59 protein-coding genes (1 of these 59 running past the window's edge) are annotated in these 55978 nt (G+C 70.1%); 37 read left to right on the top strand and 22 right to left on the bottom strand.

What is annotated here, in order from left to right; genetic code table 11:
* Nucleotides 1-201: the 5' end (the start) of an alkaline phosphatase D family protein gene (locus ACOADB_RS09660; RefSeq protein WP_378597745.1), read on the bottom strand. The gene continues 1389 nt to the left of window position 1, outside the view; the window shows 201 of its 1590 coding nt (coding positions 1-201); the start codon lies at nucleotides 199-201; its stop codon lies off the left edge, out of view.
* A 109-nt stretch (nucleotides 202-310) separates the two neighbouring features.
* Between ACOADB_RS09660 and ACOADB_RS09655 the strand changes: the two genes are divergently transcribed.
* The 6 genes from ACOADB_RS09655 (at nucleotide 311) to ACOADB_RS09630 (ending at nucleotide 5103) form a co-directional block, all read left to right on the top strand.
* On the top strand, nucleotides 311-619 hold the full coding sequence (locus ACOADB_RS09655; protein WP_378597744.1) for an SAV_915 family protein: 309 nt from the start codon (nucleotides 311-313) through the stop codon (nucleotides 617-619).
* Nucleotides 616-900, top strand: a complete 285-nt coding sequence (locus ACOADB_RS09650; protein ID WP_378597743.1) for a hypothetical protein — start codon at nucleotides 616-618, stop codon at nucleotides 898-900. Before ACOADB_RS09655 ends, ACOADB_RS09650 begins: the two co-directional genes overlap by 4 nt.
* A complete protein-coding gene (locus ACOADB_RS09645; protein WP_378597742.1) occupies nucleotides 897-2003 on the top strand; it encodes a hypothetical protein in 1107 nt (368 codons plus the stop codon). Before ACOADB_RS09650 ends, ACOADB_RS09645 begins: the two co-directional genes overlap by 4 nt.
* Nucleotides 1979-2665 (top strand): hypothetical protein, encoded by a 687-nt coding sequence (locus tag ACOADB_RS09640; RefSeq protein WP_378597741.1) that lies wholly within the window; start codon nucleotides 1979-1981, stop codon nucleotides 2663-2665. The genes ACOADB_RS09645 and ACOADB_RS09640 overlap by 25 nt, the downstream gene beginning before the upstream one ends.
* 72 nt (nucleotides 2666-2737) lie before the next feature.
* Nucleotides 2738-4612 carry a translation elongation factor 4 gene (gene lepA / locus ACOADB_RS09635; RefSeq protein ID WP_378597740.1) on the top strand — a complete coding sequence of 625 codons (1875 nt, stop codon included), beginning with the start codon at nucleotides 2738-2740 and terminating at the stop codon, nucleotides 4610-4612.
* Nucleotides 4609-5103: a GNAT family N-acetyltransferase gene (locus tag ACOADB_RS09630; RefSeq protein ID WP_378597739.1), complete on the top strand. Its 495-nt coding sequence runs from the start codon at nucleotides 4609-4611 to the stop codon at nucleotides 5101-5103. Before lepA ends, ACOADB_RS09630 begins: the two co-directional genes overlap by 4 nt.
* 1 nt (nucleotide 5104) lies before the next feature.
* Here ACOADB_RS09630 and ACOADB_RS09625 read toward each other — a convergent pair whose 3' ends face one another.
* A complete protein-coding gene (locus ACOADB_RS09625; protein WP_378597738.1) occupies nucleotides 5105-5992 on the bottom strand; it encodes a bile acid:sodium symporter family protein in 888 nt (295 codons plus the stop codon).
* A 47-nt stretch (nucleotides 5993-6039) separates the two neighbouring features.
* Between ACOADB_RS09625 and ACOADB_RS09620 the strand changes: the two genes are divergently transcribed.
* From ACOADB_RS09620 to ACOADB_RS09585, 8 genes are all read left to right on the top strand, one after another.
* Nucleotides 6040-6903 (top strand): aminoglycoside phosphotransferase family protein, encoded by an 864-nt coding sequence (locus tag ACOADB_RS09620; protein ID WP_378597737.1) that lies wholly within the window; start codon nucleotides 6040-6042, stop codon nucleotides 6901-6903.
* Nucleotides 6904-6964: 61 nt separating this feature from the next.
* Nucleotides 6965-7645, top strand: coding sequence for an MOSC domain-containing protein (locus ACOADB_RS09615; protein ID WP_378597736.1), 681 nt, complete (start codon nucleotides 6965-6967; stop codon nucleotides 7643-7645).
* A 53-nt stretch (nucleotides 7646-7698) separates the two neighbouring features.
* Nucleotides 7699-9528: an AMP-dependent synthetase/ligase gene (locus tag ACOADB_RS09610; protein WP_378597735.1), complete on the top strand. Its 1830-nt coding sequence runs from the start codon at nucleotides 7699-7701 to the stop codon at nucleotides 9526-9528.
* Nucleotides 9529-9572: 44 nt separating this feature from the next.
* Nucleotides 9573-10448 (top strand): 3,4-dioxygenase subunit beta, encoded by an 876-nt coding sequence (locus tag ACOADB_RS09605; protein WP_378597734.1) that lies wholly within the window; start codon nucleotides 9573-9575, stop codon nucleotides 10446-10448.
* Between the two features lie 92 nt (nucleotides 10449-10540).
* On the top strand, nucleotides 10541-11758 hold the full coding sequence (gene hemW, locus ACOADB_RS09600) for a radical SAM family heme chaperone HemW (protein ID WP_378597733.1): 1218 nt from the start codon (nucleotides 10541-10543) through the stop codon (nucleotides 11756-11758).
* 79 nt (nucleotides 11759-11837) lie between these two features.
* A complete protein-coding gene (locus tag ACOADB_RS09595) occupies nucleotides 11838-12263 on the top strand; it encodes an adenylyltransferase/cytidyltransferase family protein (protein WP_378597732.1) in 426 nt (141 codons plus the stop codon).
* Nucleotides 12260-13822 (top strand): methyltransferase domain-containing protein, encoded by a 1563-nt coding sequence (locus tag ACOADB_RS09590; protein WP_378597731.1) that lies wholly within the window; start codon nucleotides 12260-12262, stop codon nucleotides 13820-13822. The genes ACOADB_RS09595 and ACOADB_RS09590 overlap by 4 nt, the downstream gene beginning before the upstream one ends.
* Nucleotides 13819-14073, top strand: a complete 255-nt coding sequence (locus ACOADB_RS09585; protein WP_378597730.1) for a DUF6752 domain-containing protein — start codon at nucleotides 13819-13821, stop codon at nucleotides 14071-14073. The genes ACOADB_RS09590 and ACOADB_RS09585 overlap by 4 nt, the downstream gene beginning before the upstream one ends.
* Nucleotides 14074-14077: 4 nt before the next feature.
* Here ACOADB_RS09585 and ACOADB_RS09580 read toward each other — a convergent pair whose 3' ends face one another.
* From ACOADB_RS09580 to ACOADB_RS09570, 3 genes are read right to left on the bottom strand one after another with little or no spacing between them, the layout of a single operon-like run.
* On the bottom strand, nucleotides 14078-14899 hold the full coding sequence (locus tag ACOADB_RS09580) for a DUF3097 domain-containing protein (protein ID WP_378597767.1): 822 nt from the start codon (nucleotides 14897-14899) through the stop codon (nucleotides 14078-14080).
* 44 nt (nucleotides 14900-14943) lie between these two features.
* Nucleotides 14944-15792, bottom strand: a complete 849-nt coding sequence (locus ACOADB_RS09575; protein WP_378597729.1) for an MBL fold metallo-hydrolase — start codon at nucleotides 15790-15792, stop codon at nucleotides 14944-14946.
* Between the two features lie 20 nt (nucleotides 15793-15812).
* Entirely contained in the window at nucleotides 15813-16562 is a 750-nt protein-coding gene (locus tag ACOADB_RS09570) for a hypothetical protein (protein WP_378597728.1), read from the bottom strand.
* 174 nt (nucleotides 16563-16736) lie between these two features.
* Between ACOADB_RS09570 and hrcA the strand changes: the two genes are divergently transcribed.
* Genes hrcA through ACOADB_RS09555 form a run of 3 tightly spaced genes read left to right on the top strand, consistent with a single transcriptional unit; the run spans nucleotide 16737 to nucleotide 19745 of the window.
* Nucleotides 16737-17762, top strand: a complete 1026-nt coding sequence (gene hrcA / locus ACOADB_RS09565; RefSeq protein ID WP_378597727.1) for a heat-inducible transcriptional repressor HrcA — start codon at nucleotides 16737-16739, stop codon at nucleotides 17760-17762.
* Between the two features lie 36 nt (nucleotides 17763-17798).
* Complete coding sequence (gene dnaJ / locus ACOADB_RS09560; RefSeq protein WP_378597726.1) at nucleotides 17799-18971, top strand: molecular chaperone DnaJ; 1173 nt, start codon at nucleotides 17799-17801, stop codon at nucleotides 18969-18971.
* 30 nt (nucleotides 18972-19001) lie between these two features.
* Nucleotides 19002-19745: a 16S rRNA (uracil(1498)-N(3))-methyltransferase gene (locus ACOADB_RS09555; RefSeq protein ID WP_378597725.1), complete on the top strand. Its 744-nt coding sequence runs from the start codon at nucleotides 19002-19004 to the stop codon at nucleotides 19743-19745.
* Between the two features lie 3 nt (nucleotides 19746-19748).
* Here ACOADB_RS09555 and ACOADB_RS09550 read toward each other — a convergent pair whose 3' ends face one another.
* The 4 genes from ACOADB_RS09550 to ACOADB_RS09535 are packed head-to-tail and all read right to left on the bottom strand — an operon-like array spanning nucleotide 19749 to nucleotide 23334.
* The gene (locus tag ACOADB_RS09550; protein ID WP_378597724.1) at nucleotides 19749-20801 is read right to left on the bottom strand and encodes a winged helix DNA-binding domain-containing protein; all 1053 of its coding nucleotides are present in this window, start codon (nucleotides 20799-20801) and stop codon (nucleotides 19749-19751) included.
* A gap of 28 nt (nucleotides 20802-20829) precedes the next feature.
* Nucleotides 20830-21762 (bottom strand): Gmad2 immunoglobulin-like domain-containing protein, encoded by a 933-nt coding sequence (locus ACOADB_RS09545; RefSeq protein ID WP_378597723.1) that lies wholly within the window; start codon nucleotides 21760-21762, stop codon nucleotides 20830-20832.
* Between the two features lie 31 nt (nucleotides 21763-21793).
* Nucleotides 21794-22726, bottom strand: a complete 933-nt coding sequence (locus tag ACOADB_RS09540; protein ID WP_378597722.1) for a hypothetical protein — start codon at nucleotides 22724-22726, stop codon at nucleotides 21794-21796.
* Nucleotides 22723-23334 (bottom strand): SigE family RNA polymerase sigma factor, encoded by a 612-nt coding sequence (locus tag ACOADB_RS09535; protein ID WP_378597721.1) that lies wholly within the window; start codon nucleotides 23332-23334, stop codon nucleotides 22723-22725. The genes ACOADB_RS09540 and ACOADB_RS09535 overlap by 4 nt, the downstream gene beginning before the upstream one ends.
* 63 nt (nucleotides 23335-23397) lie before the next feature.
* Here ACOADB_RS09535 and ACOADB_RS09530 point away from each other — a divergent pair, with 63 nt between their 5' ends.
* The 4 genes from ACOADB_RS09530 (at nucleotide 23398) to ACOADB_RS09515 (ending at nucleotide 26584) form a co-directional block, all read left to right on the top strand.
* On the top strand, nucleotides 23398-23745 hold the full coding sequence (locus ACOADB_RS09530) for an HIT domain-containing protein (RefSeq protein WP_378597720.1): 348 nt from the start codon (nucleotides 23398-23400) through the stop codon (nucleotides 23743-23745).
* Nucleotides 23746-23812: 67 nt separating this feature from the next.
* Nucleotides 23813-24832 carry a PhoH family protein gene (locus tag ACOADB_RS09525; protein WP_378597719.1) on the top strand — a complete coding sequence of 340 codons (1020 nt, stop codon included), beginning with the start codon at nucleotides 23813-23815 and terminating at the stop codon, nucleotides 24830-24832.
* Nucleotides 24829-25278, top strand: a complete 450-nt coding sequence (ybeY, locus tag ACOADB_RS09520) for an rRNA maturation RNase YbeY (protein WP_378597718.1) — start codon at nucleotides 24829-24831, stop codon at nucleotides 25276-25278. The genes ACOADB_RS09525 and ybeY overlap by 4 nt, the downstream gene beginning before the upstream one ends.
* 4 nt (nucleotides 25279-25282) lie before the next feature.
* The gene (locus tag ACOADB_RS09515; RefSeq protein WP_378597717.1) at nucleotides 25283-26584 is read left to right on the top strand and encodes a hemolysin family protein; all 1302 of its coding nucleotides are present in this window, start codon (nucleotides 25283-25285) and stop codon (nucleotides 26582-26584) included.
* Here ACOADB_RS09515 and ACOADB_RS09510 read toward each other — a convergent pair.
* A complete protein-coding gene (locus ACOADB_RS09510; RefSeq protein ID WP_378597716.1) occupies nucleotides 26553-27212 on the bottom strand; it encodes a hypothetical protein in 660 nt (219 codons plus the stop codon). The genes ACOADB_RS09515 and ACOADB_RS09510 overlap by 32 nt on opposite strands.
* Nucleotides 27213-27505: 293 nt before the next feature.
* Complete coding sequence (locus ACOADB_RS09505; RefSeq protein WP_378597715.1) at nucleotides 27506-27793, bottom strand: DUF1330 domain-containing protein; 288 nt, start codon at nucleotides 27791-27793, stop codon at nucleotides 27506-27508.
* A 33-nt stretch (nucleotides 27794-27826) separates the two neighbouring features.
* On the opposite strand from ACOADB_RS09505, the gene ACOADB_RS09500 reads away from it, so the two are divergent.
* The 5 genes from ACOADB_RS09500 to era are packed head-to-tail and all read left to right on the top strand — an operon-like array spanning nucleotide 27827 to nucleotide 32682.
* The gene (locus tag ACOADB_RS09500) at nucleotides 27827-28171 is read left to right on the top strand and encodes a cytidine deaminase (protein WP_378597714.1); all 345 of its coding nucleotides are present in this window, start codon (nucleotides 27827-27829) and stop codon (nucleotides 28169-28171) included.
* A 36-nt stretch (nucleotides 28172-28207) separates the two neighbouring features.
* Nucleotides 28208-29572, top strand: coding sequence for an FAD-binding oxidoreductase (locus ACOADB_RS09495; protein WP_378597713.1), 1365 nt, complete (start codon nucleotides 28208-28210; stop codon nucleotides 29570-29572).
* Nucleotides 29569-30849: a class I SAM-dependent methyltransferase gene (locus tag ACOADB_RS09490; RefSeq protein WP_378597712.1), complete on the top strand. Its 1281-nt coding sequence runs from the start codon at nucleotides 29569-29571 to the stop codon at nucleotides 30847-30849. The genes ACOADB_RS09495 and ACOADB_RS09490 overlap by 4 nt, the downstream gene beginning before the upstream one ends.
* Nucleotides 30850-30880: 31 nt before the next feature.
* Nucleotides 30881-31654: a siderophore-interacting protein gene (locus tag ACOADB_RS09485; RefSeq protein WP_378597711.1), complete on the top strand. Its 774-nt coding sequence runs from the start codon at nucleotides 30881-30883 to the stop codon at nucleotides 31652-31654.
* Complete coding sequence (gene era / locus ACOADB_RS09480) at nucleotides 31651-32682, top strand: GTPase Era (RefSeq protein ID WP_378597710.1); 1032 nt, start codon at nucleotides 31651-31653, stop codon at nucleotides 32680-32682. Before ACOADB_RS09485 ends, era begins: the two co-directional genes overlap by 4 nt.
* A gap of 140 nt (nucleotides 32683-32822) precedes the next feature.
* Here the strand turns inward: era and ACOADB_RS09475 are convergent, their stop codons facing one another.
* From ACOADB_RS09475 to ACOADB_RS09465, 3 genes are read right to left on the bottom strand one after another with little or no spacing between them, the layout of a single operon-like run.
* Complete coding sequence (locus tag ACOADB_RS09475) at nucleotides 32823-33638, bottom strand: septum formation family protein (RefSeq protein ID WP_378597709.1); 816 nt, start codon at nucleotides 33636-33638, stop codon at nucleotides 32823-32825.
* Between the two features lie 20 nt (nucleotides 33639-33658).
* Entirely contained in the window at nucleotides 33659-34474 is an 816-nt protein-coding gene (locus ACOADB_RS09470; RefSeq protein ID WP_378597708.1) for a septum formation family protein, read from the bottom strand.
* A 16-nt stretch (nucleotides 34475-34490) separates the two neighbouring features.
* Complete coding sequence (locus ACOADB_RS09465; protein ID WP_378597707.1) at nucleotides 34491-35000, bottom strand: flavodoxin family protein; 510 nt, start codon at nucleotides 34998-35000, stop codon at nucleotides 34491-34493.
* Between the two features lie 171 nt (nucleotides 35001-35171).
* Here ACOADB_RS09465 and leuA point away from each other — a divergent pair, with 171 nt between their 5' ends.
* From leuA to recO, 3 genes are read left to right on the top strand one after another with little or no spacing between them, the layout of a single operon-like run.
* Nucleotides 35172-36911, top strand: coding sequence for a 2-isopropylmalate synthase (gene leuA, locus ACOADB_RS09460; RefSeq protein ID WP_378597706.1), 1740 nt, complete (start codon nucleotides 35172-35174; stop codon nucleotides 36909-36911).
* Between the two features lie 2 nt (nucleotides 36912-36913).
* Nucleotides 36914-37786, top strand: coding sequence for an alpha/beta fold hydrolase (locus ACOADB_RS09455; protein ID WP_378597705.1), 873 nt, complete (start codon nucleotides 36914-36916; stop codon nucleotides 37784-37786).
* Nucleotides 37787-37840: 54 nt separating this feature from the next.
* Complete coding sequence (gene recO / locus ACOADB_RS09450; RefSeq protein WP_378597704.1) at nucleotides 37841-38593, top strand: DNA repair protein RecO; 753 nt, start codon at nucleotides 37841-37843, stop codon at nucleotides 38591-38593.
* A gap of 5 nt (nucleotides 38594-38598) precedes the next feature.
* Here the strand turns inward: recO and ACOADB_RS09445 are convergent, their stop codons facing one another.
* The 6 genes from ACOADB_RS09445 to ACOADB_RS09420 all read right to left on the bottom strand — a co-directional run bounded on the left by ACOADB_RS09445 (nucleotide 38599) and on the right by ACOADB_RS09420 (nucleotide 45447).
* Complete coding sequence (locus ACOADB_RS09445) at nucleotides 38599-39429, bottom strand: isoprenyl transferase (RefSeq protein WP_378597703.1); 831 nt, start codon at nucleotides 39427-39429, stop codon at nucleotides 38599-38601.
* Nucleotides 39430-39600: 171 nt separating this feature from the next.
* Nucleotides 39601-40605: a metal ABC transporter permease gene (locus ACOADB_RS09440; RefSeq protein WP_378597702.1), complete on the bottom strand. Its 1005-nt coding sequence runs from the start codon at nucleotides 40603-40605 to the stop codon at nucleotides 39601-39603.
* Nucleotides 40602-41441 carry a metal ABC transporter ATP-binding protein gene (locus ACOADB_RS09435; RefSeq protein WP_378597701.1) on the bottom strand — a complete coding sequence of 280 codons (840 nt, stop codon included), beginning with the start codon at nucleotides 41439-41441 and terminating at the stop codon, nucleotides 40602-40604. Before ACOADB_RS09435 ends, ACOADB_RS09440 begins: the two co-directional genes overlap by 4 nt.
* Nucleotides 41438-42382: a metal ABC transporter substrate-binding protein gene (locus ACOADB_RS09430; RefSeq protein ID WP_378597700.1), complete on the bottom strand. Its 945-nt coding sequence runs from the start codon at nucleotides 42380-42382 to the stop codon at nucleotides 41438-41440. Before ACOADB_RS09430 ends, ACOADB_RS09435 begins: the two co-directional genes overlap by 4 nt.
* Before the next feature lie 45 nt (nucleotides 42383-42427).
* Nucleotides 42428-43003, bottom strand: coding sequence for a TetR/AcrR family transcriptional regulator (locus ACOADB_RS09425; protein ID WP_378597699.1), 576 nt, complete (start codon nucleotides 43001-43003; stop codon nucleotides 42428-42430).
* Nucleotides 43000-45447 carry a molybdopterin-dependent oxidoreductase gene (locus ACOADB_RS09420; protein ID WP_378597698.1) on the bottom strand — a complete coding sequence of 816 codons (2448 nt, stop codon included), beginning with the start codon at nucleotides 45445-45447 and terminating at the stop codon, nucleotides 43000-43002. Before ACOADB_RS09420 ends, ACOADB_RS09425 begins: the two co-directional genes overlap by 4 nt.
* A gap of 89 nt (nucleotides 45448-45536) precedes the next feature.
* Here ACOADB_RS09420 and ACOADB_RS09415 point away from each other — a divergent pair, with 89 nt between their 5' ends.
* The 6 genes from ACOADB_RS09415 (at nucleotide 45537) to ACOADB_RS09390 (ending at nucleotide 51474) form a co-directional block, all read left to right on the top strand.
* Nucleotides 45537-45851, top strand: a complete 315-nt coding sequence (locus tag ACOADB_RS09415; RefSeq protein WP_378597697.1) for an antibiotic biosynthesis monooxygenase family protein — start codon at nucleotides 45537-45539, stop codon at nucleotides 45849-45851.
* Nucleotides 45852-45944: 93 nt separating this feature from the next.
* Nucleotides 45945-47342, top strand: coding sequence for a glycine--tRNA ligase (locus ACOADB_RS09410; protein ID WP_378597696.1), 1398 nt, complete (start codon nucleotides 45945-45947; stop codon nucleotides 47340-47342).
* Nucleotides 47336-48019: a hypothetical protein gene (locus ACOADB_RS09405; protein ID WP_378597695.1), complete on the top strand. Its 684-nt coding sequence runs from the start codon at nucleotides 47336-47338 to the stop codon at nucleotides 48017-48019. The genes ACOADB_RS09410 and ACOADB_RS09405 overlap by 7 nt, the downstream gene beginning before the upstream one ends.
* Nucleotides 48016-49164: a tRNA dihydrouridine synthase DusB gene (gene dusB, locus ACOADB_RS09400; RefSeq protein WP_378597694.1), complete on the top strand. Its 1149-nt coding sequence runs from the start codon at nucleotides 48016-48018 to the stop codon at nucleotides 49162-49164. The genes ACOADB_RS09405 and dusB overlap by 4 nt, the downstream gene beginning before the upstream one ends.
* A gap of 129 nt (nucleotides 49165-49293) precedes the next feature.
* Nucleotides 49294-50142, top strand: a complete 849-nt coding sequence (locus ACOADB_RS09395) for a hypothetical protein (RefSeq protein WP_378597693.1) — start codon at nucleotides 49294-49296, stop codon at nucleotides 50140-50142.
* 81 nt (nucleotides 50143-50223) lie between these two features.
* Nucleotides 50224-51474: a deoxyguanosinetriphosphate triphosphohydrolase gene (locus ACOADB_RS09390; RefSeq protein WP_378597692.1), complete on the top strand. Its 1251-nt coding sequence runs from the start codon at nucleotides 50224-50226 to the stop codon at nucleotides 51472-51474.
* A 104-nt stretch (nucleotides 51475-51578) separates the two neighbouring features.
* Here the strand turns inward: ACOADB_RS09390 and ACOADB_RS09385 are convergent, their stop codons facing one another.
* Complete coding sequence (locus ACOADB_RS09385; protein ID WP_378597691.1) at nucleotides 51579-52493, bottom strand: choice-of-anchor P family protein; 915 nt, start codon at nucleotides 52491-52493, stop codon at nucleotides 51579-51581.
* A 55-nt stretch (nucleotides 52494-52548) separates the two neighbouring features.
* A complete protein-coding gene (locus ACOADB_RS09380) occupies nucleotides 52549-53355 on the bottom strand; it encodes a L,D-transpeptidase (protein ID WP_378597690.1) in 807 nt (268 codons plus the stop codon).
* Between the two features lie 180 nt (nucleotides 53356-53535).
* Here ACOADB_RS09380 and dnaG point away from each other — a divergent pair, with 180 nt between their 5' ends.
* On the top strand, nucleotides 53536-55434 hold the full coding sequence (dnaG, locus tag ACOADB_RS09375; RefSeq protein WP_378597689.1) for a DNA primase: 1899 nt from the start codon (nucleotides 53536-53538) through the stop codon (nucleotides 55432-55434).
* Nucleotides 55431-55943, top strand: a complete 513-nt coding sequence (locus ACOADB_RS09370; protein WP_378597688.1) for a hypothetical protein — start codon at nucleotides 55431-55433, stop codon at nucleotides 55941-55943. Before dnaG ends, ACOADB_RS09370 begins: the two co-directional genes overlap by 4 nt.
* Nucleotides 55944-55978 lie beyond the last annotated feature (35 nt).

Below are 55978 nucleotides of genomic sequence, written 5' to 3'. Positions count from 1 at the left end.
AGAGCCGGTGCGGACGTCGCCCGACTGGACACCCAGGGGGAGGAGCGGCCGGTTGCGGTGGACGAGGAGCGGCGAGGCAGCGGAGCGACCGCTGAACAACGCGACGCCACCGGTGGCGAGACCGGCTCCTGCTGCTCCGCGCAGCAGGGTGCGGCGGTCGGTGCGGGCAGGGGCAGGGGGCTGGGGGATGGCCGGGTCCATGGCACCAACCTGACGTCGTACGACGAACGCGGAGACGCCGTCCGGGCGAGCCGGGGGTGAACCGGCGGCGAACGATTGATCCGCCGTCGCAGTGGGTAGCCTCGCCGCTGTGAGTGACCAGCAGTCATCAGGACAATTGCCAGCGCCACCCGTGGTCTACCTGCCCGTGGAGATCGATGCCGACGGCAAGGTCACGGACTTCAAGATGCTCAAGCTGGGCGACGGCCGCATTGCGCTGCTGGCCTACACCGCGCTCGACCGCTTCATCAATGCATGGGGCGACCACCAGTCGTGGCTGCTCTTCGAGAGCCGCAAGGTCGACGACATCAAGGACGCGAAGCACTTCGACGTGAAGATGCTCGATGTCGACGTGCCCGAGGAGTTCCGTCCCGGTCCTCCGGCGGAGGCACAGGCATGACCCTGCGACTGGACGCGGGCGCCGCGGTGATCATCTCCGGCGGGCACGACGACGCTGCCAAGAAGATCGACGAAGCAGCCACCGGTGCCCCTGGAGAGGTCGACGCCGGCTACGGCGCAGCGCACATCGCCGACATCCTCGCTGCCGTGAGCGAGACGGCGGGCGAGATCGCGGTGATCAACACCGGCATCGCGCTGCTCGTGCGTGACTGTGCCGACGACCTCGGCCGCACCGAGGAAGCGATCGCTGCCGAGTTCGACCGCATGGGCCGGCTCGCGTGAGCCTTGACACCAAGGTCGAGGGCTCGCCAGCGGCAGTCACGGCCGCCGCCACCTGGTTGCGCGACACGCTCGCGAGCAAGCTGGAGAAGTCGGGCGACGAGCAGCAGGACGCCCGCAACTACGCCCAGGGCGCCTGGGAGGGCGAGACCTACTCTTCGTACCGCAACGTCTCCGGCGACATCATGCGGGCGAACGACAAGCACGAGGAGCGCGTCAAACGGGCCGCCACGGCGCTCGACGACTACGCCGCCAAGCTCAAGCGCCTCGAGAGCGACATGAGTGCGATCCGGACCCGTGCGTCCGACGGCGGACTGACCGTGACCGGCACGGTGATCTCGGCGCCGGCGGCCGCGCCGACGACCCCGTTCGAGGTCGGCTCTCCCGAGGAGACGGCGTACAACACGGCGGTCGCGAGGATCACGCTGTGGAACACCCTCGTCGAGGACGCGGCCGAGGACTACCAGACCTTCGTCGACTGGGTCGACGCGAACATGCCGGCCGATGTCGCCGACGCCCGGAAGAAGGACGCGTCCGACACCCTCTTCGAGGCCATCTCCGCGCTGTTCCCCAACTTCGCGAGCGGCGCCGGAGCAGGCCTCGCGGGGTGGGGACTCCTCAACAAGGCCAACGAGTACAAGGCGGCCGCGACCGAGTTCCGCCGCAAGACCCGCGTGTCGGGCAACCCGGCGGTGCGCAACCGTCTCAAGACGCCCGCGGGTCAGTCCCAGCTGGATGACCTGCTCAAGAACGCGGACCTGTTCGGGAAGGGCGCCAAGTTCCTCGGCGGCCCGGCCGGCATCCTCATCGACGTCGGCTTCGGCATCTACGAGGGCACGCAGACGGGCGACTGGACCCGGGTCGCGGTGACGACGGGAACCAGCATCGCCGTCGGCGTCGGGGTCGGCCTGCTGGTCGCAGCCGGTGTCGTGACCGCGCCCGCGTGGGCCGTCGTGGTGGCCGGCGGCGCGCTGGCCGCCGGTGCCTCCTGGGTGGCAGGCACGGTCTACGACAACTGGGACGACATCACCGACTGGACCTCCAACACGTGGGACGACGCGACGGGCGCCATCGGCGACGCGTGGGACTCGGTGACCCCGTGGTGAGCCGGGCCCGGTTGATCCCCCGGTGGTGGACGGCGACGGTGCTCACGGTCCTGGTACTGGCGACGCTGGTCGCCCTGGTCGTCGCCCTTGCTGCCGACGGTGCCCTGGCGTGGTCCGGCGTCAGCATGCTGGTCGCCTTCTGTGGCCTCCTGGTGGCGGCGATCTCCGCGCTGGCCCGGCCGCGGCGGCGACGGGAACCGGAGATCACCGCCGACGGCACCCGGATCTTCCGCGCCCCGATGCTCACCGTGGCGGGACTGCTCGTCGCCTGGTGGACGCTCCTCGTCACGGCAGCGCTCTGGGCCTACCTGGCGTTGACGGACTTCTCCTCCCTCGAGTCACCGGGCTTCTCCCTCCTGACGATCGTCGGCGCGCTCGCGTCGCTCCCCGACCTCGTCCGCCTGGCGACCGGTCGGCTGCACCGCTGGACCCTCGAGCTGGGCCCCACGACGCTGTCCTATCGCGGCTACCGGACCGACGTCGCGGTGCAGTGCCGCGACGTGCGTGGCGCCGCCGTCCAGCAGCGGAACCCTGCCGGGGTCCGGGTCGACATGCGCGCGGGCGCCGATGACATCGTGCTGCCGATCACCGCCTTCGCCGTCCCGGCCGAGCAGCTGGTCGAGGAGATCCATCGCGCGCGCAAGGCGGCCTCGACCCGCTGAGCCTCGCGACGGGTTCCACGGATGCAGCGTGGAATTAGCGAACCCGCCAGCCTCGGCGACAATGGGTGGACCATGGCAGCCTCCACTCCGAAGCCCGGTCGTACCGACCCCGCGATCATTCGCAACTTCTGCATCATCGCGCACATCGATCACGGCAAGTCGACCCTCGCGGACCAGATGCTCCGGCTCACCGGAGTCGTCGACGCGCGGGCAGCGCGGGCGCAGTACCTCGACCGGATGGACATCGAGCGCGAGCGTGGCATCACGATCAAGAGCCAGGCCGTGCGGATGCCGTGGACGGTCCCGGCAGACAACGAGGAAGGCGCCGAGCCCGGCACCTACGTCCTCAACATGATCGACACCCCAGGCCACGTGGACTTCACCTATGAGGTGTCCCGTTCGCTCGAGGCGTGCGAGGCCGCCGTACTGCTGGTCGACGCGGCGCAGGGGATCGAGGCGCAGACGCTCGCGAACCTCTACCTCGCGATGGGCGCCGACCTCCACATCATCCCGGTGCTCAACAAGATCGACCTCCCGAGCGCCAACGTCGAGAAGTACGCCGCCGAGCTGGCCGGACTCGTCGGCTGCGACGTGTCCGACGTCCTGCTCACCAGCGCCAAGACCGGCGTCGGCGTCGAGTCGCTCCTCAACGAGATCGTGAAGCAGACCCCGCCGCCCGTCGGTGATGCCGACAAGCCGGCCCGTGCCCTGATCTTCGACTCGGTCTACGACACCTACCGCGGCGTGGTCACCTATGTCCGGGTGGTCGACGGCAAGCTCAGCCACCGCGACCGGATCAAGATGATGTCGACCGGCGCCGTGCACGAGATGCTCGAGGTCGGCGTGATCAGCCCTGAGCCGGTGAAGACCGGCGAGATCGGTGTCGGCGAGGTCGGCTACCTGATCACCGGTGTGAAGGACGTCCGCCAGTCACGCGTCGGTGACACCGTCACGTCCCAGCACCACGGCGCGACCGATCCGCTCGGTGGCTACAAGCACCCGAACCCGATGGTCTACGCCGGCCTGTACCCGATCGACGGCGACGACTACCCGGTGCTGCGCGACGCCCTGGAGAAGCTCCAGCTCAACGACGCAGCACTGACCTTCGAGCCCGAGACGTCCGGTGCCCTCGGCTTCGGCTTCCGCGTCGGCTTCCTGGGCCTGCTCCACATGGAGATCACCCGGGACCGCCTCGAGCGCGAGTCCAACCTCGACCTGATCTCGACCGCGCCCAACGTGGTCTACGAGGTCGTGATGGAGGACGGCAAGCACATCGAGGTCACGAACCCGAGCGAGTACCCCGACGGCGGCAAGATCGCCGAGGTGCGCGAGCCGGTCGTTCGGGCCACGATCCTGTCGCCCTCCGACTACATCGGCACGATCATGGAGCTCTGCCAGACCAAGCGGGGCACCCTGCAGGGGATGGACTACCTCTCCGAGGACCGCGTCGAGATGCGCTACGTCCTGCCGATGGGCGAGATCGTCTTCGACTTCTTCGACCAGCTCAAGTCGCGCACCAAGGGCTATGCCTCGCTCGACTACGAACGCACCGGCGACCAGGCCGCCGACCTCGTCAAGGTCGACATCCTGCTGCAGGGCGAGCCGGTCGACGCCTTCTCCGCGATCATCCACAAGGACGCTGCCTACGCGTACGGCGTGATGATGGCCGGCAAGCTCAAGGATCTCATCCCGCGCCAGCAGTTCGAGGTGCCGATCCAGGCTGCCATCGGCGCCCGGGTGATCGCGCGCGAGAACATCCGCGCCATCCGCAAGGACGTCCTGGCCAAGTGCTACGGCGGTGACATCACCCGCAAGCGCAAGCTGCTCGAGAAGCAGAAGGAAGGCAAGAAGCGGATGAAGATGGTCGGCCGGGTCGAGGTTCCCCAGGAAGCCTTCGTCGCTGCGCTGTCCACGTCCGGTCCCGCGGGGGACAAGCCGAAGAAGTGAACGTCCGCCCGGTCCGTGACGACCAGTGGGACATCGTCGCGTGGCTGTGGCAGGACTTCCGCCACGACCTCGGTGCCGTGGTGAACGGCTTTCCGTACGCCGACGGTCGCTACCGTCACGAGTGGCTGGACCAGTACCCCGCGCCGGACCGCTGTGGCTACATCGCGTGGCGGCCGCACCCGAACACCGGTGAGGACGCTCCCGTGGCATTCGCGCTGGTGCGCGGCCTGGGAGAACCCCGACGGCTGGTGCAGGCGTTCTTCGTGGTGCCCGCGGCTCGGCGGACAGGGCTTGGTCAGCAGGTGGCGCTCGACGTCATCTCCCGGCATCCCGGCGGCTGGGAGATCCCGTTCCAGCAGGACAACGTGGGCGCCGGCCGTTTCTGGCGTGGCGTCGCGTCGGCTGCCTGGGACGACGCCTGGACGGAGACGGCAGAGCCCGTGCCGAGCAAGCCGGACCTGCCGCCCGACCACTGGATCCGCTCGACCTGAGTCAAGCGCGCTGATCGCTCTCTGCGCCGGCCCGGCTCGGGTTGATGTAACGAGTGAGGGCGATGCCCCAGAGCGTGGCCAACACGAACATCACGATCGAGTAGACCGCCGCCGGCACGGAGATCTCGGTGCTGTCGAGGACCTCGACCGCCACGAAGATCGCCAGCGTGCCGTTGTGCACGCCGATCTCCATGGAGGACGCGATCGCCTGGTCGTCGCGCACGCCCAGCGCCCGCGGGACGACGTACCCGAGGACGAGGCTGATCGCACAGAACAGCGCCGCGACGATGCCGACCTCGGCGAGGTAGTCGGCGACGTTCTCGCGCTGGTCGAGCAGGATGCCCAGCACCAGGACCGCGAGGATGACAGCGGAGCCGATCCGGACCGGTCGATCCATCCGGTCCGCGAATGCCGGGCGGGTGGCCTTGACCGCCATCCCGATGCCGACCGGGACCAGCACGATGGCGAAGACCTGCACGACCTCTCCGAACGGCAGCGAAACCGAGTCGCCCTGGTCGAAGTGGTCGATGGCCGCATTCGTGATCAGCGGCAGGGTGACGAGCGCCAGGATCGAGTTGATCGCGGTGAGGCTGATGTTGAGCGCGACGTCGCCGCGGAACAGGTGGCTGAACAGGTTGGCCGTCGTGCCGCCCGGCGAGGCGGCGAGCAGGATCATGCCGATGGCCAGCAACGGATCGAGGTCGAAGGCGACCACGAGCCCGAAGCAGATCGCCGGCAGCACCACGACCTGGCAGGCCAGGGCGATGGCGACGGCCTTCGGGTTCTTCCCGATGCGCCGGAAGTCGGCCGGCGTCAGGCCGAGGCCGAGCCCGAACATGATGATCGCGAGTGCGATCGGCAGGCCGACGGTGGTCAGTGCACTGTCCATGGTGTCCCTCCCTCAAGGGTGAGAGCACCGTAGCCGAGGATGTTCCGATGAGTGTCCAGATCCTTGAGGGCCTGCTCGACGAGTGGGACCTCGTCGCCGGCGACGAGAGGTGGCACGGGGCCCGCTCACTCGTGCTGCCCGTCACGACCCGTCAGGGCCGACCTGCCGCCCTCAAGATCGCGCTCCCCGACGACGAGTCGGAGCACGAGCACCTCGCACTGCAGCGCTGGCACGGCAACGGCGCGGTCCACCTGCTGCGCGCCGACCCGTTGCGCCGGGCACTGCTGCTGGAGCGACTGGATCGCGAGGACCTGACCGGGCACTGGGACATCGAGGCCTGCGAGATCGTCGGTGGTCTCTACAACCGGCTCCACGTTCCTCCCATGCCCCAGCTCCGCGAACAGGCGTCGTACGTCGCCCGCTGGGTGGAGGCACTGCAACGGGACGCGACGACGGTGCCGGTGCCGCGACGCCTCGTCGACCAGGCGATCGCCCTGGCGCGAGAACTGTGCGCGGAGCCGGCCTCCGCGGTGCTGCACGGTGACCTGCACTACGAGAACGTGCTGCGCGGCGAGCGGGACGGCGAGCAGGAGTGGCTCGCGATCGATCCGAAGCCGACCAACGGGGACCCGCACTACGAGGTCGAGCCGATGCTGCGCGACCGGTTCGAGGACTACCTCCTGCCCGGTGCCTTCGGCTCGGTCCGCGACGGCATCCGTCGGCGCTTCCACGCCCTGGTTGACACGGCTGGTTTCGACGAGGCCCGCGCCCGCGACTGGGTCGTGGTCCGGTCGGTCCTCAACGCCCACTGGGCGCACGAGGACGCCGTACGCGCAGGCCGCAGGCCGACGGCCGGGGAACGCGAGCACGTCACTGCCTGCATCACGACCGCCAAGGCCGTCCAGGACTGACCTGCATCGACAACGTCGAATGACCGTGCGGGACTGACCAGCACAGGTGCAGACTGGCCGCATGTCGCGCGTTCTCGCTGTCAGCGTCGGTCGTCCGCAGGACAAGGAGTGGGCCTCGATCGGCTGCACGTCCATCGACAAGCGCAACCTGGATGCGCCGGTCGCCGTCCACGAGCTGGGGATCGAGGGCGACCAGGTGTCCGACACCCAGCACCACGGTGGCCCGCACCAGGCGGTCTACGCCTACGCGCGCGAGGACCTCGACTTCTGGGAGGCCGAGCTCGGGCAGCCCATCCGCAACGGGCAGTTCGGGGAGAACCTCACGACCGAGGGACTCGACCTCACGGGCATGGAGATCGGCACCCGGATCCAGGTCGGCGGACCCGACGGGCCTTTGCTCGAGGTCGCCCACGTGCGGACGCCGTGCAACGACTTCAAGGGCTGGATGGGGGAGAGCGGCTACGACCCGAAGGCGTGGGTGAAGCGCTTCACCGCCGAGGGCCGGCCCGGCCCGTACTTCCGCGTGCTCCAGTCCGGGACGCTCGCTCCCGGCGACCCGGTCGAGGTCGTCCACCGGCCCGGACACGGTGTCACGGTGCGTGACATGTTCGTCGCGCTGAACACCGATCGGGCCCGCCTGCCCGAGCTCGCGGCGATCGAGGTCCTGCCGCCGAAGGTCCGCGAGAAGGTCGAACAGTTCGTCCGCGGCGCCGGGGTCCCGTACCAACCGGCCGCCGAGTGATCTAAGTTACCAATCAGTCACCGCCGGTCTCGGAACAGTTTTTCAGGAGCGACATGCCCGTCAATCACGACACCAGTTTCCTCGAGCACCTTCCGCAGAACTGCGCCGTGCAGTTCCTGGACCGGGTGGAGGCGAGCAGTTCGCGCGAAGCCTTCCGCTTCCCCGTGGGTGACGCGTGGGAATCGGTGACCTGGGGCGAGGCCGGCGACCGCGTACGACGCCTCGCAGCCGGACTGCTCGCCCTGGGCCTCGAGCGGGAGCAGCGCGTCGCGATCGCCTCGTCGACGCGCTACGAGTGGATCCTCGCGGACCTCGCCATCATGTGCGCCGGCGGCGCGACGACGACGGTGTACCCGTCGACCAACGGCGAGGACACCGCCTACATCGTCGGTGACTCCGAGAGCCGGTTCATCTTCGCCGAGGACGAGAGCCAGCTCGAGAAGCTGCGTGCGCACCGCAGCGAGCTCCCTGCCCTGGCCAAGGTCATCTCGTTCGACGCCGCGCTGGCCGACGGTGACTGGGTCATCTCGCTCGACCAGCTCTCCGAGCTCGGCGAGACGCACCTCGCCGCCCACCCCGGGAGTGTCGAGGAGGTCACGCAGAGCATCCAGCCCGACCAGCTCGCGACCCTGATCTACACCTCCGGCACGACCGGCAAGCCGAAGGGCGTGCGCACCCTGCACAAGGCGTGGGTGTTCGAGGGCGAGGCCATCAAGGCGCAGAACATCCTCAACGAGGACGACCTGCAGTTCCTGTGGCTGCCCATGGCCCACTCGTTCGGCAAGGTGCTGCTGTCCACGCAGCTCGCCTGCGGGTTCGCGACCGCCATCGACGGTCGGGTGGACAAGATCGTCGACAACCTCGGCATCGTGAAGCCCACCTTCATGGGTGCAGCGCCCCGCATCTTCGAGAAGGCCCACGCCCGGATCGTCACCATGCAGGCTGCCGAAGGTGGTCTGAAGGAGAAGATCTTCACCACCGCGTTCTCCGTCGGCACCAAGGTCGACGCGCTCAAGCGCGACGGCAAGTCCGTGCCGCTGCTCCTGAAGCTGCAGCACGGTCTGTTCGACAAGCTGGTCTTCAGCAAGGTCCGGGACCGCTTCGGTGGACGGGTCAAGTTCTTCATCTCGGGCTCCGCGGCCCTCAACGCCGACATCGCGCAGTGGTTCCACGCAGCCGGCATCCTGATCCTTGAGGGTTACGGCATGACGGAGAACGCAGCCGGCGCCACCGTCAACCACCCCGACGGCTACAAGATCGGCACGGTCGGCCAGCCCTTCCCGGGTTCGGAGGTGCGCATCGCCGCTGACGGCGAGGTCCAGCTCAAGGGCCCGCACATCATGGCCGGCTACCACAACCGCCCCGAGGCGACCGCCGAGGCGCTGACCGAGGACGGCTGGCTGCGCACGGGTGACAAGGGCGAGCTGGACAGCGACGGCTACCTCAAGATCACCGGCCGCATCAAGGAGCTCTTCAAGACCTCCGGTGGCAAGTACATCGCCCCGCCCGCGATCGAGGCCAAGTTCAAGGCGATCTGCCCCTACGTCAGCCAGTTCATGGTCTTCGGTGCCGAGCGCAACTTCGTCTCTGCCCTGATCACGCTCGACCCCGACTCGATCGCCGGGTGGGCTGCCGAGAACGGCAAGGAAGGCGCCTCCTACGCCGACCTGGTGAAGGACGAGGCCGTCCTGGCCATGGTCGGCGAGTACGTCGACACGCTCAACGCCCAGCTCAACCGTTGGGAGACCGTCAAGAAGTGGCGCCTCCTCGACCACGACCTCACCATCGAGTCCGGTGAGCTCACCCCCTCGCTGAAGGTGAAGCGCAACGTCGTGGAGAAGAACAACAAGGCGCTGATCGACGGCTTCTACGCGGGTTCGTAGAAAGCGCACAGGAGACGCACAGACCGCCCGTCTTCACTGAGGACATGAGCCACAGCGAAGACATCGAAGACCACGACCTCGGGCTGTCCCACGACCTGCCGCGCATCATGGCGCGTCGTGGGCTGCTCGGTCTCCTCGGAGGGGTGGGTGCGGCAGCCGCGCTCACGGCCTGCGGCAGCGACGGCAGTACGCCGGACTCCGCATCGAGCACGACCTCGGCCACCACCAACGGCGGACCCGGCGGGGCTCCGCCGGCTGGAGGAGGCGGCGACACGGGCGTGACCGTGGCCGACGGAGAGATCCCCGAGGAGACCGCCGGGCCGTACCCGGGCGACGGCAGCAACGGCCCGAACGTGCTGACCGAGTCGGGCGTGGTGCGCAGCGACATCACCACCAGCTTCGGCTCGGCCTCCGGCGTGGCTGCGGGCGTGCCGACGACCGTGAACCTCAAGGTCTACGACCTCAACGGTGACTCGATCACGGCGCTCGCGGGTGCGGCGGTCTATCTCTGGCACTGCGACCGCGACGGCCGCTACTCGCTCTACGACGACGAGGTCTCCGGCGAGAACTACCTGCGCGGGGTCCAGGAGGCCGACGCCGATGGCAACCTGACGTTCACCACGATCTTCCCGGCCTGCTACCAGGGTCGTTGGCCGCACATGCACTTCGAGGTCTACGAGAGCCTCGCCGCGGCCACCAGCGCGACCAACAAGCTGCGCACCTCCCAGCTGGCGTTGCCCGAGGACGTCTGCAACGACGTCTACGCCAACGCCGACGGCTACGACAGCAGCCAGTCGACGTTCGCCGGCGTCTCCCTGGACTCCGACAACGTCTTCAGCGACGGGCACTCCCTGCAGCTGGCCACCGTCACCGGCTCGATCGACGACGGCTACACCGTCACCCTCAACGTGCCTGTCTGATCACCCCACGAAGTTCTTGCTCCCCCGCTTCGCTCCTCCGCAACAACTTCGCGGGGACCCCGATCCCTCGTGGCGGCCCTTAGGATCATCTGATGCCGTCCGCGCTCCCCGAGGGGGACCTTGCCCCCACCGACGGAGCGCTCCCCGCTGAGGCGCTCGCGGAGTTCGGCACCCGCCCGTTCGGCGTCTACGTCCACGTCCCGTTCTGCCGGGTGCGCTGCGGGTACTGCGACTTCAACACCTACACGGCCGAGGAACTGGGCGGCGGCGTCTCCCGGTCGTCGTACGCCGACCAGGCGGTCGCCGAGGTACGGCTGGCCCGCACAGTCCTCGGCGGAGCCGATGCACCGGTGGAAACGGTGTTCCTCGGCGGCGGTACACCGACGCTGCTGGCGCCCGAGGACCTCGGCCGGATGCTGGCCGTGATCGACGACGAGTTCGGCCTGGCGCCCGGTGCCGAGGTGACGACCGAGGCCAATCCCGACTCCGTCGATGCCGACTCGCTGGCGCGACTGCGCGAGGCCGGCTTCACCCGGGTCTCCTTCGGGATGCAGTCCGCCGTGCCGCACGTCCTCGCGGTCCTCGATCGCACGCATGACCCCGAGCGGGTGCCGCGCGTCGTCGAGGCTGCTCGCGCTGCGGGGTTCGACCAGATCAGCCTCGACCTCATCTACGGCACGCCGGGGGAGTCCGCGGCCGACTGGTCGACGACCCTGGACGCGGCGCTGGCCTGCGCGCCCGACCACGTGTCGGCGTACTCCCTGATCGTCGAGGACGGTACGGCACTGGCCCGCCGGGTACGCCGCGGCGAGCTCCCGATGCCCGACGACGACGACCTCGCGGACAAGTACGTCCAGGCCGACGAGCGCCTCGACGCTGCCGGGCTCGGCTGGTACGAGGTGTCCAACTGGGCGCGCGACGACGCTGCTCGTTGTCGCCACAACCTCGCCTACTGGCGGGGCACGGACTGGTGGGGGATCGGACCCGGTGCGCACTCCCACGTCGGCGGTGTGCGCTGGTGGAACGTGAAGCACCCCACGGCCTACGCTGCGCGGCTCGGGGAGGGCCTGAGCCCGGCGCACGCGCGGGAGGTCCTCGACGAGGAGACCCGTGAGGTCGAGCGGGTCCTGCTGGAGGTCCGCCTGCGCGAAGGACTTTCGACGGATGTCCTGGGCGAGCGGGACGGCGTCACCGGGGTGCTGGAAGCGCTCGTAGCGGACGGTCTGGTGGAGGATCGGCCCGACCGCGTGGTCCTGACGCGGCGGGGCAGATTACTCGCCGACGGCGTGGTGCGTTCCCTTCTGGGATAGGCATCTTTCGCTAGGGTTTCGCTAAAGTTCTGCTCGGGCGCCGACGGTCGGCACCCGCTCGAAGGGAAAAGGGGTTCCGGTGGGAAACGTGATCGGCTACGTGCCCGGCGCCTTCGACCTCTTCCACATCGGCCATCTCAACGCCCTCCGTCAGGCCCGCAAGTGGTGTGACGTCCTCGTCGCCGGCGTGGTTGCTGACGAGATCTGCCTCCAGACCAAGGGTGTCGAGCCGACGGTCCCGCTGCGCGAGCGGCTCGAGATCGTCGAGGCGATCGGCATCGTCGACGCCGTCTACGCCGAGGAGACGGTGAGCAAGACCGACTCGTGGCGCGACGTCGGCTTCCACCAGATCTTCAAGGGCGACGACTGGAAGGGCACTGCCAAGGGCGACCGTCTCGAAGCGGAGATGGCCCTGCTCGGCGTCAAGGTGACCTACTTCCCGTACACGCTGCAGACGTCGTCGACCGCGCTGCGCAAGGCGATCGCGCACCGCGGGGTCTCATGACCGCGGTCGTTTCGGACGACGGTCTCCTTCTTCCTGCCGACACCCGGCCGCTCCTGGTCGAGATCGATGGCCACTACGTGTGGTCGCTCACGCCGGTGCGTGACGGCGAACCCCGTGACGGTGGCGTCCTGGTCCCGTGGCCGGGCGTCCTGCGTCCGTACCTCAACGGCCGCGGCCGGATCCGGGTCACCGACACCTCCGGTGACGATGTCCTGTACGACGACGAGGTGGGCCTGGGCGACGGCGACGGACCGCTCGCCGTGGTCGACAAGGCGGGCAACCGCCTGTCGGTCGACAAGGTCGGCCACCTGGCGCGATCCTTCGCCGACACCGGCGAGGCGATCCGCGAAGAGATCATGGCCGGCACCAGCCGGGCGATCGAGGACCTACGGACCTACGCCAAGGTCGATGCCTACCTGAACTACGGCGCCCTGCTCGGAGCGGTCCGCGAAGGCCGGATGCTCGCCCACGACTCCGACACCGACCTCTGCTACCTCTCCCCGCACTCCTCGCCGGCCGACATCATCGCCGAGTCCTACCGGATCGGTCGCGCGATGCGCGCGCGTGGCTGGAACCTGCTGCGCATGTCCGGCGGCGACATCAAGCTGTTGCTGAAGCTCTCCGACGGCCGGACCTGCCACATCGACGTGTTCGTCGCCTTCCACGTCGGCGACACGTTCTTCCAGCTCGGCAACCGCAGCGGGACCCTGCCGCGGGACAAGATCGTTCCGTTCTCGACCATCGAGCTCCACGGCTACGAGTTCCCCGCGCCCCGCGACACCGACGCGATGCTGTCTTTCCTCTACGGGCCGCAGTGGCGCACCCCCGATCCGTCCTTCCGCTACGCCGACCCGGCCGCCGGCGTACGACGACTCGATGGCTGGCTGCGTGGCTTCCGGGCGGAGATGGGCCGCTGGACGGAGTTCTTCGCCAGCCCCGACGTCCGGCGGGTGCCGAACACGGCGTCGTCCTTCGCGCACTGGGCGGAGAGGCGCTTCGGGGACCTGCCCGTGGTCGAGCTCGGCCCCGGCACCGGCCGCGATGCGCTGTGGTTCTCGCGACGCGGGCACCAGGTCATCGCTCTCGACTTCTCGCGGGGTGCACTCGGCTTCATCCGGCGCCGCAACCGTCGGCGCGAGCTCACCGTCAAGGTCGACCAGCTGATCCTCGGTGAGCTTCGCTCGACCCTGATGCACGGCACCCGGCTGGCCCGTGAGCCCCACCACCTCTACGCCCGGCACCTGGTCGGTTGCCTGGACCAGCCGGCGCTCGACCAGCTGTGGTTGCTGGCACGGATGGCGCTGCGGCCCGGGGGCGGGCGGTTGTTCCTCGAGTTCCCCGCTGCGGTCAAGGGCGTCACCGCGCCGGCCGGCACTCCCGGCGAACCGCACGAGCTCGTGCGTCGGGTGGACCCGGCGACGATCCAGGACGCCATCGAGCGGGCCGGAGGTGTCGTCGAGCACCTGGCCGTCGAACCGGGCGAAGACATGTACGACGCGCCCGACCCGGCCGTGTGCCGGATCCGCGCCCACTGGCCGCAACCGAAGGAGAACCCATGAGCGAGCGCAAGAACCGCCTGCGCGCCCAGGCGAAGGACAAGCTCCCGGAGCCCGTTGCGAAGCGACTCCGTGACCCCAGCGGCCTGCGTGCCCGGGTGGCCGCGCTCGAGGTCGAGGTGCAGGAGAACCGTCAGCTCAACCGGCGGATCGCCGAGCTCACCGACGTCGTGGCGGAGCTGCTGATCCCGCTCGAGGCCCGCGACCAGGCCCGCGTCGACGAGGTGCTGAAGCAGTTCCGCGCCGGTCTCTGACCCGTCAGGAAGCGACGAAGTCGATCAGTTCCTCGACCCGCCCCAGCAGGGCGGGTTCGAGGTCGGCGTACGAGTCGACCTTCGACAAGATGTGCTTCCAGGCGCGGGCGATGTCGGCCTGGTCGCGGTGTGGCCAGCCGAGGTGCTGGCACACGCCCTTCTTCCACTCGATGGAGCGAGGGATGGTCGGCCATTCCTTCAGGCCGATCCGGTCGGGCTTGACGGCCTGCCAGACGTCGACGAACGGGTGGCCGACGATCCGGACGTGCTTGCCGTTCGGACCACGCGCGATCGCGTCGGCGATCCGGGACTCCTTGGAGCCGCGGACCAGGTGGTCCACCAGGACGCCGACCTTGCGCTGCGGTCCGGGCTTGAACGACACCAGGTGGTCGGCGAGGTCGTCGACGCCGCCGAGGTACTCGACCACTACGCCTTCGATGCGCAGGTCGTCGCCCCAGACCCGTTCGACGAGTTCCGCGTCGTGGCGTCCCTCGACGAAGATCCGGCTGGCGCGCGCGACGCGGGCCTGCGCGTCGTGGACGGCGATCGAGCCACTGGCGGTCCGGGTGGGCTTCGCCGGGCCGGAGGCACCGGCTCGCAGGGGTGCGGTGAGGATCACGGGCTTGCCCTCGAGCAGGAACCCGGGGCCGAGCGGGAAGGTACGACGCTTGCCGCGGCGGTCCTCGAGGGTGAGCGTGTCCAGGTCGCGGTCGACGGCCACGATCTCGCCGCACCAGTCGGTGGTCACCTCCTCGACGACCAGCCCGATGTCGCCCGCTGTCTCCACGGCGCGGCCCCGCTTGGGGACCTTCCAGTCTCCGGCCATCACGTCGGTCCCGTAGCGATCCACGACAGGCGAGCCTAGGCCGGTCACGCCATGGGCAGGTGGCGGCGCGCCCGGGGGAGTTGCGCATACCCCCGCGGTACGGCGTGCCGCAGCGCCTCGGCGGGGAAGGGCCACTCCGCGGCGGCGACGGCCTCGGCCTCGGGCACGCCGCGTCCGGCGAGGTCGCGGATCGTCTCGGCGACGGCACGCAGGTCGTCGCACTGCTCCTCGACGAAGCGGCGATCGACGATCGCTCCGTGACCGGGCACGACGATCGAGGCGGGCGTCAGCAGCCCGACGACGAGGTCGAGCGTGCCGGGCCAGTCCATCGGCCAGCAGTCCTCGCCGAGTCCGGGCGGCGCCGACTCCTCGACCAGGTCCCCGGCCAGGAGGACGTCGACGTCAGGGACCCGGACGACCAGGTCGCCACCCGTGTGGCCGCGCCCGGGGTGCACGAGCTCGACCTGGCGGTCACCGAGGTCGATCACGGAGGCGCTGGAGAAGGTCGTGTCGGCGGGCCGGATGGTGGTCGCGAGCACCTCCTCGGCACGCGGCTCGTCGTCGGCTGCGCGGTACAGGCCCTTGATCCGCTCGCCCGCCGGGACGGTTCGCTCGGCAGCCTCCTCCGTCGCGTGGATCGGCAGGTCGCCGTACTCCTGCAGGAATGTGGCGTTGCCGAAGGTGTGGTCGAAGTGCTCGTGGGTGTTGACCACGGCGACGAGGTCACCGCGGCCCAGCCTGCGCAGCTCGCCGATGACCTCGGTCGCGGCGAGCGACGAGGCGTGGGTGTCCACGACGACCAGCCCGCGGTCACCGCCGACCACGGTCACGTTGAGGTCGAACCACGGGTGACGCAGGACCCAGACACGGTCGGCAACTTCGGTGAACGGCACCTGGTCAGGCTACGGCCCGGTCAACAGATGCCGGCGTGCAGTTCGGAGCGCAGCAGCTCGCCGAGGTCGGCAGTCGAGGTGGCCGCCCGGGGGAAGCGGAGCTCGGCGTCGTGGGCGCCGTCGACGTCGACCCACTGCAGGACGACCGCGGTGGTCTGGAGCTCGGCGAGCTGGACACCCACGATGTCGCCGAGGCGGGTGTCGGTCCGGGTCGCGATCGCGCGGCGGAGCTCGTCCTGGTGGCACAGGTTGGCGTGCTCGACGGAGCGCTGGAGGAAGCCGCGGTTGAGGTCGTGGGCGCGCGAGCCGAAGGCGGCGAGCGGGACCCGCAGGCGGGCCTTGTCGGGGGCGGACTCGGGGGCGCTGTCCCGGGCGAGGACGGCGAAGTCGAGGTGCAGGCTGACCCGCAGGCGCACCTCGCAGCAGCACTCACACTCCTCGAGGCCACTCGCTTCGAGCCGGCCGGACAGGGTGAGGGTCGCGTCGCGATCGGGGGAGCCCGGGCGACCCAGGCCGCTGCGCAGGGTCAGCAGGGCGCCGCGGCGGTCGTGGGCGGCGCGGGCGAGGTCGGAGTCGGCCGGGCACGCGAAGACCGGGCGCCCGCCGTGGTCCCGCATCTCGAGGTGCTCGTGATCGAGCCCCGCGGTGATGTCGTCGATCCCGTCGACGACGAGGGAGACGTCGTCGGGGCAGGCCAGGATGCTGCGGGCCGCCGCCGCGAGGCGGTGGATGTCGACGCGAGCTGCGTCGATGCCGGTATCGAGGGACACGATGGGCCTTCTCCTTCAGCGCGGGAATTAGGTGAGCCTAACCTACATGCGACGGCGGGTGCGGGGAAGGTCTCGGTCCGGCGGTCCGGGGTTTCGGGCCCTCCAGCGGTAGCATTGGCACTCGCTGGAGCGGAGTGCCAGACGAACTGGCGCAGGACGAGCAGGAGGTGGGGCATGCAGGAGGACCGCAGGCTCGCCGTGCTGCGCGCCATCGTCGAGGACTACGTCGCGACCGAGGAGCCCGTCGGCTCCAAGGCGCTGGTCGAGCGCCACCACCTCAACGTGTCCCCGGCGACGATCCGCAACGACATGGCCGCGCTGGAGGAGGAGGGCTACCTCGCCCAGCCGCACACCAGCGCCGGCCGGGTGCCGACCGACAAGGGCTACCGGCTGTTCGTCGACCGGCTCTCGACGGTCAAGCCCACCAGCTCTGCCGAGCGGCGTGCGATCGCGACCTTCCTGGACGGGGCGGTCGACCTCGACGACGTCGTCCACCGCTCGGTGCGCGTGCTGGCGCAGCTGACACGCCAGGTCGCCGTGGTCCAGTACCCCTCGCTGTCGCACTCGACCGTGCGCCACGTCGAGATCGTCGCGCTGACCCCCACCCGCCTGCTGCTCGTGCTGATCCTCAGCTCGGGCCGCGTCGAGCAGCGCCTGATCGAGCTCGAGAGCGAGCTTGCCGAGGCCGACCTCGCCGCGCTGCGCTCCCGCGTCAACCTTGCCGCCACGGGTGAGGTCATCGCCGAGGCGGCGGCGGCGCTCAACGCGCTGATCCACCCCGAGCCCGGCTCCCCGGCTCCTTCGGCGGTCACCGTCTCGGTCGTCGACACCCTGGTCGACGCGATGAGCGACCACCGGTCCGACGAGCGGGTCGTCGTCGGCGGTACGGCGAACCTCGCCCGCTTCGGCGACAACTTCGACACGTCGGTCCGCCCCCTCCTCGAGGCGCTGGAGGAGCAGGTCGTGCTGCTCAAGCTCCTCGGCGAGGCCACCGGCAGTGGCGCAGTGACGGTCCGGATCGGTGCCGAAGGCCCCTACCAGGAACTGGCGTCGACCAGTGTCGTCGCGACGGGCTACGGCCCCGACGACGCGCTCGCGTCCCTCGGCATCGTGGGCCCGACCCGCATGGACTACCCCGGATCGATGGCGGCGGTGCGCGCAGTCGCGCGCTACATGTCGCGCATCCTCGACGAGAACTGATGGCGCTCCCCGGCGCCTCAGGATGATGGAGAAGAAGTGAGCACGGACCTTTACGAACTGCTGGGTGTTGCCCGCGACGCGGATGCGGACGCCCTGAAGAAGGCCTACCGGCGCCTGGCCCGGCAACTCCACCCGGACGTGAATCCCGACCCGGAGAGCCAGGAGCAGTTCAAGCTGGTCACCGCGGCGTACGAGGTGCTGTCCGACCCGCAGAAGCGCGCGGCGTACGACCGCGGAGGCGACCCGTTCAGCGGCGGCTTCGGCGGCGGCCAGGGTGCCGGCTTCTCCTTCACCGACATCATGGACGCCTTCTTCGGCGGCCAGGGCGGTGGCGGCCAGGGCGGTGGCCGCGGTCCGCGTGCCCGCGTGCGCCGTGGCCAGGACGCCCTCATCCGCATCGAGGTCGAGCTGGCAGAGGCCGCCTTCGGCGTCTCGCGCGAGCTCAAGGTCGACACGGCGATCCGTTGCACGACGTGCAGCGGTGCCGGTGCCGCCCCGGGCACCCAGCCGGTGGCGTGCGAGACCTGTCGTGGTGCCGGCGAGGTCGCGCACGTGCAGCGCTCGTTCCTCGGCGAGATCCGGACCCTGCGCCCCTGCGCTGCGTGTCGCGGCTTCGGATCCGTCATCGCCGACCCCTGCCGCGACTGCGCGGGTGACGGCCGCGTCCGTTCGCGCCGCAGCCTGACCGTCAAGATCCCCGCGGGCGTCGACACCGGCACCCGCGTCCAGCTCACCGAGCAGGGCGAGGTCGGCCCGGGCGGCGGCCCCGCCGGAGACCTGTACGTCGAGATCCACGTCGCGCCGCACGCCACGTTCGAGCGCAACGGCAACGACCTGCACTGCACGGTGTCGGTCCCGATGACCGCGGCCGCGCTGGGCACGACCATCTCGCTCCCGACCCTCGAGGCCGACCTCGACCAGGCCGAGGACTCCGGTGTCGAGACCAGCTTCGACCTGCCGATCCCGGCCGGCACCCAGTCCGGCCACCAGGTGCTGCTGCGCGGTCGCGGCGTCCCCGGTCTGCGCGGCGGTCGGGGCGACCTCGTCGTCTCCATCGCGGTCGAGACCCCGGGTCGCCTCGATGCCCGTCAGGAGGAGCTGCTGCGCGAGCTGGCGGCCATCCGGGGCGAGGAGCAGCCCACGGGCGACGTGCGGCCGACGCACAAGTCGATGTTCGGCCGGCTCCGCGACGCTTTCACCGCGCACTGACCTGACGCGATCGCCCGACGAGACCAGCCGATGACCCTCCCGCAGCACCTCGTCGCATCGCTGGCCGGTGTCGCTGCCGGTGACACCGTGACGGTCGAGGGCGACGAGGCCCACCACGCGGTCGTCGTACGACGGCTGCGGGTGGGGGAGTCGCTGCAGCTCGCCGACGGGGTCGGTCGGGTGGCGACCGGCGACGTCAGCGAGACGTCGAAGCGGGAGTTCTCGGTGCTGGTCCGCGAGATCGCGGACCAGCTGGAGCCGTCGCCCCAGTTCACCGTCGTGCAGGCACTGCCGAAGGGCGATCGCGGCGAGCTCGCCGTCGAGGTGCTGACCGAGATCGGCGTCGGCCGGATCGTGCCGTGGGCGGCGTCCCGCAGCGTCGCGGTCTGGAAGGGCGAACGGGCTGCGAAGTCGCACGCCAAGTGGCAGGCGACGGCCCGCGAGGCGGCGAAGCAGGCGCGCCGTGCGTGGCACCCCGAGGTGGATCCCCTCGCCACGACCGACGACGTGGCCGCGTTGATCGCCGGCGTCGACGTCGCCGTCGTGCTGCATGAGGAAGCGACCGAACCGCTGGCCGCGCTGGCCCTGCCGGGCGACGGCGACATCCTCGTCGTGGTCGGCCCCGAGGGTGGGCTCACCGACGACGAGGTCGCGCGCTTCGTCGCCGCGGGTGCGGTGGCCGTGGGCCTCGGCTCCGAGGTGCTCCGCACGTCGACGGCCGGAGTGGCCGCAGTGTCGGCGTTGCTCGCTCGCACGCCACGTTGGGGCGCCTGAGCCTCACCGGGCGAGCAATGCCTCGGTCCGGGCGATCTCCTCGTCCAGCTCGGCCTGTTCGGCCTTCGTCAGCGACCGCAGGACCTCGCCGACGACGATCCGGTCGTCCTCGATCCGCCACAGGCCCTCGAGCCACCCGTCGACGTACAACGACATCATCTGGGCGCCGTTGACGCCGAACCACGCGTTGCGGCGTTCGGGTGCGGTGACCCGGTCCCGGGAGGCGTGGGAGAGCCACACGTTGTCGTACGTGCCGAGCAGCCGGACCGGGGCGGGTGCGTCCTCCTCGGCGATCGGGGCATCGGCCAGGTCATAGAGCGGGCGGCCGTTCTCGTCCTCGTGCTGCACCAGGTCGTCCATGGCCTTGACGATCGGTCCCAGTCGGGTGATGCCCGACCAGGTGGTGACGTCGGCAGCGGAGGCCGGACCGAAGGCCCGCAGGTAGCGACGGATCAGGTCGGGGACGTCGGGCTCGGCGAGGGGTGCATCGAGCCAGCGGTCGAGGAAGTCGTAGGCCACCGCCGTCGACCCGGTCGGCTTCCAGCAGCCGCGCGGAGGCAGCTGCACCAGCACCTCCGCGACGCGGGCGACCTGGCCGAGCTGGCCGGAGGTGAACGCGGGGAACCGTTCGGCGAGACCGGCGCCCAGGGCGCGCTGGGGGAGCGGGCCGTCGGCCAGCACCTCCCGCACCGCGGCGGCGAAGGCCGCCCGGTCGACGGTGCGTGCCTCGCCGATCGTCTGGCTCTGCTTCATCTCGCGCTCGCGCACGGGTGCCGCCCACACCGGGAGCTGCAGTGCGTCGCCGGGAACGTGCAGGTGCACCGTGTCGCGCAGGCTGAGCACCCGCACCAGGCTGCGATCCTCGATCGCGCCACTGACCGCACGCGGGTCGACGTCGGTCAGCCGCGCCGCCAGGGAGAGGTACGGCGGCAGGGACTCCTGCGCTTGCAGGCCGATCAGGTGCTCGACCATCGCGGCCGGTGCCAGGTCGACCCGCTCGAGCAGGTGCTGGCGGAGCAACAGGGTGCGGTTGAGTCGTTGCCGGCTGAACTTCACGCGCCCATCCTGCCCGTCCTGTCCACGGTCACTCGATCGTGATCCGCTTCGTGTCCTCCGTCGGGCCGGGGCCCTCGCCGCCCGAAGGGTCGTCGGTGCGGGCGATGAAGGTGTACGTGCCGGCGTCCAGGCTGCTGACGTCGACCTTCGTCTTCCAGGGGTAGAGCTTGTCGATCCAGCCCTCCGCCGTGGCGAAGCCCTCGAGGACCGCCGTGCCGGTCGCGTCCTCGATCGTCCAGCCCACCGTGGCCTCGAAGGAGCTGGTGCGGCCGGTGGCGGTGAACGAGTCGGGCACCGTGGTGCCCTCGGCGGGTTCGGTGACGTTCATGAACGCCAGCACGTCGAGCTGTGGTGCTGCCTTGAGGCCGCCCGCCGTGCTGACTCCGAGCAGCGTGTCGGCCGGCCTGCCGTCGTACTCGACGGTGACGGGGAGGCGCTTCCCGATGGTGCCCTGGAGCGTGTAGACGAGTTGCTGGACGGCGAGCTCGGCCAGGTCGGCGTCCAGCGAACCTGCCTCGAGCCAGCTCTCCTCGGCCACCTCGACCACGATCGCGGTGCTGGTCTGCGTGATCGACGCGAAGCGGCCGCTGGGCCACGGCGTGCGGTAGTCGGGGTCGACTGGGTCGCCCTCGGTGACCGCGGCAGCGGCAGCGACGAGCGGTGCGACGCCCGAGGACTGCGTGAACTCGCGGAACAGCCGGTCACCGTCGGGAGTGTCGCCGACGTAGTAGACCGGGATCACCTCCGGATCGGCGGTTCCCGTGGTCCCGCCGGTCGTGGGGCTGCCGGTCGGGCTGCCCGTCGCATCCGTCGTCGCGTCGCTGCTGGCCGTGCCCTGGCTGGTGGGATCGGACGCCGCCGGGTCGGCGTCGTCGTCACCGCAGCCGGCAAGGAGGCCCAGGGTCAGCAGCGCCCCGGTGAGAGCAGCGAGGGTGCGGCGGGGGGAAACGGGGTGGTTCATGAGAACGATCCTTGCGTGAGCGGTGGGTCGGTCAGCGGACGGTGACGGTCCGCGTGTCGGTCGCCGGCCCGTTGGTGGGGCCGCTGGTGGGGCTGGCGCCGCTGACGGTGAGGACGTACCTGCCGGGAGCAAGGTCCGCGATGTCGGCGGTCGTCTCCCACGTGGTGCCCGTCGCCGGTGCGGCACCCGAGAGGGCGAGCGCGCCGTCGGCGGACCTGAGCTCCCAGGGGACGTCGTCGACCTCGGCGCCCCGGGGCGACCGTACGGTGCCGCGCATGGTGAGGACGCCGCTGACCGAGTGGCCCTCGGTAGGGTCGGAGATGTTGACGGGGGTGAGGACGGCGTTGTCGCGCCGCACGTCGTCGCGGACGGTGCGGTCGCCGGTCACGAAGGACACCGGGAGGGTCTCGCCGACCGCTGCCTGCGCGGTGAACACGGCTTGCTGCAGGCCGTTCGTGCCGGTCGTGCCGGGGTCGCCCGCAGCCTCGTCGCTGATGGTCAACCGGATCCCGTCGTCGCCGAGCGCGACGTCGACGAAGGCACCGGCGGGCCACGCCGTCTCGTAGTCGGGGTCGTTCGCGCCGGCGTCGGACTCCAGGAGCCGAACGGCTTCCAGGGCGCGCGCGGCGGTGTCGTCGGTTGCGTCGATCGACTGGAACTCGCGGAAGAGCCGGTCGCCGTCGGGCGTCTCTCCCACGTAGTACGTCGCCACGGCCATGTGTTCGTTGCCGGGTCCGGCGACGTCGTCGCCGTTCGGCAGGCCCAGCTGGCTGAGGGCCGCGCCGCCTCCCACGACGGCCGCGGTCGCCGTACCCGCGGCCAGGACGAGGGCCCAGCGCCGCGGCGTGCGGGTGTTGTGTGCCGTTGCGCGACGGATCTCACCCAGTCGGTCGCCGGGTACGACGTCCGAGACGGCGTCCGCGAACAGGCTCGCGAGGTCCCGGTCGGCCTGGTCGTCGTTCATCGGTCGCCTCCCTTCAGGTCGCGGGACTCCAGCAGTGGTCGTAGCGCGGCGGCGCCACGGGACGCGTGGCTCTTCACGGCTCCCTTGCTGATGCCGAGGGTCTCGGCGATCTCCGCCTCGGACAGGTCGAGGTAGTAGCGCAGCGCGAGCACCTCGCGCTGGCGGCGTGGCAGGTGCTGGAGGGCGTCGAGCACGGCCCGGCGCCGGCTCGCGGCCAGCACGGGTTCGTCCGCCGGGGGAGCGATGTCCTCGGTGTGCTGCCGCGCCAGGTGACGCTGTACGACGCCCCGGTGGCGCAGCGTCGAACGGGACCGGTTCACGACCGTCTGCCGGAGGTACGCCAGCGCCTTGTCGGGGTCCTCGAGCCGCGACCAGCGTCGGTGCAGCTCGATGAACGCGTCCTGCACGACCTCCTCGGCCTGGCCGCGGTCGCGCACCAGCAGCACGGAGAGCCGGACGAGGCGGTCCCAGTGGTCGACGTAAAGGCGTTCGACGGCGGTGTCGGCGTCCGTCCCGGCGTCGACAGCGTCGTTCACGGCGCGCTCCAGGACGATGCCCCCACCGGGGGTCGCGAAGGGCGAAGCGCCGAACACCGCATGGATGGTCACGCTAGTTCCACGCGCGAGGGCGTCAGCCGGTTGACACGAGATCGTGACCACTATCTTGGAGCTGTGACCGCCGATCCCGACTGCCTGTTCTGCAAGATCATCGCCGGTGCGATCCCGGCCGAGATCGTCCACGACGGCGAGCGCACGCTCGCCTTCCGTGACATCAACCCGCAGGCGCCGCTGCACGTGCTGGTGGTGCCACGCGCCCATGCGCACAACGCCGCCGACTCGGCGGAGGCGGACGCCGCGATGTTCGCCGAGATCGCCACCACGGCGCGCACCGTCGCCAAGGCCGAGGGGTACGACGACTACCGCCTCGTGTTCAACACGGGCGCCGGCGTGGGCCAGACCGTGTTCCACACGCACGGGCACGTGCTGGCCGGCCGGTCGATGGGTTGGCCTCCCGGCTGACCGGCACCGGGCGGCACCCGCAAACCGGGTGGGCCCGCCGCGTGTGCTCCCGTAGCATGGAGGGGTCATGACAGATTCCCCTTCCGCAGCTTCCGCAGCCCCCATCCGGCACACCGTCGTCGTGCCGAACAGCATCGACATGGTCACCCTCTTCGGGCCGGGTGACGAGCACCTCGGGCTGATCGAGAAGCGGCTCGGCGTGGAGGTCCACGTCCGTGGCAACCGGATCACCCTCGCCGGCGAGACGAAGGACGTCACCCTCGCCGACCGGGTGATCGGCGAGCTCGTCGCGATCCTCCGCACCGGCCAGGGCATCACGCTCGAGGTCGTCGAGCGGGTCGAGGCGATGCTGCGTGCCGAGACCGCGACGTCGGAGCGGCCCGCCGACGTACTGTCCCTCAACATCCTGAGCAACCGGGGCCGGTCGATCCGCCCCAAGACGCTCAACCAGAAGCGCTACGTCGAGACGATCGACCAGCACACGATCACGTTCGGCATCGGCCCGGCCGGTACGGGCAAGACCTACCTGGCGATGGCCAAGGCCGTGCAGGCGCTGCAGGCCAAGCAGGTCAACCGGATCATCCTGACCCGGCCGGCGGTCGAGGCCGGCGAGCGGCTCGGCTACCTCCCCGGCACGCTGAGCGAGAAGATCGACCCGTACCTGCGGCCGCTCTACGACGCCCTGCACGACATGCTCGACCCCGACTCGATCCCGAAGCTGCTCGCAGCGGGCACCATCGAGGTCGCGCCGCTGGCCTACATGCGCGGCCGTTCGCTCAACGACTCCTTCATCATTCTCGACGAGGCTCAGAACACGACGCCCGAGCAGATGAAGATGTTCCTGACCCGGCTCGGGTTCGGCTCCAAGATCGTCGTCACCGGTGACGTCACCCAGGTCGACCTGCCGTCCGGCACCACGTCCGGGCTGAGGATCATCGAGGGCATCCTCGACGGTGTCGAGGACCTCGCGTTCGTCAAGCTCACCAGTCACGACGTCGTCCGCCACAAGCTCGTGGCCCGGATCGTCGCGGCCTACGAGGAGTTCGACGCACAGGCCAACCACCAGAAGGGTCACTTCACCAAGTGAGCATCGAGATCCTCGACGAGTCCGGCTCCGGTCTCGACGTCAAGCACTTCTCCAGGCTGGCCCGGTTCGTGATGGACCAGATGCGCGTGCACCCGCTCGCCGAGCTCTGCATCAAGGCGGTCGACGAGGCCACCATCGCCGAGCTCAACGAGAAGTGGATGGAGAAGGAGGGGCCGACCGACGTGCTCGCCTTCCCGATGGACGAGCTGCGTCCCGGACTCGTCAACGAGGAGCCCGAGGAGGGCATGCTCGGCGACCTGGTCCTGTGCCCGAGCATCGCCGAGCGCCAGGGCGCGACGGCCGGCCACGGCACGCTCGCCGAGCTCGAACTGCTCACCACCCACGGCATCCTGCACCTGCTCGGCTACGACCACGCCGAGCCGGAGGAGCACAAGGAGATGTTCGGACTCCAGGACCAGTTGCTCGCGCAGTGGCGCGCCCAGTGACCCGATGATCGCCGGCAGTCTGTGGCCGCCCCTCGTGGCGGCTGTTCTCGTGGTGCTGGCGGGGCTGTTCGCCGCGGCGGACGCTGCCCTGGCGGGGTTCTCACGGGCGCGTGCGCAGGAGATGCTGCAGGACGGTCGCAGCGGTGCACGGCGCCTGGTCGCCGTACTCGATGACGCGCCGCGGCACCTCAACACGGCGCTGCTGCTGCAGCTGCTGTGCGAGATCGCGGCCGTCGTGGTCGTCACGCTGTACATCGATGAGCGCCTGGAAGCCTCGTGGTGGGCGCGGGCCGGGCTCGCGCTCGGCGTGATGCTGGTGGTCACCTTCGTGGTGATCGGCGTCGCCCCGCGCACCGTCGGCCGGCAGCACGCCGAGACCGTCGCGATCTGGTCGTCCTGGCCGCTGTCGGCGCTGACCACGGTGCTGGGGCCGCTGCCGAAGCTGCTGATCCTGGTCGGCAACTCGATCACGCCGGGTCGCGGTTTCAGCGAAGGTCCGTTCTCCACGGAGACCGAGCTGCGCGAGATGGTCGACATCGCCGAGGCCTCGGAACTGATCGAGGCCGAGGAACGACGGATGATCCACTCCGTGTTCGAGTTCGGTGACACGACCGTGCGCGAGGTGATGGTGCCCCGCGGTGACGTGGTCTACATCGAGACGTACAAGAACCTGCGCCAGACGATGTCGCTGTTCCTGCGCACCGGTTACTCCCGCGTGCCCGTGATCGGCGAGAACCTCGACGACGTCCGCGGGATCGCGTATCTCAAGGACGTCGTGCGGCGTGACTTCGAGGCACCGGACGTCGAGCTGACCCAGCGGGTCGAGGAGATCATGCGCCCCGCGTTGTGGGTGCCCGAGTCCAAGCCGGTCGACGACCTGCTGCGCGAGATGCAGGTCCGCCACCAGCACGTCGCCGTCGTCGTCGACGAGTACGGCGGCACGGCGGGCCTGATCACCATCGAGGACCTCCTCGAGGAGATCGTCGGCGAGATCACCGATGAGTACGACGAGGCCGAGATCGAGGTCGAGCACCTCACCGGTTCCGGCGAGGGCGTCGTCCGTGTCTCGTCGCGCTACCCGGTCGACGACCTCGACGAGATCTTCGGCTTCCACATCGAGGAGGAGGACGTCGACTCGGTCGGCGGCCTGCTCGCCAAGCACCTCGGCAAGGTGCCGATCCCCGGCTCGATCGTCGAGGCCCACGGCCTGCGCTTCGAGGCCGAGGAGCCGTCCGGTCGTCGCAAGAAGATCGGAACCGTCCTGATCTCCCGGATCAGTACGTCGTCTGGGCCGTCAGGCTCTTGAGGAACTCCTCGAGCTCGGTGCCGTGGTCGGCGTACTCACCGCCACCGCACAACGCGATCGCCCGCAGCGCGAAGTCGCCGGCGCGGTAGCCGTAGGCCAGTCCTTCGACGTCGCCGGGTGAGCCAGTGAAGGGGACGCCGACGAACTGGCTCTGGACCTGCACGGCGTCGGCGTTGACGTGGTTGGTGAACAGCTGCGCGACGGCGGGCCCGAGCTCTGCCGTGGCACCGGCCTGCTTGATGCTGAGACCGATGTAGTCCTTGGCGACGTCTTCCGACGTCGGCTTCGGGTCGGTTCCCAGCCCGGCAGGCTGGTTGAGCGTCACGATGCAGCGCGTGTCGCCCACCTGCCACTGCCGCGTGCCCGCCTCCGTCTTGAGCTCACGCCAGTCCGACGGCGCCGGCTGGACCGCCCACGTCAGGTCCTTCGGCGGAGCGCCGGTGACGATCTTCGCCTGGAGCTCCTCCTCCGACAGTCCGTCGGAGTCTGTCTCGGTGCTGTCCGACGACTCCGTGGCGTCGCTGGACGGCGTCTTCGTGTCGGTGCCGCCCGAGTCACCGTCGTCCTCACAGGCCGTGAAGGTGAAGAGCAGGCTGGCAGCGAGGACCCCGAGAAGTGAGCGATTCATGGGGGAGTCCCTGCCCCTGCCAGCTCATCGCAAACGGACCGTAGGTTGACCGAGCTCGTCGAGTAGCGGCGAGCGCCAGCGAGTCGCGTGTCGAGAGGCCCGTCGCCCGTTGGTCGAGGAGGTTGCGCAGCAACCGTCTCGAGACCACCAACTCTCCACAGGTCGGGATCCGGCGAAACCTCAGTGAGGCGACGCGGTCATTGTGTGGTTCTGCAGGCACTGGGTGAACGCCGGACCACACAATCACGGGGCTCGCTGCGCGCCTCGCTCTCGCGACCTGAGGCCAACGCGCTTCAGGCGCCAGGAACGATCCGCAGGTCCCGCTGCGCACCACCGTCGAGCGCGGCCAGTGCAGCCTGGTACGCCTCCGAGTCGTGGGCGGCCCGGGCGGCGTCGACACTCTCGAACTCGATGACGATCGTGCGGGTGTTCAGGCCGGCTTCGTAGACCTGTTCGGGCAGGCCGCGGGCCAGGAAACGGCCACCGGCGCCGGTGAGTGCGGGGCCGGCGAGGGCGGCGTAGGCCGCGACCTTGTCCGCGTCGTAGACCTCGGGGTACGTGCTGATCCAGTAGGCAGGCATGAGGTCCATCATGCCGTCGGTGATACTCGACCCATGTCCGACCTGTCGTCCGAGGATCAGAAGCTCGTCACTCTCGCCCGCGCCACCCGCGCTCGCATCAACGCAGCGGAGGGCGCGGCCGTACGTGACACCGACGGCCGGACGTACGCAGCGGCGACCGTCGACCTGCCCTCGCTCCACCTGACGGCCGTCCAGGCCGTGATCGCGATGGCCGTGGCGTCGGGGTCGACCGGCGTCGATGCCTGCGTGCTCCTTGGGGCGGCAGAGGACCTGACCGAGCCCGACGAGGCCGTGCTGCAGGACTTCTCCGGACCCGACGGGGTCGCGATCCATCTCGGCGATGCGCGCGGCATGATCGGCAATTCCTTCACGTCGTGAAACCCGACTGTCACCGGTCGGGGGTAGCCTCGGAACGTGGCAGATCGCGGCTGGCACCAGCACCAGAACGCCGTCGAGAGGCTCGCGTCGTCGTACGCCGCCATCCCGACGGGTGAACCCGTGCGCCTTTCGAAGCGCACCACCAACCTCTTCCGTGCCCGTGCGGCCACCACGGCGCCCGGTCTGGACGTCGGCGGCCTCGATGGCGTGATCGAGGTCCTCGCCGACAGCCCGGACGGACCGGTGGCCGAGGTCCAGGGCATGTGCACCTACGAGGCGCTCGTCGACGCGACCCTCCCGCACGGCCTGGTTCCGTACGTCGTCCCACAGCTGCGCACGATCACGCTCGGCGGCGCGGTCACCGGGCTCGGTATCGAGTCCACCAGCTTCCGGCTCGGCCTCCCGCACGAGTCGGTCCTCGAGATGGACGTCTTCACCGGAGGCGGTGACGTCGTCACGACGCGACCCGGCGACGACCTGTTCGATGCGTTCCCCAACTCCTACGGCTCGCTCGGCTACGCCACCCGGCTGCGGATCCGGCTCGCCCCGGTGCCGACGTTCGTCGCGCTGCGCCACCTGAAGTTCGACGACGTGGACCTGTTGGCGAAGACGATGGCCGAGATCGCCGCCACCCGGGAGTACGACGGCGAGCGGGTCGACGGGCTCGACGGCGTCTCGTTCGGCCCCGGGGAGCACGTCCTCACCATCGCTCGCTGGACCGATGAGCCCGGCCCGACCTCCGACTATGCCGGGCAGGACATCTACTTCCGGTCGCTGCAGGCCTGCGACCGCGACCGGCTCACCACCTACGACTACCTCTGGCGCTGGGACACCGACTGGTTCTGGTGTTCCGGTGCGTTCGGTGCGCAGAACCCGCGGATCCGCCGGTTCTGGCCCCGCCGCCTGCGCCGCTCGGACGTCTACATGCGCCTGCTCCACCTCGACCGCCGCTTCGACATCGCCGACCGCCTCGACCGCCGCGCCGGGCGCCCGCAGCGGGAACGGGTGGTGCAGGACGTCGAGGTGCCGGTCGAGCGGCTGGGGGAGTTCCTGGAGTGGTTCGACGAGGAGGTCGGGATGCGCCCGGTGTGGCTGTGCCCGCTCGTCGCCCACCGGCCCTGGCCGTCGTACCCGCTGGAAGCCGGACGGTTGTACGTCAACATCGGGTTCTGGGGCACCGTCCACGTCGGCCCCGAGGCGACCGACTCGCCGCGCAACCGCGCGATCGAGGCCAAGGTGCACGAGCTCGGTGGTCACAAGTCGCTCTACTCCGAGGCGTTCTACGACCGCGAGACCTTCGACGCGCTCTACAACACCACGCACCTGGCCGCGGTGAAGCGCCGGTTCGACCCTGATGACCGCTTGACCACCCTCTACGACAAGGCAGTGAGGAGCCGATGAAAACCACCACCCCCCTGACCATCGCGGACGCCTTCGGCATGCTGATCGCCGACGAGCTGCCGCTGCGCTTCACGGCGTACGACGGCAGCGCGATCGGTCCCGACGATGCTCCGTTCCACTTCCACCTCGCGACCGAACGCGGGCTCTCGTACCTCGTCAGCAGCGTGGACCCGGACCTCGCCCTCGCCCGCGCGTACGTCGCCGGCGACCTGATCCTCGAGGGCGCCCACCCGGGGGACCCCTATCCGATGCTGGTGGCCCTCAAGGAAGGCATCAAGTTCCGCCGGCCGTCAGCGACCGACGCCCTGATGCTGGTGCGCACGCTCGGCCTCAGCCGGTTCCTGCCGCCGCCCCCGCCGCCGCAGGAGGCGCCGGGCCGGATGCGCCGTGTCATCGACGGCGTGCGGCACAGCCTGGGTCGCGACGCGGAGGCGATCAGCCACCACTACGACGTCTCGAACCGCTTCTACGAACTGGTCCTCGGCCCGTCGATGACCTACACCTGCGCGGTCTACCCGACCGCTGAGGCAACCCTCGAGGAAGCGCAGTTCGAGAAGTACGACCTGGTTGCCCGCAAGCTCGACCTGAAGCCGGGCCAGCGCCTGCTCGACGTCGGCTGCGGCTGGGGCGGGATGGTGCGCCACGCGGCGCGCGAGTACGGCGTGAAGGCGCTCGGCGTCACCCTCTCCGAGGAGCAGGCGTTCTGGGCGCAGCAGGAGATCAAGCGCCAGCGGCTGGACCACCTGGCCGAGGTGCGCCACCTCGACTACCGGTTGCTCGAGGAGACCGGGTTCGACGCGATCAGCTCGATCGGCCTGACCGAGCACATCGGCATCAAGAACTACCCGTCGTACTTCGGCTTCCTGCACGACCGCCTGACCCCGGGTGGCCGGCTGCTCAACCATTGCATCACCCGGGCCCACAACCGGCCGACCGACACCGGGGCCTTCATCGACCGGTACGTCTTCCCGGACGGCGAGCTGACCGGCTCCGGCACGATCGTCGCCGCGATCGAGGACGTCGGTTTCGAGGTGCAGCACCACGAGAACATCCGCGAGCACTACGCCCGGACCCTGGCGGGCTGGTGCCACAACCTCGCCACCAACTGGGACGAGTGCGTCGCCGAGGTCGGTGAGAACACCGCCCGGGTGTGGGGCCTCTACATGGCGGGGTCGCGGTTGTCCTTCGAGCGCAACGAGATCCAGCTCCATCACGTGCTGGCCACGAAGACCGACGCTGAGGGGGCGAGCGGCTACCCGCTGCGGCACCGTTTCTAGTCGAGGCTCCAAACCCCGATAACCTTCGCTGGTGAGCACCAGGGCCCAGCAGTACGACGCCGACGTGGTCGCGCGCGAGCAGCTGACGCCGCACCTGGTGCGCCTGACCCTGGACGTGCCCGGCTTCGTCTCGACCGGCATTGCCGACGAGTGGGTGGGGCTGGTCGTGCCGGGGCAGTTCCAGAGCCGGTACTACACGGTTCGTTCGGTCGAGGGCAGCACGCTGGTGCTCGACATCGTGGTCCACGAGGTCGGCCTGGTGACCGAATGGGCGCTGACCGACCCGGTCGGCCAGCGGGTGACGATCACCGAGCCGAAGGGTTCGTTCCTGCCGCCGGTCGACGCCGCGTGGCTGCTGCTCGTCGGCGACCTGACGGCACTGCCGGCGATGGCCCGGATCGCCGCGACCCAGGGCGCGGCATTGCCGACCCGGATCGTGGCCGAGGTGCCCGCCGACTCGCGGATCGAGGGCTACTTCCCCGACGGGGCGGACGTCACCTGGCAACCCGGTGACGGCGAGAGCCGACTGGCCGAGATCGTGGAGGGCCTCGACTGGCCCGAGGGCGACGGGTACTTCTGGATGGCGGGGGAGTCCGCGCAGATGCGGGCGATCCGCAAGCACGTGATGCGCGAGCGCAAGCTCCCCAGCACGCACTACGACGTGATGGGCTACTGGCGGGCGGTGACCCGACGGCAGCCGCGTGCCGTCGATCCCGGTCCGATCTGGCGCGCAGGCAAGGCCGCAGGGAAGTCAGACGACGAGATCTGGGCCGACTACGACGCAGCACAGGGAGCACAGCAATGAGCGACGACGACATCGGTGACGACATCGAGCTGGACGACGACGACGACTTCGACGAGGACTTCGGTGGCCTGCCCGCCCCCGCGCCGGCGATGTTCGGCTCGCTCGACCTGCCCGACAACTACCGCAGCGGGTTCGCCTGCTTCGTGGGCCGCCCCAACGTCGGCAAGTCCACGCTGACCAACGCCCTGGTCGGCCAGAAGATCGTGATCACCTCCGACAAGCCGCAGACCACGCGGACCGTGGTGCGCGGCATCGTGCACCGGTCCGACGGCCAGCTCGTGCTCGTCGACACCCCCGGCCTGCACCGACCGCGGACCCTGCTGGGCGAGCGGCTCAACGACCTCGTGAAGACCACGTGGTCCGAGGTCGACGTGGTCGCCGTCTGCTTCCCGGCCGACGAGAAGATCGGCCCCGGCGACACGTTCCTCGTCAAGGAACTGGGCAAGGTTCGTCGTACGACGAAGATCGCCGTGGTCACCAAGACCGACCTGGCCACGCCTGAGCGGATCGCCGAGCACCTGGGCGACATCGCCGCACTCGGTGCGGAGACCGGCACCGAATGGGCCGAGATCGTGCCCGTCTCGTCGGTGTCGAACGACCAGATCGACCTGCTCGGGAACCTGCTCGTCGCGCTGATGCCGGAGGGACCGCCGCTCTACCCGGACGGCGACCTCACCGACGCACCCGAGGAGATCCTCGCCGCGGAGCTGATCCGCGAGGCCGCCCTCGACGGCGTCCGTGACGAGCTGCCGCACTCGATCGCCGTCGTGGTCGAGGAGATGGGCCTGCGCGAGGGTCGCGACGCCGACCGGCCGCTGCTCGACATCCACGCCAACCTGTACGTCGAGCGCGACTCGCAGAAGGGCATCATGATCGGCCACAAGGGCGCCCGCCTGCGCCAGGTCGGCACCGTTGCCCGCAAGCAGATCGAGGCCCTCCTCGGCACGCCCGTCTACCTCGACCTGCACGTCAAGGTCGCCAAGGACTGGCAGCGCGACCCCCGCCAGCTCAGGAAGCTGGGTTTCTGAACCGACACCGCTGTCTTGCCGCCATGCCAACTGGACATCTCGTCAAGGCAACTGCGGCGCGGCAGCGCGGCGGGAGGCGTCGCTGGCAGCTTGCTGCCCCTAAAAAATGCGCCGGAGACGCGTCTCGCGCAGTCAGGCAGCTAACCGATCGCCCAGCAGCGGCCGAACTTCTGGCCCATCGCCCACTGCTCGGCCGTCGGCCACTCATAACCCCACTCGAAGACGAGCGGGTCCTTGGCGGTGTCGGCGGCGGCGTCCTCGCACTGGCCACGTCCGGCCGCGCGGACCTTCTTCTCGCCGGGGTACTTGCCCTCGTCGAAGACGACGACGTCGATGGCACGCCACTTGTGCTTGGCCGCGCACGGCACCCGCTCGAAGTTCTTCGCGTCCGGTGCGGCGGTGCCGCACATGGCATAGCGGTCGCTGACCTTGCCCTTGCCGAGGACGCCCTTGAGGCTGGTCGTGAGCTGGGCGAGGGTCGACGTACCGGCCAACACGACCGCGTCGCAGCGGTACCAGTCGGCACCGGCGTCGGAGTCCTTCACGGTCGGGGTGAACCAGACCGGACGGATCATGCTCAGCCGAAGGCGTTCGCGGGTCCCGCCGACGTACTTGATCAGGGCCTGCGGGCAGGCGGTGGCGACCTGGGCCTGGACCCGCTCGGAGTCGACGGCCACCAGGTGTCCGTCGACCACGGCGTTGATGGTGCCGACCGCGACGGTCTCGCTGGTGTGGCTGGCCGTGCACGGCACTGCGGCGATCTCGGAGGTGGGTGCCACGGCGGTCTCGAACGGCAACGGGTAGCACGCGCCGGCCTTCGGTGCGGCCGGCGGCGGGGCCGCGACGGTCTGGGTGGCCTTCGGTTCCTTGGCGTCGTCGTCCTTTCCCTCGTCTCCGCTGCAGGCCGTCAAAGCGGCAGCCAGTACGAGGATCGACGCCAGCAGGCTGCTACGCACTCGGGAGCGTCTCCGTGGGGTCACTTGGCGGTCCTTGCCCAGCAGACCGAACGGCGGATCCCGGCCTTCCACTCGGCACCGTGGAAGAACGTGAAGCCGAACTCGAACTCGGCGGGGTAGTTCAGCCAGGCCTTGACCGACTGGGCGCAGAAGGCGCGGGTCCGGCTCTCCATGACGCGGTCGCCGGGGTACTTGTCCGCCGGTTTGCCGAGCTTGACGGTGGTGACGGCGCGCCAGTCGTGCTTCTGCGAGCACGGCACCTTCTCGCCCTCAGCGACCGACGCCCCGCGGGCGCAGCTGAGCCAGACGTCCTTGGGGCGACCCGACAACATCCCCTTCGCCGTTTCGGGCAGCGCGCGGTAGGTGGCGCTCGATGCGTTGCCGCCGACGACGTCGCAGCGGTACCAGCGGGCACCCTTGCCCCACGCCTTCTCCGACGGCCGGAACCACGCCCAGCTGATCGTGGTGCGCAGGACCAGGCTCTCGTCGGCACCGACGAACGCAGCGAACTGTTGTGAGCAGGTGGTGTAGGCGTAGGTGGCCAGCTCGGTGTCGTCGTACTCGACGTCGTCGAAGGTGGCGGGGAGCTCGCCGGTCGTGAAGGTCTCCGCGTTGTGCTTCATGGCGCAGTCGATCGTCTCGGTCGCGTTGGCGGGCCGGGCGACGTCGTCGGGGGTCAGGTTGCGGCACACGCCGTTCTTCGGGACCGCGGTGGCGTCCACGAGGTCGGGGTCGGCGTTGCCGCCCTGGTCCTCGCTGCCGCAGGCCGTGAGCAGGCCGCTGCCGAGAGTGAGCAGGCCGAGCAGGAGTACGGCGACGGCGCGTCGCTGCGTCATCGCGTGGGCTCCCTTCTCAGGCGGTCAGCAGTGCCGCGATGGTAGCGCCCAACTCGTAGGCGGCCTCGTTCGCGGCGTCGTCCACCGTGCCCAGGACGCCGAGGACGTCGTACCCCCGACGCCAGCCGAGCGCGCCGACGATCGACTCCACGGAGCGCTGGGCGCCGGTCAGGTCGTAGCGGCCGTGCAACCACAGGCCGTAGGGTCGCCCCGCCGTGTCGCCGGTGGCGTCGTCCGCGTCACCGGGGGTCCCGCTCGGGTCGAGCGAGCCGCCGATGGCCAGGAAGGTCGAGTCGAAGAAGTGCTTGAGGGCGCCGCTCATGTAGCCGAAGTTGGCGGTCGTGCCGAGGAGATAGCCGTCTGCTGCCAGGACGTCCTCGGCCGTCGCCTCCAGCGCAGGCCGTACGACGACCTCGACCCCGTCGCCCGACTGGACGTCTTCGTCGTGGGCGCCGGCGAGCACCTGGTCGAGCAGCGCCTGCATCGACCGGGTGGGGGAGTGGTGCACGATCAGCAAACGGGCCACGAAGCGAGACTAGTCCCGACGGCAGTGGCTCCCGATCCTGTTAGAGTGGGCGCATCATGATGATGCGAGCCCTTCTCCTTAGCGGCCGCAGCGAGGTCTGAAACAGCCGGACCCCTCGTTGCGGAGCGAGTTGCGCGCCCGGCGCCCCTGCAAGACCAGCCGAGGAATGTCATGACGAACCGCATCACCATCCCGAACCAGCAGCCGAGCGGTATGCCGTTCGAGCGTTACCGGGCCTTCGAGCCCGTCACCGTGCCGGACCGCACCTGGCCGGACCAGAAGATCACCCACGCACCCCGGTGGCTCTCCACCGACCTGCGTGACGGCAACCAGGCGCTCATCGACCCGATGAGTCCCTCGCGCAAGATGAAGATGTTCGACCTCCTGGTGAAGCTGGGCTACAAGGAGATCGAGGTCGGCTTCCCGTCCGCGAGCCAGACCGACTTCGACTTCGTGCGCCAGCTCGTCGAGGGCGACAAGATCCCCGATGACGTCCGCATCTCGGTGCTGACGCAGGCCCGCGAGGACCTGATCGAGCGCACCGTGGCGTCGCTCGTCGGCGCTGACAAGGCGACCGTGCATCTCTACAACGCGACCGCGCCGCTGTTCCGGCGCGTGGTCTTCGGGGTGACCGAGGCCGAGTGCATCGCCATCGCGACCCGGGGCACCGAGTGCGTGATGAAGCACGCCGAGGAGATGCTCAACGGCACCGACTTCGGCTACCAGTACAGCCCGGAGATCTTCACCCAGACGCCGACCGACTACGCGATCGAGGTCTGCGAGCGGGTGTCGGACGTGTGGCAGCCCGAGGAGGGTCGCGAGATCATCCTCAACCTGCCGGCGACCGTCGAGATGTCGACGCCGAACACCTACGCCGACCAGATCGAGTACTTCGGCCGCCAGCTGTCCCGCCGTGCGCACTCGGCGATCAGCCTGCACCCGCACAACGACCGCGGCACCGCGGTCGCCGCGACCGAGCTGGCCCTGATGGCTGGTGCGGACCGCGTCGAGGGTTGCCTGTTCGGCCACGGCGAGCGTACGGGCAACGTCGACCTGGTCACGCTGGCGATGAACCTGTTCAGCCAGGGCGTCGACCCGCAGATCGACCTGTCCGACATCGACGAGGTGCGCCGGACGGTGGAGTACTGCACGCAGCTGCCCGTCCACCCCCGGCACCCGTACGCCGGCGACCTCGTCTACACCGCGTTCTCCGGTTCCCACCAGGACGCGATCAAGAAGGGCCTCGAGGACCTCGACCGGATCGCCGCCGAGCTGGGCACGTCGGTCCGCGAGGTCCCGTGGGAGGCGCCGTACCTCCCGATCGACCCGAAGGACGTCGGCCGCACCTACGAGGCCGTGATCCGCGTCAACAGCCAGTCCGGCAAGGGCGGCGTCGCGTACGTCCTCAAGGCCGAGCACAGCCTCGACCTGCCGCGCCGCGCGCAGATCGAGTTCAGCCGGGTCATCCAGCAGCGCACCGACGCCCAGGGCGGCGAGGTCACGCCGGAGGAGATCTGGGCGATCTTCCGCGCCGAGTACCTCGACCGCGAGGCGCCGTACAGCCTGGTCGCGTTCTCCTCGACGACCGACCAGGACGGCGACGACCGCCAGGAAGTCACGATGGTGGTCCGCGGTGAGGAGCAGTCCTTCACCGGGATGGGCAACGGCCCGGTCGCGGCGTTCGTCGACGGCATGCGTCACGCCGGTGCCGACATCCGTGTCCTCGACTACGCCGAGCACGCCCTCTCGTCGGGTGGCGACGCCCTCGCCGCGGCGTACGTCGAGTGCGAGGTCGCCGGCGAGATCGTGTGGGGCATCGGCATCCACCACAACATCGTCACCGCCTCGCTCCGCGCCGTGGTGTGTGCGGCCAACCGGGCGCAGGCGACCACGATTCCCCTCGGAGCCTGAGCATGGGTCGCGCCGCGTTGGCCTCCGAGATGGTCGGCCAGTGCTTCATCGAAGGCCGACGCGGGCGCGACCGCCTCGAGTTCACCGAGTACGGCGGCGGAGACGCCTGGGTCGTCCTCGTCCCGCCGCTGCTGGTGCCGCGGCGGGTGCACGCCCACACTGCGCGCACCCTCGCGTCGTCGGGCCTGCACGTCGTCGTCCTCGACCCGCTCGGTCACGGCCGTTCCGACCGTCCCGAGGATCCGCTGTCCTACTCGGTGACGGCGTTCGCCGAGCAGGTGATCGCGCTGCTGGACCACATGGGCGCGTCCCGCGCCGTGATCGGCGGCAGCTCGCTGGGGGCCAATGTCGCCCTCGAAGTGGCCGCCGTCGCGCCCGAGCGGGTCTCCGGGCTGGTCCTGGACGGGCCGGTGCTCGACAACGCGCTGGCGGTGCAGGTCTCCGTGCTGACCCCGGTGCTCCTTGCGGCCCGCTACGCGCCGTTCACCGTCTCTCTCGCGCGCGCGGCGACCCGGCCGGTCCCGCGGCGGATGCTGCCGGAGTGGTTGCGCCTGAGCCTCGAGACCCTCGACCAGGAGCCGGGCGCCGTCGCGGCCGCCGTGCACGGCGTCCTCTTCGGCCGTTTCGCGCCCTCGTCCGACGAGCGCGCGGCCATCACCGCACGGACCCTGGTCCTGGCTCGTTCGCACGACCCGTTCCACCCGGTCGCGGACGCGGAGATGGTGGCTGACGAGATCGCCGGATCGACGATCGAGCACGCCGCCGTGCCCCTGGAGTGGCGGCGTCGCCCCGAGCGGCTCGACCTGGTCGTCACCCGCTTTGCGCGGGAGTGTGCGCGCCCCGGGTCGCGGACCCGTCGTACCCGTTCCTCCTGAGGGTGCCGCGGGGTGGCGCCCGCATTCGTCACGCCCGGACGTCACAATGGGGGAGTGCCGCTCTACCGTGACGAAGCGATCGTCCTGCGCACCCACAAGCTGGGTGAAGCGGACCGCATCATCACGCTGCTGACCCGCGAGAACGGTCGGATCCGGGCAGTCGCCAAGGGCGTGCGTCGTACGACGTCCCGGTGGGGGTCGCGGCTCGAACCGTTCACCCACGTGGACCTCCAGCTGGCCGAGGGCCGCAACCTCGACACGATCACCCAGGCCGAGACGCGCGGCGCGTACGGCGCGCAGGTCGGGCGCGACTACGACCGCTACACCGCGGGCACCGTCATGCTCGAGACCGCCGAGCGCCTCGTGGTCGAGGAGCGGGAGCCGGCGCGCCAGCAGTTCGGCCTGTTGCTCGGTGGCCTCAACGCCATGGCGGCGGGGGAACGCGGGGCCAACCACGTGCTCGACTCGTACCTGCTGCGCGCCCTGGCCATCGCGGGCTATGCCCCGGCGTTCGTGGAGTGCGCCCACTGCGGCCGCCCGCCGGTGACGGCGACCGGCGAGCTCAGCCACCACCGCTGGTTCAACCCGTCGATGGGCGGCGTGCTCTGCTCGACCTGCCGGATCCCCGGCTCGGCCACCCCCGCCCCCGAGACCCTCACCCTCCTCGGCGCACTGCTCGCCGGCGACTGGCCGACCATCGAGGCCGCCGACATCCGCCACGTCCGCGAAGCCAGCGGCCTGGTTTCGGTGTTCGTGCAGTGGCAGCTCGAACGGGGCCTGCGTTCGCTGGCCTACGTCGAGCGCTGAGGGGTTCAACCCGTCGGGTTGGGCTCCGCGCCGCCGTAGCGCCGGTCACGGCGGGCGTAGGTGTCGATGGCCTGCCAGAGGTGGCGGCGGTCGACGTCGGGCCAGAGCACGTCGGTGAAGACGAACTCGGAGTACGCCGCCTGGTAGAGCATGAAGTTCGAGAGACGCTGCTCGCCCGACGTGCGCCAGATCAGGTCGGCGTCGGGGAGCTCGGGGACGTACAGGTAGCGCGCCAGCGTGCGTTCGTCGACCTTGTCGGGATTGACCTTGCCCGCCGCGACGTCGCGGGCCAGTCCACGCGCGGCGTCGCCGAGCTCGGAGCGGCCGCCGTAGTTCACGCACATGGTGAGGGTGAGGACGTCGTTGTCCTTGGTCATCTCCTCGGCGACCTGGAGCTCGGTGATGACCGACTTCCACAGCCTCGGGGCACGCCCGGCCCAGCGCACCCGGACGCCGAGCTCGTGCATCTCGTCGCGGCGGCGCCGGATCACGTCGCGATTGAAGCCCATCAGGAACTTCACCTCGTCGGGGCTGCGCGACCAGTTCTCGGTGGAGAAGGCGTACGCCGAGATCGCCTTCACGCCGATCTCGATCGCGCCCTCGACGACGTCGAACAGGCTCGACTCGCCCTCTTCGTGGCCCTTGGTGCGCGGCAGGCCCCGCTCCTTGGCCCAGCGTCCGTTGCCGTCCATCACGATCGCGACGTGATGGGGCACGAGCTCGGGCTGGATCGCCGGCGGGGTGGCACCCGAGGGATGCGGCGTCGGCGGCCTGACCTCGGTACGACGAGCGGCGGTCGCCGCGGCAGCGCGGGTGCGTCGGGTGGAGCGAGTCACAGGGGCCAGTCTGTCAGGGCGGGTTCGCGGGGCCACGCGGGCGCGGATTCATCAAGGGATGTGGGTGAGCCGGCACTCCCCAGTGGTTGCTCACCGTGGGAAGTGCACCTTCGTCTGCATACCTTGATGAATCCCCACCCGCGGAGCCCACGCGGAGCCCAACCCGACCAGCTAGTGCTCGTCGTAGTGCGCGCCGTGCTCGGCGTGCCGGTGCCCGTCGTGGACGTAGTCGACGTGGTCGTCGTGGGGAACCGCGAGGTGGCCGCAGTCGGGGCCGTGGGCGTGGGGGTGTTCGTCACAGGTCTCGTGCAACGGCACCGTGCCCTCGGCGAACGGCTCCTTCAGGCGGGCCCGGCGACGACTCCAGATCCCGATCGGCCACGCCACGACGTAGCAGGCGAGGGCGAGCAGGACGATGGTCGGGCCGGGGGCGACGGTGGCCTTGTACGACGCGAAGGTGGCCAGCACGAGCCCGCCGACCGAGGCGAAGGCGCCGAGCACCATCGCGGCGCCGATGGTGGTCCGGAACGACCGGGTGAGCTGCTGTGAGGTCGCGACCGGGACCACCATCAGCGCCGACACGAGCAGCAGGCCGACGGTGCGCATGGCGACGGTGACGCTGACGGCGGCGAGGACGGCGACGAGCAGGTTGTAGGCCCGCACCTGCAGCCCCGCGACCCGGGCGAACTCCTGGTCCTGCGCGACCGCGAACAGCTGCGGTGCCAGCCCGACGCTCAGCCCGATGACGGCGATGGACAGCACCATGGTGACGATGACGTCGCCCGCGGAGATCGTGGTCAGTGAGCCGAACAGGTAGCGGTTCAGGGACGCCGCACTCTGCCCGTCGATGCCGCTGACCAGGATGCCGCCCGCGAGTCCGCCGTAGAACAGCAGCGCGAGGGCGACGTCGCCATTGGTCTGGCCCCGTTCGCGGATGGTCTCGATGAGGACGGCTCCCAGGACCGCGACCACGACCGCTGCCCAGGTGGGTGAGGTGTTGGTGACCAGGCCGATGGCGACACCGGTCACGGCGACGTGGCCGATCCCGTCGCCCATCAGCGCGAGCCGGCGCTGGACGAGGAAGGTGCCGATCGCCGGCGCGGCGAGGCCCGTCAACAGTGCGGCGATCAGGGCGCGCTGCATGAAGGGGAGCGCGAACAGCTCGGCGGGACTCATGGCCGCTCACCTCGCGGTCGGTCGACGGGTGAGCCGACGTGCGGCACGTGGTCGGTCTGCTTCGGTGCCGCGTCGTGATGGTGGTGGTGCGTGTGCGGCTCGGCGAACCACGGCTGGTGCACCTCGTGATCGGCGAGGGGAGCGCCGTCGTACACGGTCCGCCCGTCGCGGAGTACGACGGCGCGGTCGACCAGTGGCGCGAGCGGGCCGAGCTCGTGGGCCACCAGCACGATCGTCGCGCCGCGGGACTTGAGCCGCGCGAGGGTCTCGGCGAGCACCTGCTGGTTGGGCAGGTCCACCCCGGCGGTGGGCTCGTCGAGGAAGAAGAGCTCGGGTTCGCCGGCGAGGGCCCGGGCGATGAGGACCCGCTGCTGCTGGCCGCCGGACAGGTTGCTCACGGCTTCGCGACGGCGGTCGGCGAGGCCGACGACCTCGAGGGCGTCCTGGATCGCGGCACGGTCGGCGCGGGAGAGCGGACGCAGCAGGCGGCGGCGGGTCAGGCGACCGGCAGCCACGACCTCCCAGACCGATGCTGGGACGCCGGCCGCCGCGGTGGCGCGCTGGGGGACGTAGCCGATCCGGCACCAGTCGTCGAAGTGGTCCAGCGGGGTTCCGAACAACCGCACCTCGCCGGCGACCAGCGGCCGGAGGCCGACGAGCGCGCGGACCAGGGTGGACTTCCCGGAGCCGTTGGCGCCCATCAGGGCGACGAACTCGCCGGGCGGGACGTCCAGGTCGATCCGGCGCAGCACCGGGCGGCCGCCCAGTGCGACGCTGCCGTTGCTGATCGCCACCGCCGTGGCGGTGCCGTGCTCGGTGCTGTCCTGGGTCGTCATCGACACCCGTTGGCCGAGACGAGGGTCTCCAGGTTGGTGTCCATCAGGGAAAGGTAGTCCGAGCCCTTGGGGGCGTCGGCGGTGAGGCCCTCGATGGGGTCGAGCACGCCGTTGGTGAGGTCGAGGTCCGTGGCCAGGTCCTCGCCGAGCGCGGGCTCGAGGGGCTCGCTGAACACCGTGGTGATGCCTTCCGTCCGGATCAGTTCCTGCAGTTCGCCGAGGACGGCGCCGGTCGGCTCCGCGTCGGGGGACAGGCCCACGATCGAGGCGATGTGGAGGCCGTACTTCTCCAGGTAGCCGAACGCATCGTGGGACACCACGATCGTGTCACGCTCACAGTCCGCGAGGCCAGCGCTGTACGCCTGGTCGAGGGCTTCGAGGTCCTTGCGGAGTGCGGCGGCGTTGCTGCGGTAGGTCTTGGCGTCGTCGCCGTCGATCTTCGCGAGCTCGTCGGCCATCGCGTCGCCGAGGTCGGCCATCCGGAGCGGGTCCTGCCAGAAGTGCGGGTCGACGTCGCCGTGGTCGTGGTCGTGCTCGCCGCCCTCCTCGTCCGCGTGCTCCTCGTGCTCGGCAGCCGACTCGTCGACGGGCAACAGGTCGACGATGTCGGCGGCGTCGAGGGTCGCGCCCTCGGCGTTCTGTTCGACGGTGTCGTCCACCGCGGGCTGGAAGCCGGACTCGAAGACGACCAGGTCGGCGGCCACGACCGTCGCGGTCTGGCTCACGTCGAGCTCGAGGTCGTGCGGCTCGCTGCCGGGGTGGGTGAGCAGGTCGACCTCGGTGTCGGTGCCCTCGGCGACCCGCTCGGCCACGTAGGCCAGCGGGTAGAAGGCCGCGGCCACCGTGGTCTTGCCGTCATCGGCACCGTCGCTGAACGCCGAGCAGCCGGAAGCGAGCAGGGCGACGACGGAGAGGGCGGCCAGGCCGGAAGAGAAGCGCATGAGAATCATTCTCAACACCCGGGTCGCTCCGGTCAAGTCGGCGCGTCAGGCGAGGTGGCGCACCAGCTCCCGGCCGACGGCCCGCAGCGGTGCGTCGGTACGACGGGCACGGCTCACCAGCAGAGCTCCCTCGATCGCGCTGACGATGAGCGCGGCCCGGTCGGCAGCAGCGTCGGCAGGAACGTCGCGACGGACGAGTGCATCGGTGAGTGCCTGCTCCCAGGTGCTGAACGCGACCCCGGCCGCTGACCGTGCCGCCGGGGTGTCCTCGGGGGAGAGAGCGGCCGCAGCGACCGGGCAGCCGGTGCCGAAGTCGCTGCCGAGCAGGACGCCCGACCAGTGGTCGACCATCGCCTCGACGGCGGCCACCGGGTCGGCGCTGTCGACCACCTTCGTCACCAGGCGCGCCATCAGGTCGCCGGCGCGACGAGTCGCGTCCTCGGCCAGCTCGGCCTTGCCGCCGGGGAAGTGGTGGTAGATGGACCCGCGCGGCGCACCGCTGTGGGCGACCACGTCCCGCAGCGATGTCGCTGCCACGCCCCGGGAGGCGAACAGGGTGATCGCGCTGTCCAGCATCGCGTCGCGCGGCGACCGGCCGGTCGTCGTACCCGGGGTGGTCATACGGCCTCCAGGCGCGCGGGGACGTACTTGTGCCACGGGGTGCCGGCGAGCCAGTCCTTGTGGTGCAGGGAGGTCAGGTCGTTGGGGGCGACGCCGGGCGTGCCGTCGACGTGCTCGATGCCCATCCCGTTCGGCAGGGAGCAGTGTCCCTGCTGCATCTGGTCGGTGACTTCCACCTGGGCGACCGCGGAGCCCTTCTCCGTGACCACGCGCAGCGAGTCGCCGGTCGTGACGCCGTACGTCTCTGCGTCGGTCGGGCTGATCCGGAGTGCGCCGTGGGCGTCGCGGCGGCGCCACGACGGGTCGCGAATGATCGTGTTCGCGGTGAAGGCGCGGCGCTCCCCGGCGGCGAGGATGAACGGGAACTCCGCCGTCGTCCACGAGCTGGGCTCCGTGGCGAGCGCGTGCATCCGCTCCAGGAGCTCGGGCACCTCGAGGGTGAAGCGGCGGTCCGGTCGACGCGTGTAGCTCCACGCCTGGTCGTAGTCGTCGACGGTGAAGACCACGCCCTCACCCTCGAGGATCCGGTCGAAGAGCTTGTTGCCGGGGGCGAAGCCGTCGCCGTCGAAGCCGGCCCGCGCCACGGAGTCGGGGTTGCCCATCGCGCACAGCTGGCTGACGCCCCAGAGCGAGGCCGTGCCGCGGGCGCCCTCGGGCAGGGTGGTGCCCAGCGTCTCGTAGAGGACGTAGCCGGCCAGGCCCATCAGCTTCGGGTTCGCCGCGACGGCCGCGAAGAACGCGATCGCGAACTGGGTCCGGCCGCGGCGGGCCGCGCTGCGCAGTGGGGCGAGGACGGACTCGCGGACGGGCGCGAGCTCGCGGATCAGGCGGGCGTAGATCTCCGGCTCGGGCAGCGTGCCGTCGAGCGGCTCCATCGCCGGCTTGCGCAGCTGGAACACGTTGCGCGGGAAGTCGACGTTGAAGAAGGTGCACTCCCACTTCTCGAACTGCGTCGCTGCGGGCAGCACGTAGTCCGCCTGCTTCGCGGTCTCCGTCATGGCGATGTCGATGACGACGCTGAGGTCAACCGCCTCCATGGCGCGGCGGAAGGAGCCCGAGTCCGCGAGCGAGTGCGACGGGTTGGTGCTGTCGAGCCACAGGGCCCGGAACCGGTCCGGATGATCGGTGAGGATCTCGTCGGCGATCGAGTTGCACGGCACCAGGCCGGCGATGATCCGGGCTCCGGTCACCGGAGTACGACGGTCGGCGGCCGGTCGGCGGGCAGCACCGGTCGGGCTGGACGGTCCGTTGGCCACCTTGCCGACCGGCCCGCGCATCGCGCCGGCAAGGGGGTGGGCGATCGCGTCGGGGAGCAGGGCCGGCAGGCGGATCGCGGCGGCGCCGACGGCGTCGACGGCAGTCGACTGGGCCTTCGCGACGGCGCGCTGGACGGGGGACGTCGGGCGCTTGCTGGCGCCACCGCCCGGCGCGCTTCCGGCGATGGGGGCGAAGGTCGAGTGCAGGAACATCGCACCCTCCTTGGCGAAGTTGCCGGTGAGGATCCACAGCATCTTGTTGAGGTAGGAGTTCAGGGTGCTGTGCGGAGCCTGCTGGGTGCCGAGGTCCTCGTAGGTGCACACGCTCTTCGCCGACGCGATGCGCCGGGCAGTGGTCCGGATCAGTTCCTCGGGGACGCCGCAGCGCGCGGCGTAGTCAGCGATGTCGACCGCAGCGTAGGCAGCCAGCACGGGGTCGGCGCCGGTCGTGTGGTCGTCGATGAACGCGTGGTCGACGAGGTCCTCCTGGACCAGCACGGCGCCGAGGGCGGAGAGGCACCAGGCGTCCGTGCCCGGTTTGACCTGCAGGTGGACGTCGGCCATCGCGGCGGTCTCGCTGCGGCGTGGGTCGATGACGACCATGCAGCGCTCGGGGTCCGCCGCCATCTCCTTGAGGACCGGGCGGGTGCGCGGGAAGGAGTGCGACTGCCAGGGGTTCTTGCCGATGAAGACGACGACCTCGGCGTGTTCGAAGTCGCCCTTGGTGTGCCCGCCGTAGAGCCGGCCGTCGACGTACATCTCGCCGGTCTTCTCCTGGGCGAGCGCGTTGGAGCGGTACTTCACGCCCAGCGCGGCCTGCAGGGACTGGCTGTACGTCGCGCCGAGGTGGTTGCCCTGGCCCCCGCCGCCGTAGAAGAAGATCTTGTCGCCGCCGTGCTCGTCGCGGATCGCAGCCAGCTTGCCCGCGATCTCGCTGATGGCGGTGTCCCAGTCGATCGGCTCGTAGGTCCCGTCCGGGCGCCGGCGCAGGGGAGAGGTGAGGCGCTCGGTGCCGTTCTGGTAGCGGTCCAGGCGCAGCGGCTTCTCGCAGGTGTACCCCTCCGAGCCGGGGTGGGACTTGTCGCCGCGGATCTTGATCAGGCGTCGGTCCTCGACCTGCACCTCGATCCCGCAGTTGCACTCGCACAGGATGCAGGCGGACTTCTGCCAGGCGGTCTCGGTGGTCACGGGAGCTCCCTCGGTTGATTATGACAGGTGTCATAGTCGCCGGTGACGGCCACCAGGTCAAGGGTCGCGGGGCTGCGTAGAGTTCGGTCGTGCTCGTCGTGAACCGATTCCGTGCCGGCCCCGACCCGGTCACCCTGCGTGCTGACCTCGAGCTCGTGCACGGGCTCCTCCTCGACAAGCCCGGGTACGTCGCCGGGTGGATCGGGCGCAACGTCGACGAGCCGGACCTGTGGGTGCTGACCACCCGCTGGGTCAATGTCGGCGCGTATCGGCGAGCCCTGTCGTCGTACGAGCTGAAGCTCCACGGGGTCCCCGTGCTGATGCGGGCGATCGACGAACCCGGTGCCTATGAGGTCGTCGAGCCGAATACCGTGCTCAACGTGGCCGAGGCTCGCGTAACCTAGGGGATTGCTCCCGCGAGTAGATCGACAGCAGCAACAGCACCGACAAACACTGCCCGGCAGCCAGCCGGGCTCGTCCCATAAAGGAATCCCCCTGTGGCCAAGCCGCCCCCGTCCACCGTTGACCAGGTTGTCTCCCTCGCGAAGCGCCGAGGCTTCGTCTACCCCTGCGGCGAGATCTACGGCGGCACGCGTTCCGCCTGGGACTACGGCCCCCTCGGCGTGGAGCTCAAGGACAACATCAAGCGCCAGTGGTGGAAGTCCATGGTGCAGATGCGCGACGACGTCGTCGGCCTCGACTCCAGCGTGATCCTGCCGCGCCAGACCTGGGAGGCCTCGGGCCACGTCGCGACCTTCGCCGACCCGCTGACGGAGTGCCAGTCCTGCCACAAGCGCTACCGCGCCGACCACCTGCAGGAGGCCTACGCCGAGAAGAAGGGCCTCGACAACCCCGACGACGTCGACCTGGCGACGCTGGCGTGCCCGAACTGCGGCACCCGCGGTGCCTGGACGGAGCCGCGCAGCTTCTCCGGCCTGCTCAAGACCTACCTCGGTGTGGTCGACGACGAGTCCGGCCTCCACTACCTGCGCCCCGAGACGGCGCAGGGCATCTTCCTCAACTTCGCCAACGTGGTCACCAGCCAGCGGATGAAGCCCCCGTTCGGCATCGCGCAGATCGGCAAGAGCTTCCGCAACGAGATCACGCCGGGCAACTTCATCTTCCGCACCCGCGAGTTCGAGCAGATGGAGATGGAATTCTTCGTCAAGCCGGGTGAGGACGAGGAGTGGCACCAGTACTGGATCGACGCGCGCACCGCCTGGTACGTCGACCTCGGGATCGACCCCGAGAACCTGCGCCACTACGAGCACGCGCAGGAGAAGCTCTCGCACTACTCCAAGCGCACCGTCGACATCGAGTACCGCTTCCGCTTCGCCGGCTCGGAGTGGGGCGAGCTCGAGGGCATCGCCAACCGCACCGACTTCGACCTCAAGACGCACAGCGAGGCCTCGGGCACCGACCTGTCGTACTTCGACCAGGCCAACAACGAGCGCTACACGCCGTACGTCATCGAGCCCGCAGCCGGACTCTCGCGCAGCCTGATGACCTTCCTCGTCGACGCCTACACCGAGGACGAGGCGCCCAACACCAAGGGGGGCGTCGACAAGCGCACCGTGCTGCGGCTCGACCCGCGCCTCGCGCCGATCAAGGTCGCCGTGCTGCCGCTGTCCCGGAACGCCGACCTGTCGCCGAAGGCCAAGGACCTGGCCGCCGAGCTGCGCCGCAACTGGACCGTCGACTTCGACGACTCCGGTGCCATCGGCCGTCGCTACCGTCGCCAGGACGAGATCGGTACGCCGTACTGCGTCACGGTCGACTTCGACACCCTCGAGGACCATGCCGTCACCGTGCGCGAGCGGGACACCATGTCCCAGGAGCGCGTGTCCCTCGACAAGCTCACCAGCTACTTCGCTGAGCGGTTCGTCGGATGCTGATGCGAGTCGTGGCCGGCGTGCTGGCCCTCGGCCTGCTCGCTGGCTGCGGCTCGGACGACGACAGCAAGGCTGACGACAAGTCGTCGGAGAAGCCGAGCCCCTCGGCCACCACCGAGGCTCCAGCGCGGTACTACGACGTTCCGGTCGGCGTGACCCTCACCGAGCCCGGCACGCAGCTCGCGCTCGGTGCGCCGGCCGTGATCGCCTTCGAGCGGCGCCAGAAGGAGATCGGCGTCCTCGCCGTGAAGGTCGACCGGATCGAGCGCACGTCTTTCCAGGAGTCCTTCGCCGGCTGGAACGTCGATGACGTCACCGCCGCGCGAACGCCGTACTTCGTCCGCCTCACGGTCACCAACGTGGGCGACACCGACCTCGGCGGCCTCAAGCTCGACAACGTGATCTGGGCCGACGACGGCACCACCCTCGAGGCCCCGAACCACTACACGAAGGTCCAGCAACCGCTCTGCGCCGGCGACCCGCTGCCCGCAGCGTTCGCGAACGGCGCGAGGGCGCAGATCTGTCAGGTCTACTTCATCGCGCCCGCCCAGACCCTCCGGACGATCAGCTTCATCCCGCCCGCCGGACTCGACCCGATCACCTGGGCCGGCGAGATCAGCAAGGTCACCCCGCCGGCCAAGAAGAAGGCCAAGAAGAAGCCCGGCCAGGCGGCCACGTGACCGTCGCGACGACCAGCCTGCGTCTCGGGTCGCTGGAGGTGCCGACGCCGGTGGTGCTGGCGCCGATGGCCGGCATCACCAACGCTGCCTACCGGCGCCTGTGCGCGGAGTACGGCGCCGGCCTCTACGTCTGCGAGATGATCACCAGCCGCGGACTGGTCGAGGGAGATGACACCACCAAGCGGATGCTCGTCTTCGACGAGGCCGAGACGGTGCGGTCGGTCCAGCTCTACGGCACCGACCCGACGTACGTCGGCAAGGCCACCCGCATCCTCTGCGAGGACTACGGCGTCGCCCACGTCGATCTCAACTTCGGCTGCCCGGTCCCCAAGGTCACCCGCAAGGGTGGCGGCGGCGCCCTGCCGTGGAAGCGGAACCTGCTCGGGCGGATCCTCGAGGAAGCGGTGGCCGCCGCGGCGCCGTACGACGTCCCGGTGACCATGAAGACCCGCAAGGGCCTCGATGACGACCACCTGACCTACCTCGACGCGGGGCGGATCGCGCAGGAGTCCGGCATCGCAGCGATCGCACTGCACGGACGGACCGTCGCGCAGGCCTACTCCGGCCAGGCCGACTGGGAAGCGATCGCGAACCTCGTCGACCACGTCGACATCCCGGTCCTCGGCAACGGCGACATCTGGGAAGCGGCCGACGCCCTCCGCATGGTCGAACAGACCGGGGTCGCGGGCGTGGTGGTCGGGCGTGGCTGCCTCGGACGGCCCTGGCTGTTCCGTGACCTCGCCGCAGCGTTCGGCGGGAAGGCCGTGACCACGCTGCCGACCCTCGGTGACGTCCGGATCATGATGCGCCGCCACGCCGAGCTGCTGTGCGAGCACATGGGGGAGGAGCGCGGCTGCAAGGAGTTCCGCAAGCACATCGCGTGGTACCTCAAGGGCTTCCGGGCGGGCGGGGAGCTGCGCCGGTCGCTCGGCCTCGTGGACTCGCTCGCGACCCTCGACAACCTGCTCGACGAGCTCGACCCGACCGAGCCGTTCCCCGTCGGCGAGCTCGGTGCGCCCCGGGGCCGGCAGGGCGCTCCGCGCAACAAGGTGGTCCTTCCGGAGGGCTGGCTGGACGACACCGACGGCCTCGACGAGGGGGGCGGAACACTACTGGAAGAGGTCAGCGAGACCACTGGCGGGTGACCCGGAACACCCTGTTGATGTGATCTAGGGATTATTGAACCGGCAATTACCTATGCTTCACTCGATTGATACGCCTGACCCGGCAACGAGTCAGGCGTCGTCATGTCCGCAACAGCAAAGGATCAGCGCGTGGCAAACAGCCACAAGCGGGAAACCGCGCGACGCAAGCCCCGAGCCGCAGCATTTGCCGGCTCGCTGGCCGTTCTGGCGACTGGAGCAGTCGTCACCGCTGGAGTACTCGGAAGCTCCCCGACGCCCGACAACAACGATGTCGTTGCCGTGGACCGCACGATCGCCACCAACTCGGTGAGCGCGGTCCGTGAGCTCCCCGTCCTTTCCCGTGACAGCGCGCGTGGAGACGCAGCCTCGAGCCGACTGGCCCGGCTGCTCAGCGCCGACGCCGTCGCCAAGGCCATCAAGAACGCAGACACCCGCCGCTGGACGACCGCCCCGCTGAACCTCTGGGCGCGGCCGGACAAGAAGGCCAAGAACGTCGGCGAGCTGGACGAGGGCGAGAAGGTCCTCCTCACGGGCCGCAAGTACGGCGGTCGCTCCGAGATCGTGCTCGACGGCAAGGCTCGCTGGGTCACCTCCGGCTACTTCAGCAAGGAGAAGCCCCCGACGTTGACGGGCGACTGCACCAACGGCACCTCGGTGCCCGCCGGCGTCAGCCCGAACATCAAGAAGGTCCACGCGGCTGTCTGCGCGAACTTCCCCGACATCGGCACCTACGGCACCTTCCGTGGCGACGGTGAGCACTCGCAGGGCCTCGCCGTCGACATCATGGTGTCGGGCGCGCGTGGCCAGGCGGTCGCCGACTTCGTGCGTGACAACTACGCCGCCCTGGGCGTCAACTACATCATCTACTCGCAGCGGATCTGGTCGGTCGACCGGTCCGGCGAGGGCTGGCGCGGGATGTCGGATCGTGGATCGGCAACGGCGAACCACTACGACCACGTGCACGTGACCGTCTACTGAGGTCACTGAGAACTCGCTTCACCATGAAGGTCCGGACCGTGGTCCGGGCCTTCATGCGTTGCAGGGGCTAGTCTCCGCCACGTGGACGAGGTCGAGCAGCGGTACGACGCGCAGGCGCGGGAGCGCATCGTGCCCGAGCCGCCCAAGCGGGTCGAGGCGCCGGAGCGACTGGCGTTCGAGCGGGACCGGGCCCGGGTCGTGCACGCCGCGTCGTTCCGGCGGCTGGCGGCGAAGACCCAGGTCGTCGGACCGCAGAGCGACGACTTCGTCCGCAACCGGCTGACGCACAGCCTCGAGGTCGCGCAGATCGCGCGGGACCTGTCGCGGGCCCTCGGCACCCATCCCGACATCACCGAGACCGCGGCCCTGGCCCACGACCTCGGGCATCCGCCGTTCGGGCACAACGGCGAGCGGGCGCTGGCCGCGCTGGCCGCCGACTGCGGCGGCTTCGAGGGCAATGCCCAGACGCTGCGCCTGTTGACCCGGCTCGAGGCGAAGACCGCCGACGCGGCGGGGGAGTCGGTCGGGCTGAACCTCACGCGCGCGACGCTCGACGCCTGCACCAAGTACCCCTGGGGCGTCGCCGACGCCCCGACGAGCGCCGCCGGCAAGTTCGGCGTGTACGACGACGACCGGCCCGCCTTCGACTGGGCGCGGGCCGCGGCGCCGGCCGGCCGGCGCTGCGTCGAAGCACAGGTGATGGATCTCGCCGACGACGTGGCCTACTCGGTCCACGACGTCGAGGACGGCACCGTCGCCGGCAAGCTCGACCTGACCCGGATCGACACGACGGCCGTCTGGCCGACCGTGCGCTCGTGGTACCTCCCGGATGCGACCGACGACCGGCTCGACCAGGTGCTCCTGGGCCTGCAGGCGGTCGGGAGCTGGCCGCAGGCGTCGTACGACGGCCGACGGGGGAGCCTTGCCGCGCTGAAGAACCTGACCAGCGACCTGATCGGACGCTTCTGTGGCGCCGTGCAGCAGGCCACGTTCGCGGCGTCCGAGGGCCCGTTCGTCCGCTACGCCGCCGACCTCGTCGTCCCGGAGGACACCTGGCTCGAGATCAGCGTGCTCAAGGGGATCGCCGCGCACTACGTCATGCAGGACGCCACCAGGATGGCCCTCCAGGTGCGGCAGCGGGAGCTGCTCACCGAGCTCGTCGCGAGGCTGCTCGAGCGGGACGGCGCCGACCTGGACGAGACGTTCGCCAGCGACTGGGCCGGCGCGGCCGACGACGCCGCCCGGATCCGGGTCGTGATCGACCAGGTCGCGTCCCTCACCGACGCCAGTGCCGTCGCCTGGCACCACCGCCTCGTCAAGGTCGTCCAGTAGGTCGAAAAACAGCCGACCGGCCGGAGCCTGGGGGCTCCGGCCGGTCGGATTGCCGACAAATGATGTGCCGAGAAGGGTGACCCGTCAGGGTCGGTGGCCGAGGATCAGCCGGTGACCGGGACGTGCGACTCGATCGGGGTCGGGCTGGGCGCGTCGCTCGGGTCGGTCGGCCCGCCGTCGTCGGTGACCAGGCCACAGGTGGCCGAGGCAACCGTCAGCTCGAGCTGGTCGAGCAGGTTGACGTAGATGGCGTCGACGGTGAAGGTGCCGTCGGCGTTCTTGGTCTGCCGGTTGACCGTCACCTCGACGACGCCGGGGATGGCGACCGAGGAGTTCGGCGTGTTGGTGTCGATCAGCGAACCGACCAGGCCGTTGGTGCCCTCGATGACGGTGTTGCCCGTCTGGCCGTTGCAGGACGCGGTGACCGCGTCAGCACCGAGGAGGTTTCCGGTGGTGGCGAAGTCGCAGAGATCTCCGAGCTGGCCCGAGGTGACCTCGGACAGGTCCAGCGCGGTGAGCAGGCTGAGGTCGATGGCCGGGTTCAGCGCCTCGACCACGGGACCGAGGAGATCCGGCAACAGGTTGCCGTTGGGCCCGGTCAGTGCGCCGGTCAGCTGGTCAACGGGAATCTGGTCGAGCACGTCGCACAGCGGCGCGAGCTGCTCACCGAGCGTGTCCAGCGCGGCCAGCGGGCCCTCGAGCAGCACGACGTCCAGGTTGGCGACGCTGGCCTCGGCCTTGCCGTTCTCGGCGGAGGCGTTGACCAGTCCGGCGTCGAGCAGCGGGGCGACCGGCAGGTCGATGAGCGAGTCGGTCACCAGCGTGCCGTCGGTCGACTCGACGAACGGGGTCGGGGGGATGGCTGCGTTGCCGGCCAGGTTCAGCTCGAGGCCGAACGCCGAGGACGGCGTTCCGGCAGCAACGGCCGTGCCGCCACCGCCGAGCAGGGCGAGCGAGGCGCCTCCGCCGACCAGCACGAGGGCGCTGGCCACTGAGGCCAGGGTCCGTGTCTTCTTCATGGGGATTCCCTTCATCTTCATCATTTGTAGGCAGTTCGTGGTGGAGCGGGTTGGGTCACGCCTTGTCGACGATCACCGGGGTGCCTGTCGGGACGGTTCGGAGCAGGGCCAGGGCTTCATCGGGCACCCGCACGCATCCGTGGCTGACGGCCTTGCCGAAGACGGACGAATTGGTCCATCCGTGCAGGGCCACCGTGCCGGGTCCGCCGCCGTAGGAGTCGAGCGTCGCGCTGTGGCTGCCGAGCGGCAGGATCACCGGCGAGAACGGCTGCTTGTCGTCGATGATCTGGCCGAGGACGAAGGTGCGGCCGGTGGGCGTCGGCGTCGCCTCGGCGCCGATGGCCACCGGCCAGGCGTCGACCAGGTCGTTGTCCTCGTAGACCTCGAGCGAACGGTCGCCGAGGTGCACCTTGATCAGGAAGCGGCTGTGGGCCTCGGCCAGCTCCGAGGAGCGGAGCCATCCGGTCGAGTCGTTCGGCTTCGACGGCAACAACACCTGCACCCAGTCGCGGTTGCGGGTGATGACCGGAAGCCACGTGTCGCCGAACTGGCGTGGGCCGATCTTCGCGAACGGCTTGCCGTCCGGGGCGTCGTACAGGGCCACGACGCGCTTGGGATGGACGACGGTCCCCTTGGGGATGCCCTGCGGACGCGGGTCCTTCGGAGCGGCCTTGATCGTGGTCTTCGTGGAGCTGAGCGGAAGCTTCTTCAGGTCGACCTGCGCCACCGGTGCCGCACTGGGCTTCTTGGACGGCGACGACTCGTCGTCCCGGCCGAAGGCGAGGTACGCCGAGATCACGAGGACGACGACGATCAACGGAACTGGCCAGGACGCGCCAGAGCGCGCAGGCGACTGCCCCATCGTCGGTCCCTCCCCGATTGTTCATCCCACAACCCCTACTCGCGGTTCCCTTCCCCCAGGGACAACGAGCAATGTGCGACCGAGGTCACGCTCGGGAGAATAGCCGAACCTTCACTGGTCCGGGGGACGTACCTGTGGATGGACGTCACGGGCTCCACCGCCCGTCAGTAGGATCGCCCCATGGTGGGACGGATCCGTGACGAGGACATCGCCGCGGTCCGTGAACGGGCGCGGATCGACGAAGTGGTGTCCTCCTACGTCACCCTGCGCAACGCGGGCGGCGGGTCGCAGAAGGGACTGTGTCCGTTCCACGACGAGAAGTCCCCGTCCTTCCACGTCACGCCCAGCCGGAACTTCTTCCACTGCTTCGGCTGCCAGGAGGGAGGCGACGTCTTCACGTTCCTGATGAAGATCGACGGCCTCAGCTTCAGCGAGGCCGTCGAGCGGATGGCGGACAAGTACGGCGTCCAGCTCCGCCGCGACGACTCGGGAACCGATGACCGGCCCAAGGGACCGCAGCGTCGTCGCCTGATCGAGGCCCATGCCGTGGCCGCGGAGTTCTACGCCGAGCAGCTCGCCACCCCGGAAGCGATCGCTGCTCGTCAGTTCCTGGACCAGCGTGGCTTCGACCAGGCCTCGGCCCTCACCTTCGGCGTCGGCTTCGCGCCGCGTGACGGCGAGGCGTTGTGGCGACACCTCAGCGGGCGCAAGTTCACCGCCGAGGAGGTGATCGCCGCAGGGCTGGTCGCGATGGGGCGCTCGCTCTACGACAAGTTCCGCGGCCGGTTGTTGTGGCCCATCCGCGAATCGACCGGCGACACCATCGGCTTCGGTGCTCGCCGGATCTTCGAGGACGACCGGATCGAGGCGAAGTACCTCAACACCGGCGAGACGGCGATCTACAAGAAGAGCCACGTGCTCTACGGCATCGACCTCGCCCGTCGCGAGATCGCCCGCACGTCCCAGGCCGTGATCGTCGAGGGCTACACCGACGTGATGGCCTGCCACCTCGCCGGCGTCGGCACCGCCGTCGCCACCTGCGGCACGGCGTTCGGTGACGACCACGCCCGCGTCCTGCGCCGCTTCCTCGATGACCACGAGCAGTTCCGCAGCGAGGTCGTGTTCACGTTCGACGGGGACGAGGCCGGCCAGAAGGCCGCGCTGAAGACGTTCGCCGGTGACCAGCGCTTCGTGTCCCAGACGTACGTCGCGGTGGCGCCCGAGGGCATGGATCCCTGTGACCTCCGGATCAAGCACGGTGATGCCGCCGTCCGCGAGCTGATCGCGACGCGCCGCCCGCTGTACCGCTTCGTCCTCGAGAACGTCGTCAGCCGCTACGACCTGGACCGCGCAGACGGCCGGGTCGACGCCGTCCGCGCAGCCGCCAAGCTGGTGGCCTCCGTCCGGGACCAGTCGAAGGTCACCGCGTTCGCGCAGGAGGTGTCGCGGATGATCGGGTCCGAGGTCGACACCAACCGGGTCCTGGCCGAAGTGCGTCGTGCCGCCGCCCGCGGGCCCGAGCCCACCGCGCCCCGCGAACGCAGCGGTGTCCAGCCGACGCCCGAGCCGACACCGCCGCCCCGCGCCGCGTACCCGGACCTTCGCGACCCCCGGTTCAACATCGAGCGGGAGACCCTCAAGCTGGTGCTGCAGCACCCGATCGCGATCGGTCGTACGACGGCCGACATCGGCGCCAACGACTTCAGCCACCCGACGTACCGCGCGGTGTGGGAGCTCATCGCCGGTGCCGGTGGCACCGTCGCTGGACAGGGCGATCCGGCATGGGTGACGCACATCCGCGAGGCAACCGTCGACCCGGCGGTGTCGTCGGCCGTGAGTGCGCTCGCTGTGGAGCCGATTCCCGCGACCCGTGAGGTCGATGCGGGCTACGTCGCCCACCACGTGCACCGGTTGCAGGAGCTCACCGCGCTGCGCCGCATCGATGAGGTCAAGAGCCGCCTCCAGCGCACGAACCCGGTGGACCAGGCGGCCGAGTACAACAAGATGTTCGGCGAGCTGGCGGCCCTCGAGCAGCACCGCCGGATGCTGCGCGAGAAGATCGTGAGCGCCGGCGCGTGAGGTTCCCGCCCCTGCCGCCGTTGCGGTCGCACCGGCCCTCGATCGAGGTCGGTGCGGGGGAGCGGCTGCTGGCCTGGGCTGCGGTGCCCCATCCGTTGCCCGGCGGGCCGACAGCCGTCGGTGGCACCCGCGACGCCCTCTACCTGCCCGGGCGGTTGCCCTGGGAACAGGTCGCGAGCGCCGACTGGGACCAGCAGGAGTCGACCCTGCGCGTGGTGGAGGTGGGCCGGTTCGGTCAACCGAGTCCCGTGCACGTCGTACGACTGGACGACGCCGGGCGGCTCCTCCAGCTCGTGCGGGAGCGGGTCACGGCGAGCATCGCCGTCCAGCGCCACGTCCCGGTCGAGGGTCGCAAGTCGGTCCGGGTCCTCGCTCGCCGGGCTCCTGGCGCCCGTGGGGACCTGGCCTGGTTCGTCGAGTACGACGAAGGGCTGGACCCGTCCGACCCGCGGGTGGACGCCGTCGTACAGGAGGCCCTGGCCGCTGCGCGCAGCGACGTGGGCCACTGACGCGGTCTCGATTTCTGGCGCGGGCAGGGGCTTGC

Origin of the sequence: Nocardioides sp. CPCC 206348, from assembly GCF_048654705.1 — a bacterium.
In the GTDB taxonomy this organism is placed as follows: Bacteria; Actinomycetota; Actinomycetes; order Propionibacteriales; family Nocardioidaceae; genus Nocardioides.
This window is presented reverse-complemented; position numbering and strand designations above follow the sequence as displayed.

Bases quoted from the DNA above. Each gene is read 5' to 3' on its own strand.
- ACOADB_RS09650 (WP_378597743.1), top strand. From the start codon at position 616: ATGACCCTGCGACTGGACGCGGGCGCCGCGGTGATCATCTCCGGCGGG.
- lepA (WP_378597740.1), top strand. From the start codon at position 2,738: ATGGCAGCCTCCACTCCGAAGCCCGGTCGTACCGACCCCGCGATCATT.
- ACOADB_RS09625 (WP_378597738.1), bottom strand. From the start codon at position 5,992: ATGGACAGTGCACTGACCACCGTCGGCCTGCCGATCGCACTCGCGATC.
- ACOADB_RS09620 (WP_378597737.1), top strand. From the start codon at position 6,040: ATGAGTGTCCAGATCCTTGAGGGCCTGCTCGACGAGTGGGACCTCGTC.
- ACOADB_RS09615 (WP_378597736.1), top strand. From the start codon at position 6,965: ATGTCGCGCGTTCTCGCTGTCAGCGTCGGTCGTCCGCAGGACAAGGAG.
- ACOADB_RS09610 (WP_378597735.1), top strand. From the start codon at position 7,699: ATGCCCGTCAATCACGACACCAGTTTCCTCGAGCACCTTCCGCAGAAC.
- ACOADB_RS09605 (WP_378597734.1), top strand. From the start codon at position 9,573: ATGAGCCACAGCGAAGACATCGAAGACCACGACCTCGGGCTGTCCCAC.
- hemW (WP_378597733.1), top strand. From the start codon at position 10,541: ATGCCGTCCGCGCTCCCCGAGGGGGACCTTGCCCCCACCGACGGAGCG.
- ACOADB_RS09590 (WP_378597731.1), top strand. From the start codon at position 12,260: ATGACCGCGGTCGTTTCGGACGACGGTCTCCTTCTTCCTGCCGACACC.
- ACOADB_RS09585 (WP_378597730.1), top strand. From the start codon at position 13,819: ATGAGCGAGCGCAAGAACCGCCTGCGCGCCCAGGCGAAGGACAAGCTC.
- ACOADB_RS09580 (WP_378597767.1), bottom strand. From the start codon at position 14,899: ATGGCCGGAGACTGGAAGGTCCCCAAGCGGGGCCGCGCCGTGGAGACA.
- hrcA (WP_378597727.1), top strand. From the start codon at position 16,737: ATGCAGGAGGACCGCAGGCTCGCCGTGCTGCGCGCCATCGTCGAGGAC.
- ACOADB_RS09555 (WP_378597725.1), top strand. From the start codon at position 19,002: ATGACCCTCCCGCAGCACCTCGTCGCATCGCTGGCCGGTGTCGCTGCC.
- ACOADB_RS09545 (WP_378597723.1), bottom strand. From the start codon at position 21,762: ATGAACCACCCCGTTTCCCCCCGCCGCACCCTCGCTGCTCTCACCGGG.
- ACOADB_RS09540 (WP_378597722.1), bottom strand. From the start codon at position 22,726: ATGAACGACGACCAGGCCGACCGGGACCTCGCGAGCCTGTTCGCGGAC.
- ACOADB_RS09525 (WP_378597719.1), top strand. From the start codon at position 23,813: ATGACAGATTCCCCTTCCGCAGCTTCCGCAGCCCCCATCCGGCACACC.
- ACOADB_RS09515 (WP_378597717.1), top strand. From the start codon at position 25,283: ATGATCGCCGGCAGTCTGTGGCCGCCCCTCGTGGCGGCTGTTCTCGTG.
- ACOADB_RS09510 (WP_378597716.1), bottom strand. From the start codon at position 27,212: ATGAATCGCTCACTTCTCGGGGTCCTCGCTGCCAGCCTGCTCTTCACC.
- ACOADB_RS09505 (WP_378597715.1), bottom strand. From the start codon at position 27,793: ATGCCTGCCTACTGGATCAGCACGTACCCCGAGGTCTACGACGCGGAC.
- ACOADB_RS09500 (WP_378597714.1), top strand. From the start codon at position 27,827: ATGTCCGACCTGTCGTCCGAGGATCAGAAGCTCGTCACTCTCGCCCGC.
- ACOADB_RS09490 (WP_378597712.1), top strand. From the start codon at position 29,569: ATGAAAACCACCACCCCCCTGACCATCGCGGACGCCTTCGGCATGCTG.
- era (WP_378597710.1), top strand. From the start codon at position 31,651: ATGAGCGACGACGACATCGGTGACGACATCGAGCTGGACGACGACGAC.
- ACOADB_RS09470 (WP_378597708.1), bottom strand. From the start codon at position 34,474: ATGACGCAGCGACGCGCCGTCGCCGTACTCCTGCTCGGCCTGCTCACT.
- leuA (WP_378597706.1), top strand. From the start codon at position 35,172: ATGACGAACCGCATCACCATCCCGAACCAGCAGCCGAGCGGTATGCCG.
- ACOADB_RS09455 (WP_378597705.1), top strand. From the start codon at position 36,914: ATGGGTCGCGCCGCGTTGGCCTCCGAGATGGTCGGCCAGTGCTTCATC.
- ACOADB_RS09440 (WP_378597702.1), bottom strand. From the start codon at position 40,605: ATGAGTCCCGCCGAGCTGTTCGCGCTCCCCTTCATGCAGCGCGCCCTG.
- ACOADB_RS09435 (WP_378597701.1), bottom strand. From the start codon at position 41,441: ATGACGACCCAGGACAGCACCGAGCACGGCACCGCCACGGCGGTGGCG.
- ACOADB_RS09430 (WP_378597700.1), bottom strand. From the start codon at position 42,382: ATGCGCTTCTCTTCCGGCCTGGCCGCCCTCTCCGTCGTCGCCCTGCTC.
- ACOADB_RS09425 (WP_378597699.1), bottom strand. From the start codon at position 43,003: ATGACCACCCCGGGTACGACGACCGGCCGGTCGCCGCGCGACGCGATG.
- ACOADB_RS09405 (WP_378597695.1), top strand. From the start codon at position 47,336: ATGCTGATGCGAGTCGTGGCCGGCGTGCTGGCCCTCGGCCTGCTCGCT.
- ACOADB_RS09385 (WP_378597691.1), bottom strand. From the start codon at position 52,493: ATGAAGAAGACACGGACCCTGGCCTCAGTGGCCAGCGCCCTCGTGCTG.
- ACOADB_RS09380 (WP_378597690.1), bottom strand. From the start codon at position 53,355: ATGGGGCAGTCGCCTGCGCGCTCTGGCGCGTCCTGGCCAGTTCCGTTG.
- dnaG (WP_378597689.1), top strand. From the start codon at position 53,536: ATGGTGGGACGGATCCGTGACGAGGACATCGCCGCGGTCCGTGAACGG.